We start from the raw sequence: 56,220 nt of genomic DNA, 5'->3' as shown, positions 1-56,220 counted from the left end.
GTTCCGCCTCCGATATCGGCGACCAGCCCGAACGGGGCTGTTGGCTGGTCATCCGGTCCGCGACTGAGCGACAGGATACCCGCATCACCGACGTAGTTGAGATCGTGGCCGGCGGCGCTGGCCTTTGGTCCGGTCTGGCCATAGCCGGTGATCGAACAATAGATGAGACCGGGATTGATCTTTCGCAACGCTTCATAACCAAGCCCCAGCCGGTCCATCACGCCGGGACGAAACTGCTCTACCAGAACATCGGCCTTCTCGATCAAAGGGCGCAGACGTTCCACTGCGCCCCTTGACTTGAGGTCGATGGCCACCGATCGCTTGCCGTGGTTCAACACGGCAAATCCGATGCTCTCTCCGTCGATCCTGGGCTCGGTTTGGCGCGCGTCCTCGCCGACTCCGGGCCGTTCGAACTTGATCACTTCGGCGCCGGCCTCGGACAGCATGAGCGTCGCCATCGGACCGGGAAGAAGGGTGCTGAAATCCAGCACCAGGATATCCTTGAGAGGTTGAGCCATCTTCATTGCCTCAGGCGAAGCGCGCTGCGCCGTTGTTCAGAACAACCACGTCGCGTGCAGGAATAGACGCTCGAAACCGGACCTCGCCGTCCTCTTCCCAGATTTCGAACCGCACGGTTTCGCCGGGATAGACCGGAGCCGAGAACCGAACATCCAGACCGACAAGCCGGGCAGAATCATAGTCAAGCAACGTCTTTAGAATCGCCCGGGCCGCCAGCCCATAGGTCGCCAGACCATGCAGGATCGGGCGGTCGAACCCGACAGAACGGGCCACATCCGGGTCAGCGTGAAGCGGATTGAAATCACCGCTGAGACGATAAATAAGGGCTTGGCGGGGCAGGGTATCGATATCACATATGTGATCAGGCGCCCGGTCAGGTAGCACTGCGGGTGCCGGACCTGCCTGGTTCTCACCGCCGAACCCCCCATCACCGCGACAGAAAGCCGACATCGCCACGCGCGCCAGTTTTTCACCGCTGTCCGCGTCGATAATATCACGGCTTTGGTAAATGACGGCTCCCTTGCCCTCGCCCTTGTCGGCGATGAAGTCGATCTTGCTGCGGCCGACAATCCGGCCATGTGTCGGCAGCGGCTTGTAGATGTCGAGCCACTGTTCTCCGTGCAGCACTTTTTGCCAGTTTACGCCGGTCTTGGGATCGCGCAGCCAGAAGCCGGGATACCCCAAAATGACCGCCATCGAGGGAACTGCCTTGAGCCCGTCCTCATAGACATAGGCCAGCTCCTTTTTGTCGGTCGGATCCTCGCCGAACCCAAGGCCGAGTGCATACAGGATGGTATCCCGCTCGGTCAGCGTCTGTTCGATTTCCTCAAAGTCCCAGTTCGACAGTGCCTCGAAATCCAATGGCATTTACTTTCCTCCCTTAGTTGCCGTCAGAGCGTGTTTTGCGATCCAAGTATCGCCGTGACCTGGCTGGACAGCACACCGCCGTTGCCATGCGCCAGCGCCAGGTCGATATCCTTCGACTGAATGCCCGGCGCGTCGCCACGGATCTGACGAGCAGCCTCGATCACTGTGAAGATGCCGTACATCCCGGGGTGCACGCAGGACAGGCCGCCGCCATTCGTGTTCACCGGCAAGACGCCGCCAGGCGCGATGCGTCCGCCCTCGACAAAGGCCCCTCCCTCGCCCTTGGCGCAGAACCCAAGATCTTCGAGAAACAAAATCGTGTTGATGGTGAAGGCATCATAGAGCTCGACCGCCTGGATATCCGCAGGGGTCACTCCGGCCGCCGCAAAGGCGCGCGCGCCCGAGTCGCGGGCCGCGGTCACGGTGAAATCCTTCATCTGGGAAATCTGCCGGTGCGAGCTTGCCGTCGCACTGCCCAGCACATAGACAGGCACCTTGGGGAAATCCCGTGCGCGGTCCGCGCGGACCATCACGATCGCGCCACCGCCGTCGGTGACAAGACAACAGTCGCGCACGGTCAATGGATCGCCCACCATGCGCGCGCCCAACACGTCTTCTCGGGTCAGCGGGCCGCGCTCGAACGCTTCGGGGTTGTGTTGTGCCCATGCCCGCGCAGCAACGGCCACGTCGGCCAGCTGCTCTCGGGTGGTGCCATATTCATGCATGTGCCGGGCTGCGGCCATCGCATAGGCCGAGATCGGATAGCGCGGATTATATGGCGCCTCGTAGGCCGGCGGACGTGAAGCGGTCACGAGTCTGCCCGATGCGGTGCGCTGGTTGGAGCCATAGACGATAAGAGCGACATCACACAGACCGGCATCAAGCGCCATGGTCGCGGACGTCAGGTAGTTTACGAAGGACGAACCGCCCGACATCGTGCCATCAATGAAACGGGGCTGGATGCCCAGATACTCCGCCGCCATAAGCGCCGGCATGCTGTCTTCCATCATGGTGCAGAACAGCCCGTCGACGTCGGACAGTTTCAGCCCGGCATCGCCAAGCGCCGCAAGCGCAGATTGCGCCATGACATCATAGGCCGTCAGGCCATGGGCTTCTCCGAAACCGGCATGACCGGTTCCCACGATGGCGGATTTCCCCCGAAGTTCTGTGGTCATGACTTATACCTCCGACGGCTTGAAGAGCACGGCCGGAACACCCTCGGCCTCGCCCACGAAAGCGGTTACAGCCATGTCGATGGCGACCTCACCCGGTGCAATGTCTTCGACCCGGCTCATCATTCGAACGCCCTCTTGAAGCTCGACCATGCACACGTTGTAGTCGCCACCGCGGTTTTGGCTGCGGCGCACGACGGTTGTGGTGTAGACCCGTCCCTTGCCGGTGGCCTGCTTCCACGAAATCGCGGCGCCATGACAATGTGGACACAGGACTCGCGGGAAAAAGTGATAGGCCCCGCAGTCGTCGCACTTGGGCAGCAGGATCTCTCCCTCTGCCAGCGCGCGTTGGAAAAGCTGGTCTGGTCCTTTGGCATCCTGCATAGGCGTTCTCCTTCAAGCGACCCAGTCTTTGTTCAAGCGTATTGATAATCTTTCTAACAATTGTTAGATTTAGTCAACCTTTCAGGATCAATTGAGAGAAACTCATGTCAGGTTCAGACTTAGCCCCCCTTTCCGGCAAACTCGTCGTTGCGCTGGAACAGGCAGTCGCTGCGCCTTTTTGCTCCTCGCGGCTGGCCGACGCCGGCGCGCGCGTGATCAAGATCGAACGCAAGGGCGCAGGCGATTTCGCCCGCGCCTACGATACCGCCGCCAACGGTGAAAGCGCCTATTTCACATGGCTGAACCGAGGCAAAGAATCGGTCGCCTTGGACATTAAAGCCGACGAAGACCGTGAAATCCTGCTCAGGATGCTGGAAAACGCAGATGTGTTTATTCAGAACCTGCTGCCGGGCGCGCTGGCCAAGCTGGGGCTCGATTCCGCGAGTCTGCGAGAGAGCTTCCCGCGTCTAGTGACCTGCGACATCACCGGATATGGCGAAGACGGCCCGATGCGCAACGCCAAGGCCTATGACCTTCTGGTGCAATGCGAGAGCGGTCTGGCATCAGTGACCGGTACACCCGACGGACCAGGACGGGTGGGCGTGTCGGTCTGCGATATCGCCACCGGTATGACAGCCCATGCTGGAATCTGCGAAGCACTTGTCGGGCGTGATCGCACCGGCAAGGGCAGCGGCGTTTCCGTGGCAATGTTTGATGTGATGGCCGACTGGATGTCGGTTCCACTGCTGTATCACGATTACCTTGGCAAGCCGACACCTCGTGTCGGACTGAACCACACGGTCATTTGCCCGTACGGGGCCTATGAATGCAAGGACGGTCAGCTTGTCGTCATTACCGTGCAACACAACGGCGAATGGCAACGGTTCTGTGAACACATACTGGGCGATGCGGCTTTGGCAACCGACCCCCGGTTCCATGACAACACGTCGCGAATTGAAAACAAACCCGCGCTCGAAGTTCTCATCAAGGACGTGTTCGCCTCGCATGACCGCGCCGAGATGCTGAAGCGGCTTGACGCTGCGGGCATTGCCTCGGGCGCGGTGAACGACGTGGCGACCCTGTCCGGTCACCCCCAGCTTGACCGGTCCGTAATTCGCACGCCTTCCGGTGAAATCAACGTCCCGACCCCCCCGATCCGGCGCAGCCTCGGCGAAACGGCACTGGGCCCCTGCCCGGCCTTCGATGCGCAAGGCAAGGCCCTTCGCGCCGAGTTCGGCCGTTGTTCATAAAAAACGGTAGGCAACTAAGTGGACAATCAAATGACCGATGAGAACAATCCGGCGATCCTTCAAGACGTGAAGATCGTCGATCTGACTTCTGTAGTTTTCGGACCTTTGGCGACGCAGATGCTGGGCGATCTGGGGGCCGATGTGATCAAGGTGGAAGGCCCCGAGGGCGATCTTCTTCGCCAGGTCCAGCCATCGCGCAACAAGCTGATGGGGGCCGCTTTTCTGGGGACCAACCGTAACAAGCGCAGTGTCGTACTCGACCTCAAAACACAAACCGGTCTCGATCAGTTGCGCAAACTGCTCATCGATGCCGATGTGATGATTTCGAGCATCCGGCCTGCGGCGCTTGCCAGATTGTCTTTGGATCCCGAAACCCTGCGCCAGGAAAACCCGAACCTGATCACGGTATCCGCCACCGGTTTCGGACAGGACGGGCCCTATGCCGCCAAGCCAGCATTCGACGATTCCGTCCAGTCGGTGTCGGGATTGGCCAGCCTGGCAACCTTGCGCGACCCCGAGGCACCGCCCGCTTATGCCCCGACAATTCTGGCCGACAAGCTTGGCGGCGTGACCGCCGCCTATGCCGTGATGGGCGCCCTGTTCCACCGCGAGCGTACGGGACAGGCCCAGCATGTCGAAGTTCCGATGTTTGAGACGCTGGCCGCCTTCCTGCTGGCCGAACACATGGATGGCGCCACCTTCGAGGAGACTCCGCAGGATTTCGGCTATGCCCGCATGCTGGTTCCGCACCGGCGTCCGGTTCAGACCGCAGATGGCTACATCACCATTCTGCCCTACACCAACGTGCAATGGGCGCGGTTCTTTCAGGCGGTCGGGCGCGACGACATGATCGACCATGTCTGGGTCACTGACATGGATGCCCGAAGCCGCAACATCGGCGCAGTATACGATATGGTGGCGCAGATTGCGCTGACCCGGACCACAGATGAGTGGCTTGACCTCATGGAGCAGGCCGACATACCCGCCATGCCAGTGCGCAACCTGTCAGATTTGCCGAACGATCCCCATCTTGCCGCAACCGGGTTCTTTCAACGGATTGATCACCCGACCGAAGGTGCGATCTGGACGACACGCCCGCCGGCTCGCTTTTCGGCGACCCCTGCGCGACATGATCATCGCCCGGCCCCGCGACTTGGGGAACACAGCGACGAAATTCTGGGACCGGGCAGGGAATAGCCCCACCCGGCACCGGACGGATCAAACATCCATCGAGCGTGCGATCAGTTCCTTCATGATCTCGTTGGTGCCGCCATAGATCATCTGGACCCTGCTGTCGGCATAAAGTCGCGCGATGGGGTATTCCATCATGAAACCGTAACCGCCGTGCAGTTGCAGGCATTCATGCATGACCTCGTTCTGCGTCTGGCTGCCCCACCATTTCGCCATCGAAGCCGTGGCCGCATCAAGTTCGCCCGCTTCAAGACGCGCGAGCCCGTCATTTACGAAAGAACGTAGCAATTCGGCCTTGGTTTTGCATTCCGCCAGTTTGAAGCGTGTATTCTGGAAGTCCATGATCCGGCTTCCAAATGCCTTGCGGTCCTGAACATATTTCACCGTTTCATCGATCGCAAAATCAATAAAACCGAGCGCGGTAATGCCGATCATCAGCCGCTCCCAAGGCAGCTGCTTCATCAGCTGGTAGAACCCCTGCCCCTCTTCCGGACCAAGCAGGTTCGCCGTGGGCACGCGCACATCCTCGAAGAACAGCTCAGCAGTATCCGAACCTTTCATACCCAGTTTCTTCAGGTTCCGTCCCCGGCGAAAGCCCTCGGCGCCCTCGGTTTCCAGAACGATCAACGAAACGCCCTTGGCGCCGGCGTTGCGATCGGTCTTTGCCACGATAACAACGAGATCCGCCGTGTGCCCGTTTGTGATAAAGATCTTCGAACCGTTGATCTTGTAGTGGTTGCCATCCTTTTCCGCATAGGTTTGTACGTTCTGGAGGTCAGAGCCCGTTCCAGGCTCGGTCATGGCAATCGCCGCAACGCTGTCGCCGCTGACCAGTTTCGGCAACCACTTTTTCTTCTGTTCCTCACTGCCATATGCGTTGAGATAATGGATTACGATGGACTGAATCCCATAGCCCCAACCCGTATCACCGGTGCGCCCCTGCTCGTAGACGGTAATCGCGTCGAACCCGATGCCGCCACCGAAACCACCATATTCTTCGGCAATCGAGCCACCCATGACACCCTGCTGACCGACTGTTTTCCAGAAGTCGCGGTCAACAATTCCCTGCTCCGCCCATTTTTCAATCTTCGGAGCCATCTCTGCATCGAAAAGCCTGCGTGTACTATCGGCGAACATCTTGTGTTCATCCACTGCCCAACTCGGGGAGTTCTTGATCAGAGACATGTTTTATTCCTATCGAGTCATGCTTGCATTGAGGAAATCTAACAAGTGTTTTTTTTCTCGACAATGAACCCGAGCCGTTCTGACGGAGCGTCACACGGCTTCGGACCGTGCGCATCCGGATTTTTCCAATCAACGCGCCGCCCATTCGGCTCGTACAAAAAGGCCCGACAAAACAGGCGGGCCTTTTTGTAATTTTTGCAATGGACTTACAGCTTGTCGGTCAGTTCAGGCACAGCTTCGAACAGGTCGGCGACCAGACCGTAATCGGCCACCTGGAAGATCGGGGCCTCTTCGTCCTTGTTGATCGCGACGATGATCTTGCTGTCCTTCATGCCCGCAAGGTGCTGGATCGCACCCGAGATGCCGACGGCAATATACAGGTCAGGCGCGACCACCTTGCCGGTCTGGCCAACCTGCCAGTCGTTCGGTGCAAAGCCCGAGTCGACGGCGGCGCGGGATGCGCCAACGGCGGCGCCCAGCTTGTCGGCCAGTTTCTCGATCAGCGCGAAATCGTCTTCCGAGCCGACGCCACGGCCGCCCGACACCACGATACCGGCCGAGGTCAGTTCGGGACGGTCGCTTTCGGCGACCTTGTCTTCGACCCATTCCGACAGGCCCGAAGCGGAGGCCCCGCCCACGGTTTCCACGGCGGCCGAGCCACCGGTGCCGGCCGCGTCGAAGCTGGCGGTGCGGAAGGACACGACCTTTTTCGCGTCGCCCGATTTCACCGTCTGGATCGCGTTACCTGCATAGATCGGGCGCTCGAACGTGTCGGCATCGACCACGCCCGAGACGTCGGTCAGCATCATCACGTCCAGCAGCGCGGCCACGCGGGGCAGCACGTTCTTGGCGTCGGTGGTGGCGGGCGCCACGATGTGATCGTAATCGCCTGCCAGCGACACGATCAGGTCGGCGGTCGATTCCGCCAGGCGATGACCCAGCGCGGGGTCTTCGGCGACCAGCACCTTGGCCACGCCATCAATTGTCGCGGCTTCTTTCGCGGCGTCGGCGGCGGATGCGCCGGCGCACAGAACCGTCACGTCGCCCAGGGCCTTGGACGCGGTGACCGCCTTTGCGGTCGCGTCCATCGACAGTTCACCATTGTTGACTTCGGCAAGAAGAAGAACAGCCATCACACCGCCCCCTTTTCCTTGAGTTTCGCAACCAGCTCGTCGACCGAGCCAACCATTTCACCGGCGGCGCGTTCGGCCGGCTCGGACGTCTTGACCACGGTCAGGCGCGGGGTGACGTCGACGCCGTAATCGGCGGCGGTCTTTTCATCCAGCGGCTTTTTCTTGGCCTTCATGATGTTGGGCAGCGACGCATAGCGCGGTTCGTTCAGGCGCAGGTCGACGGAAACGACGGTCGGCATCTTGACCTTGATGGTCTGCAGGCCGCCATCGACCTCGCGGGTGACGACGGCGCTGTCGCCATCGATGCCCACTTCCGAGGCAAAGGTCGCCTGGCTCCAACCGAGGATCGCCGACAGCATCTGGCCGGTGGCATTCATGTCGTTGTCGATCGCCTGCTTGCCGCAGAGAACCAGACCGGGCTGTTCCTCTTCCACGACCTTGGCAAGGATCTTGGCCACTGCCAGCGGCTCGATATCCTGGTGCACGTCATCCGCTGCGACGACCAGGATGGCGCGGTCGGCGCCCATGGCCAGTGCGGTGCGCAGGGTTTCCTGCGCCTGTTTGACGCCGATGGATACCGCGACGACCTCTTCGGCTTTTCCCGCCTCTTTCAGGCGGATCGCCTCTTCAACGGCGATTTCGTCGAACGGGTTCATCGACATCTTAACGTTGGCGAGATCGACACCGCTGCCATCCGCCTTGACGCGGACCTTCACGTTGTAGTCGATCACGCGTTTCACAGGCACGAGTACCTTCATTGGCGTGGGCTCCTTGAGTTTTGCGATAAGGTTTCAACCGAGCTAACGGTCTTTGAATTCTGGAGTTCTTTTTTCCGAGAACGCTTTCATCGCCTCGGGAAAGTCATGCGCGCACAGCAAAACGCTTTGGGCATCGCGCTCGATATCCAGCGCCTCGAGATAGCTGCACTCGGCTGCGGCGCGCATCACACGCTTGGCGGTCTGAACGCCAAACATCGGGTGCGTTGCAATCTCGCGGGCAATTTCCAACGCCCGTACCTCGACCTGGTTGGCCGGCACGCATTCTTCGACAACGCGCAGGTCCCTAGCGGTGCGTCCGTCGATCTCGCGGCCCGTGAGCACCAGCATCCGCGCCACCCCCGCACCGGCACGCTGTTGAAGCAGCCAGCTTGATCCCGTGTCAGGACAGCCGCCGACGCGCGCAAAAACTTCGCACAGCCGGGCATCTTCGGCAGCAACGACAATGTCCGCCGACAAGGCCAGGCTTAAACCCGCGCCAAAAGCCACGCCGCATACCGCGGAAATCAGAGGTTTGCGAAACAGATAGGCCGCGCGTCCGCCATCGTGAACCAGCTCCACCATTTCCGATGTCGCCTTTGCGCCTTTCGCGATCTCAGACTGAAACCCGACAAGATCGCCGCCGCTGCTGAAATGATCGCCACCGGTCATAACAACGACACGGATCGTAGCGTCCCGTTCGGCTTCGCGCAGGAGCGCCACTAGTTCTTCGACGAACCCGATGCTGTAAGGGTTGCGTTTTGTCGGCTGAAGAAACCGCAGGATTCCGACAGGGCCATCCCTGTCCAGGCGAATAAGCTCAGTCATTCAAGCCTCCATCAGGTCCCGGTCCAGACGGGTGCTCGCTTTTCAGCAAAGGCCTTTGGGCCTTCAATCGCGTCGTTGCTGGCGTAAACCACCTCGTGCAGGCGCTTGCCCTCTTCCAGACCACCGGCACAGCCAAGATCCATGGTTGCGCGAACACTGCCTTTCGCGGCAACAACCGACAGCGGGGCCGCGCTGGCAATGCGTTTGGCAAGGTCGAAGGCCCGTGCGCGGACAGCATCGGGAGTGTCTTCGATATAGTTGGTGAACCCGTATTCGTGCAGGCGCTCGATCGGCATCAAGTCGCCGGTCAGAACTATTTCCATAAGGATGGGCTGCGGCAGCATGGACAATGCTGGCGATGCCCAAGGCGATCCACGACCGATCTTTACTTCGGTGATACCGACCTTGGTCCCCTTGAGACCGACCCGCAGATCGCAATTCAAAGTCAGCATCATTCCGCCCGCCATCAGCGACCCCGTCATCGCCGCGATGATCGGTTTCTTGCAGGCGCGCATTGTCTCGTGAAACGGGTCGCGCATCTTGGTCAGAATATCGACGCCCTCGTCGCGTGCGATTTTTGTGGCTTCCTTCAGATCCAGTCCGGCGCTGAACACGCCACAATCGGCCGAAGTCAGAATGGCCACACGAACGCTGTCATCCGCCTCGATCTTTTCCCAAGCATCGGTCAGCCCGTTCGTAGCCGCCACGGAAAGTGCGTTTTTGCGTTCGGGCCGGTTAATACAGACGGTTGCAATTCCGTCTTCGATCTTCACGTCAATGGGGCTCATGATACCTGCTTCGCTTTCTCGGGACAATCTAACTGCGGAAAGCTTCCCCGCGACGTGTCTGCCGCGGGGAAGCCCAGTCTTATTCGACGGTGAAAGTCGCCGAGCTGTGCTTGATGACATCCCAAACAACGTCGAGATAGTCGGCGCTCCAGTCGGTCAGCGGAACCCAGGTTTCGCCATTCCACTGTTCGACCCGGGTCTTGCCACCACCTCCGTGGTCTTTGTCGGTCACTGTAACCGGGGCCATGATGCCGTTTCCATCGAAGTTCTCGATCGATTCAAAGGCATTCTTCATGGTTTCCGGTGTGATCGGCCAACCGTTTTCGGTAATCGCAATACGCGCAGCTTCGAAACCGGCCGAGTAGATCGCCATGCCCGTATTGTAGTACACGTCGCGCACGAGGCTCTCGGGTCCGCTGCCCTTGCCATTGGCATAGTAGGTGTCCAGCATCGTCTTGACGATCGGAACTTCCTGGCCACCGGCCACGTTCGTCCCGCGCAGGATGCCTTTCGCCTCTTCCGCGCCGATATTGGCGATATCGACTTCGTTCAGCCAGTTCACCGACAGATAGCGGTCGATCGGGAAACGGTTGCGGCGCATTTCCTTCGAGGCGACCACATGTCCGCCCGCCAGTAGCCAGCTGATCACATAGTCGGGCTTGTCGCGGCGGATTTTGCTCCATGCGCCGGCTTGATCCGACCCGGGAAGCGGTACGGGATACAGCTCCAACTCGAACCCTTCCTTTTCGGAAAGCGTTTTCAGGATCTCGATCGGTTCCTGGCCAAAGGGATAATCCAGATAGATGAACCCGATCTTCGCCTTGCTCAAGTCACCGCCCATCTGACCCTTGATGAAGGCAACGTCATTTGCCGCCTGCTGCCAGTACGTCGGACCGACCGGGAAAACCCATTCGAACACTTCGCCGTCCACCGCGTCACCGCGGCCAACGAAAGACTGCATCAGTACGTTACCGTCCTTCATGGCACGCGGCAAAACCGCGTTCGTGACCGGCGTGGACAGAAAATTGAAAAGGAAAACGCCTTCGCGCTTGAGCTGCTCATAGCATTCCACGCCACGCTGCGGTTCGTTGCCGTGATCGCGAATGATGACTTCAACCGGATGCCCTTCAATACCACCGTTTTCGTTGGTGTACATCGCGAGATCCTGCGCGGCCTGGGCCACCTGCGGCGAAATGAACGTGTAGGATTTACTGAGGTCGAAGCAGAGTCCGAAGCGGATCGGCTCCTTGTCCTGCGCTGAGGCCACAGTCGCGCTTGCAGCCAGCGCAGTAGCAAGGACCACTGCCTTAATGTGCTGTTTGACTTTCATGTTTTCTCTCTCCCGTTTCTAGGGTTTAGGGCGATGATACCGTTTCGTAAGCGCCGCTGCCGCCCTGCGTAGCGTCACCCTTCCTGCTACCTGTCTTTCACTGCTCGTATTTTGAGGAACTTTCTTTCACCACGTCCCACACGACGTCCGTGTACTCAGAGATCCAGTCGGTTTGCGGCACCCAAGTCTCCCCGTCCCACATCTCGATCCGGGTCTTACCGCCGCCGCCATGATCTTCGGCCGTCACCGTAATGGGGGCCATCAGCCCGTTCGCGTCGTATCCCTCAAGAGATTCCAGTCCGGCTTTGTAGGACTCCGCGGTTATCGGAAGGCCTTCCTGTTCTGCCGCCCTGCGCGCGGCTTCGAACATGATTGAATACATCGCCAGACCGGTGTTGTAGAAAACGTCCTGCGTCTTCTCGATCGGGCCGGACCCCTCGCCCTTGTCATAAAGCTCGGACATGATTTCCTGATACAGGGCAATATCCTGACCGCCCACGACATTGGTACCGCGCTTGATACCCTTGGCGGCCTCTTCACCGATGTTGGCGATATCGACTTCGTTCAACCAGTTGACCGAGATGTACTTGTCCATCGGAATGCGATTGCGCTGCATCTCCTTCGACGCAACCACATGCGCACCGCCCAACATCCAGACGATTACATGATCGGGCTTGTCGCGGCGCACCTTGGACCACACACCGGCCTGGTCACTGCCCGGAAGCGGCACGGGGTACAGCTCAAGCTCGAAACCCTCTTTTTCGGACAAGGTTTCCAGGATCTCGATCGGCTCCTGTCCGAAAGGGTAATCGAAATACACAAACCCCACCTTCACGTCCGACAAGTCGCCATCATGCAATTGCTTTATGTAGGCAACATCATTGGCCGCCTGTCCCCAATAGGTCGGTCCGACCGGATAGACCCATTCGAAAACGGTGCCGTCAACGGCATCGCCTCGGCCGACAAGCGACTGCATCAGGATACGCCCGTCTTCCATGGCCCGCGGCAGGATAGCCAGAGAGACCGGAGTGGACAGGGTATCGAAGACGAATACACCCTCGCGGCTGAGCTTGGAGTAGCACTCGATTCCGCGCTGCGGTTCGTTCCCGTGGTCACGCACGATGACTTCGACCGGTTCCCCACCGATGCCGCCCTTCATGTTGATGAGCTTGGCAAGGTCCATCGCGGCCTGCGAAACCTGCGGCGTGGCAAAGGTATAGGCCTTGCTGAGATCGTAGCAGATGCCGATCTTGAATGGCTCAGCCAGCGTCTGGGTGCCAAACATTGCTCCGCCGAACATTGATAATACGGCCAACGCTTTGGTAAGTTTCTTCATTTGTTCCTCCCTGAACAACTTCTGATTAGTACCTCAACTCAACCAACGTTTGCGTCGGCTGTAGTGCTTGACGTTGTGAAAATCGGTCTCTCCGCCGCCTAGATAGAACTCCTGAATGTCGGAGTTAGATTTGAGCGCCTCGGCGGTGCCGTGCATAACAACGCGGCCGTTTTCGATAAGGTACCCTTGCGAAACGATTTCCAGAGCCGCCAAGGCGTTCTGTTCCACCAGCAGGACGGACAGGCCCTCATCCTTATTGATCTTTTGCAAGATGCCGAAGATTTCCTCGACCAGGAACGGAGCAAGCCCGAGACTTGGTTCATCAAGCATCAACAGCTTCGGCTGGGTCACGAGGGCCCGCCCAATGGCAAGCATCTGTTGCTCACCACCCGACAAATAGCCTGCTTGCGAATTCTTGCGTTCGGCAAGCCGCGGAAAATATCCGTAGATCTTGTCCTTTTCCGCATTCAGCGTTGATCGGGACATTCCGCGCGGCGCGGCGGCGGTCAGGTTCTCGTCGGGGGTCAGGTGTTCGAAGACTCGTCGCCCTTCGATGACATGACAGATGCCCATCTCGACGCGTTTTTGCGCGAGCGCTTCGGTAATGTCCGCTCCCTGGAACGTTATCTCACCTCGGCTGATGCGTCCGCGCTCAGCCTTCAAAAGACCGCTGATCGCTTTCAACGTGGTGCTTTTCCCCGCTCCGTTCGATCCCAAGAGTGCGATCATCCCGCCTGTAGGAACCTGAACCGAAACACCTTTGATCGCCAGCATTACATTGTCGTACAGCACCTCGACACTGTTCATGGACAGAATGTTCTGGGCTTCAACTTTCTCTTGCATCGTCAATTCCCTTATTTCTTGAACTGATCGAAGGGCCAGACCATCAGGTAGTCTCTGATGTTGCCGTAGAGTTTTCCCAAACCGAGTGGTTCGATCAGAAGGATAATGACGATCAGTGCGCCATAGACTGCGTTCGGGATGTGAGCGAGCGTTTCAACGTTGATCTGCATGCCAATCCATTCACTCAGCGTGACGACGAGACCGTTCACGATACCCGGAACAAGAAGGATCAGGGCAACCCCAAAATAGGATCCGATGATGCTGCCAAGACCTCCAACGATCACCATCGCAAGAACCTGGATCGAAACGGCAACCGAGAATTGCTCGGGTGCGGCGAGAAAGAAAAAGGTGGCAACAAGCAACGCACCGCTGACGCCCGCGATGAACGACGAAGTCGCGAATGCGAGAATTTTGTAGTAGAAACTGTTCACACCCAGGATCGCGGCGGCAAAATCTTTTTCACGGACAGCGACCAAAGCGCGACCGAGTCCAGTACGCTTGAGATTAAGCATGAAGATCGTCACCAAGACACACCAGCCGAAGGCGACATAGTAGAAGCCAGTATCAGTGGTAATCTCTTGCCCGAGCAGCGCCAATGTCGGTGACTGGAGCGACGCGTGTGAGCCCCCCGAGATCGCCGGAGAGTGGGTCAGAACCCAGTCCATCACAAATTGCATCGCAAGAGTGGTAAGGGCGAGGTACAGTCCCTTGACCCGCAAAGCGGCAAAAGCAAACAGGCTGCCGATCACGGATGACGTCAACCCGCCGATGATCAGCGCGAATTCCCACGGCACCCCGAAACGCGCGGCATGGATCGCCGAATAGGCGCCGACCGCCATGACCGCGGCATAGCCCAGGTGAAGCTGCCCCGCCCAACCTGTCACCAGGTTCAGCCCCAAAGCGGCGGCCGTCCAGATCAGCCAGGGAAGCAAGTAGCTGTTCAGGTAAAGCGACGGAATGATGAACGGCGCGGCAAGACCGATCAGAAAGATGAATGCTGTCAGATTTCTGTCGGCAGGCACCTTGAAGATACGGCTGTCCGAAACGTAGTCGGCGTGATGGACGCCAGAAAGTCTGTAAAACATCCCTTACACCCTTTCGATGTCGTGACGACCAAATAGCCCGTGCGGACGGATCATGACCGTAAGAATGAGCACGGCGGCGACGATAAGCTCACGGCTTCCGCCTCCGACAAGCGGATCGAGGAAATCAGCGCCAACGTTTTCGACGACGCCCAGGATGATGCCCGCGATCACGGCGCCAAGGATACTGTCGAGACCACCGAGAACGGCAACGGTCAGACCCTTGAGCAGCAACAGCGACAGCGCCTGATCGACACCCTGAATTCCGCCCCAGATAACGCCCGCGGCGACAGCAACAACAGATGCCAGCGCCCAGGACAGGCCAACTCCGCGTTCAACCGAGATGCCGACCGACCACGAAGCCATGTAATCATCCGCGATCGCCCGCAACTTGATCCCGGTCCGGGTTCGGAAAAACAGCATGAATGCGACAAACAAGGCGAGCGCAACACCGGCACCAACCAGATGGATGCGGCTGATGAAGATGTCGTCCAAAAACAGTGGATCATAGCTGACGCCCAATTCCATCGAACGTGACGTCCCGCCCCAAATCGCAAGCGTTGTACCCCGCAGGAAAATGTCGAGGCCGAGTGTCAGCATCAAGATCATGACAACCGGCCGACCTGCGAGACGGCGCAAAGCAACACGCTCAATGCCGAACCCAAGGCCGAACATGACAACCGCAGCCAGAGGGATGGCCAGCCACAAGGGTAAACCCACGTCGCGTGCCAGCGCCAAGACCACATAGGCCCCGACCATGGTCAACCCGCCCTGCGCCAGATTGGGCACCGAAGATGCCTTGTAAATCAGCACAAGGCCGATGGCGAATAGCGAGTACAGCAGACCCGTCAAGGCTCCGTTGATCGCAAGCTCTGATAGAAAGACCCAGTCCATTTATACCTCCCTGATGGGAAGGCTTCTTTCGACCTTCCCTACTTCCCCGGTCTCGTAAGTCACCTGCGCGCTTACATGGACCTCTTTTGAACCGTCGTAGAGCGCCGCGATCACGTCAGCATAGCGTTCCTGAACGACCTTGCGCCGTAGTTTTCGTGTCCGTGTGATTTCACCATCGTCCGGGTCGAATTCTTTCGGCAGACTGACAAAGCGTTGCAGGCGCAATGGTTCGGTGACGGCCTTGTTGACCCGTTGGAAGGCCTCGCGAAGCAACGTCGCGACCTCTTCACGCTGAGAAAGATCGGCATATGACACGTAAGGTACGCCGTTCACTTCGGCCCAGTGCCCCACGGCCTCGAAATCCACGCAGACCATCGCCGTCAGTTCCTTCAGCCCGGCGCCGATTACGGCAGCATCCTTAATATAAGGGCTGAATTTCAACCGGTTCTCGATGTAGTTTGGCACAAACCGCTCGCCTCCGGCCGTATGCATGACCTCGGAGACGCGCCCCAGAACAACCAAGTGTCCATCTTCCTCCAAATACCCGGCATCACCTGTATGCAGCCACCCGCCCTCAAGGGCTTCGGCGGTCGCTTCGGGTTTGTTGAAGTACCCTTCGAATACGCTGTCCGAGCGTACCAGGATCTCCCCGTCCTCGGCGATGGTCACCTCGACGCCGGGCGCGGGTTTGCCGACGGTATGAAGGCGCACTTCACCCGGAGACTGAATTGCATTGATCGCGCTGTTTTCGGTTTGGCCATAGAGTTGGCGCAATTTGATTCCCAAGGATCGGTAGAAAACAAAGGTGTCTTCGCCGATCGCTTCGCCGCCGGTGAACGCGTTCTTGAGGCGGCTCATTCCGAACTGGTCCTTGATCGGTCCGAAAATGATTGCCTCGCCCAAAAGTCGGCCCAAAGGCTCCAATATACCACCGCTTTTTCCGTTCAGCTTGCGTGTCTCAGCGGCGATGGCCCGATCCATGAAAAAATGGTACAGCCATTTCTTTAAAGGGGACGAATTTTCGATACCCACCTGGATTGTCGTCAGCATCTGGTCCCAGCTTCTCGGAGCCGCCAGATAGAAGGTCGGAGCGATCTCGCGCATGTCGCGCACGACCGTTTCCTGGCGCTCAGGCACATTCACGGTGAAACGCCAAAGGAGTGCCGCGGCAACGGTTATGGCGTAGTCTCCCACCCAGGCCATCGGCAAGTACGCGAGGATCTCCTCATTTTCGTCGAAGGCACCCGCCGCATGTCCATTCCGAGCAGCAGCAAGAACGTTCTTCTGACTCAGTACGATGCCCTTCGGCGCGCCCGTCGTTCCGGAGGAGTGCAGAAAAATGGCCGGATCTTCCGGCTTCGCACGACTAAGCAGTTCCTCACGCAGGCCCGGGGTTTCGTTCAGATCGTGCTGACCAACTTCGATCAGGTGATCCCAGGACAACAGCCCTTCAACCTCGTAGAAGCCAAGACCGCGCGCTTCATCATAAATGATGTGGTCGATGCCCTCGGCGCCCGCGTCCTTCAGTTCCAGGATCTTGTCAACCTGTTCCTGATCTTCCGCAATGGCCGCGACGATCTCGACTTCGCCAAGAAAGTGCCTTAGTTCCTCAAGAGTTGCGCCCGGATAAGCGGGCATGGCGTAGGCACCAAGCAACGAAACAGCCAGCATGCCGCCATAGAGCCGCGCACGGTTATCGCCCAGAACAAGCACTGCTTTGCCAGGCTTCACGCCGATTTTTTCAAGCCCAGCCGCACAGGCCACCACCTCTTGGGCGTATTCCGCCCAGGTGGTTTCTTTCCATATCCCACGCTCTTTTTCGCGACGGGCGATATCCTTTCCGTGGAGCGACGCGTTCTTCGCCAGAAGTGCACCAATCGTTTCGCCGCCTGAAGACCGGTTCTTCGTAAAATCAGTCATGCGACCCTCCGATATATGCCTCGATGACCCGCGGGTCCTTCACAACCTCCTTGGGGATGCCACTGGCGATCATTTCACCGTAGTTCAGTGCCAGCATCCGATCACAAATGCCGGTGATGACATCCATATGGTGTTCGATCAGCAGAACGCTGACGCCGCGTTCGGCACGGGCATCCAGAATGAAACGGGACATATACCCTTTCTCTTCCTGGTTCATGCCGGCCATCGGTTCATCGAGAATCAGCATCTGTGGCTCGGCCACCAATGCCCGCGCCAGCTCGACCCGCTTTTTCAACCCGATCGGAAGACCATCGACCAACTCATGCCGAATGCTCTCGAGCTGTAGAAACTCGATCACCTCCTCGACGATTTTACGGTTCTCGATTTCTTCACGCTGTGCTGCCCACCAATATAGCGCCGTACGCAAAACGCCTGGGCTCATGTGGATGTGCCGCCCGAGCAGGATGTTGTCCAGAACGCTCATCCCGTTGAACAGGGCAAGATTTTGGAACGTTCTGGCAACGCCGAGCTTGGCAACCTTGTGAGGCGCCGTACCCGTAATGTCGTTTCCTGCCAGCCGGACCCTGCCCTCGTTTGGCGGGTAAAATCCGGTAATTGCGTTTGTTAGCGTTGTCTTGCCGCTGCCATTCGGACCGACAAGTCCAAAGATTTCCCCTTGTCGAATAACGAGGTCAACACCGGTGACAGCGACGATGCCGCCGAACCGTCGTTCGACCCCGCTGCACTCCAGTATCGCCCCATCATCGGCTCCGATTGCTGTGTTAATCCTTGTCGTCATCTAGATATCATTGTCCCCCTAAGGTTCACGGCCAACATCAGGTAATCCGGAAGTAGTCCGGCCGCCCCGTTGGCCATGGATCCCCCCACAATTGCTGCCCACCGTCGATGTTCAGAACTTCTCCGGTTACGAATTTCCCTGAATTCGCCGCCATATAGACAACCCCTTCAGCGACATCCCATTCGTCCCCGGCGTGCCGCATCGGGTTGGAGTCCTGAAAGGTCGCAGAACCCTCCGGAGGGTAGTTCCCGAAACCGTTGCTTTCGCAGCAACCCGGCGCCACGCAGTTCACTCGGATACCGTGCGGGGCCCACTCCACCGCAACCGACTTGGACAGGTAAACTACCCCTGCCCGGGCCGCACAGGTATGCGCGATGCCGGGCATGCCGCGCCAGATATCGGCCACGATGTTGACGATGGAGCCCGATTGCTTGTTGGCAACCCAGTGGCGCGCCGTGGATTGCATCATCCACCACGTGCCGTTCAGGTTGGTGTCTATGACCGCATTCCAGCCCTTTGGACTAAACTCCAACGCTGCTTGCGGAAACTGACCCCCAGCATTGTTCACCAATACGTCAATCGCCCCGAACTCCTGGTTCGTCTTGGCGACAAAATCCTCGACCTGCTCAGGCTCCCGGATGGTCATAGGCACAGCGAAAACTTCGCCCCCGAAACTTTCAAGAAACTCCTTGGCCAAAGCCAGTTTCTCTTCGTTGCGTCCATTGATCGCCAGATTGGCCCCGAGCCTTGCGAACAAGGTCGCAATTGCCAGCCCCAATCCGCCTCCGGCCCCGGTCACCACAACGACTTTGCCGGTGAATAAACCGCTTGCGTAAACGGTTGCACGTTTTGATAGGTCCTCCCTCGAAGACCCAAACTGCGTCTTATTCATGACGCCTCCTCCCATTCCCCATTAGGGGCAGCTGCCAGTAATCTAACGGGCGTTAGAAAATTGGTCAAGACAACTTTTCCCACCAGCCCCGCCCGTTATCTCCGATCAGTAAGACTTTGGAAGTCCAAGGGCTTTTTCTGCTATGAACGACAGAAGCATCTGCGGTGTCACCGGTACGATGCGGAACAGCAGAGCTTCACGTACCAGTCGCTCCACGTGATATTCCTTAGCATATCCGAATCCGCCAAACGTAATTTGCGCGGCTTCGGTCGCCTCGACCGCGGCGTCGGCGGCCAAAAGCTTGGCGGCGTTCGCCTCGACGCCGCAGGGTTCTCCCGCATCGTAGAGGGCTGCAGCGTGCATCACCATGAGATTGGCAGATTCCACTCGCGCCCAGGCTTTGGCGAGTGGATGCTGAACACCCTGATTTTGGCCGATCGGGCGGTCAAAAATCACACGTTCGTTTGCATAATGCGCCGCTCGCGCCAGTGCGTTGCGCGCAATACCGATGCATTCACCGGCCACCAGGATGCGTTCGGGATTCAACCCGTGCAAAATTTGCCTAAAGCCTTTGCCCTCCTCCCCGATCAGGTCCTCAGCCGGAATCGGCAATCCGTCGATGAAGACTTCGTTCGAATCGACAGCCTTTCGACCCATCTTTTCGATCTCTCGCACGTCAACGAAATTTCGGTCGAGATCTGTATAGAACAGGCTCAGCCCTTCGGTCGGGCTGCTCACATCCTCAAGCCGCGTTGTTCTGGCCAGAAGCAACATCTTGTCTGCCACCTGCGCGGTAGAAATCCAGACTTTTTGTCCGTGCACGACATATCTGTCCCCCCGCCGCACCGCCATGGTCTTCAGCTTTGTGGTATCCAGCCCCGTCGTCGGTTCGGTCACGGCGAAACAGGCCTTTTCATCGCCTGCTATTAGAGGGCCAAGCATACGCGCGCGCTGCTCATCGGTCCCAAACTTCACCACCGGGTTGAGCCCGAAAATGTTCATGTGGATGGCCGAGGCTCCGCTTGCGCCGGCCCCCGACTCGGCGATTGCCTGCATCATTATGGTCGCCTCGGTGATCCCCAGACCAGCGCCGCCGACAGCTTCTGGCATGGCGATACCCAGCCAGGCGCCATCGGCCATTGCCCTGTGCAGTTCATGGGGAAAACCACCGTTGCGATCCCGATCCAGCCAATAGTCGTCGTCGAACCTTGCGCAAATCCGCAGAACCTGGTCGCGAATCTCTTGTTGGTCGGCGGTCAATCGAAATGTCATAGCGCGCGCCCTCTTTCCAATCTTACGAGCCCAGCCTCACATAGGGCAGCGATCCGCTCATCGTCAAAACCAAGATCACGCAGAATGCTTTGGCTGTCTGCGCCAGGCGGTCGTCCCAGCCAACGAAGCTGACCGGGCGTCGCGCTGAGATGAGGGACCGGACCAATGACCTGAGTCTGTTCGCCAGCGACCGACACGATATCCCCGCGATGGCGTATCTGCTCGTTCGTCGCGATTTCCTCGACACTCAACACACGCGAGGCAACGGCATCATGGCGGGCGAATACCGCCTCCACTTCCTTAGCCGTGTGCTGCGTGACGAAATCATTGATCGCGTCAAAGACCACCGTCATGTGCTGCGACATCTCGCCGAGTGTCGCAAACCGCGGATCATCGGCAAGGGCGTCCCCGCCGACTGCCCGCAACAGTCGGTGCGCGGTTTCCGCGCTCCCTGCGGAAACGGTCAGCCACACCCCATCGGACGTTCGGAACATCCCCCCCGGAGCAAAGTCCATCGGCTGGCGCAGCCCATTGCGCCGCGGCGAGAGGTTCGCGCCCGTCAATGCGGGAACAGGATAGTCCATCAACCGAAGCAACGCCTCGAACACCGCAAGATCGACGACCTGACCGCGTGCAATGCCCTTTTCGCGAGCAAATAGCGCGATCATGATTCCCAAAGCGCCCATCAGCCCTGTCGTGCTGTCGGCCGCCGGAAAGCCGGGGTGCATCGGCGGCCCGTCGGGAAAACCGGTCAGATGCGCTAATCCACTCATGGCCTCCGCAGCACGCCCAAACGCTGGCACGTCGCGCATCGGACCGTCCTGTCCGTAACCTGAAACCCGCAAGACAACCAAGTCCGGGTTCCAATCGTGCAAGACGTCTGGCCCAACACCGGCACGTTCCAGCACACCCGGTCGGAAATTTTCGATCAGCACGTCGGCATCTTCGACCAACTTTCGCAGGATGTCCCGGCCCTCGTCGGACTTCCAGTCCAGGCCTAGTGTTTTCTTGTTACGGCCCAAAGTCTTCCACCAGACGCCCACCCCATCCTCTGCCTTGGGTCCAAGGTCGCGCATCATATCCGTCCGGTTGGGGGCTTCGATCTTGATGACATCTGCACCAAAATCCGAGAGTAAAGCTGCCGCAAGTGGTCCGGCAATTACGTGACCAAGTTCTATAATCTTCAGTTGATCAAGGGGTCCAGACATCTGCACTTTCGACTTTGCTAATTTTCTAATGGTTGTTCGATTCCTAGCAAAGGCGAAGTCGGACCTCAAGATTCAAAGGTAATCACTTCCCCAAAAACGTAACCGCCCGGTTGTTACCGCGGATCAGTTTATCGGCGTCCAGTTCCATGAAAGCAGTTCGTTGAGCGGGTTGGTCATGTGATTGTGGATGCGGTCGAGGATTTCGGCCAGCCAGGCTTGCCGATCGTGGCCGTTCATCTTGGCTGTCTCGACAAGGGAGATCGCCCGGGACAGCGTTTCGCCACCGCTGTCGGAGCCTGCAAAAAGTCAGTTTTTTCGCCCGATGCTGATCGGGCGCATGACGCGCTCGGCGGTGGTGTCGTCGATGCCGACGCGGCCATCTCCAAGGAAGAGCTCGAATGACGGCCAGCAGCTGAGACCATAGCGGAAGGCCTTCGCGAGACCGTCCTTGCCGGGAATGCGTAGCAGTTGGGCCTCGGTCCATGCCTTGAAGGCCTAGACCATGGAGCGGGAGTGCGCCTGGCGTGCTGCCAGCCGCAGTTTCGCTGTCTTTTTTGCCCACCCGAACTATGGCCTGCCGTGCGTTCTTTCAGGCCTGTGGGACGAAGCGCTCGTCTTTGGCGGCACCGAAGTGGCTCCGACATTCGGCGGTTTTCTCGAAGGCGCGCTTGAGGCGACGGAACATGCCTACACCGTCCTTAAGACGGGTCGAGGGCGCTCAGAGAAACGCTTATAACTGCATCTGCGTTCAGGCTGTCGCTGGGGAACCTGAAGGAGCGTTTTCTTGTTTAGGCGGCTTGATCAAGAAGAACAGCGCATACAATACCGGCACCGCGACCAGTGTCAGGATCGAGGCGAACGCGAGGCCACCCATGATTGTGACAGCCATCGATGCGAAGAAGGCGTCTGATATGAGCGGAGTCATACCGAAAATCGTTGTGCCCGCAGCCAGCACGACGGGCCTCAAACGGCTGACCGAGCCATCGATTACCGCCTGATAGTCCTCGACACCTTCGGCGCGTTGCTGATCGATTTCTTCCACCAGCACAATGGCATTCTTCATCAGCATCCCGGAAAGGGACAAGAAGCCGAGAAGCGCCGTGAACGTGAACGGTAGCCCAGTGAACAGCAGACCAAGAACCATCCCCGTGACCGACATCGGAACCACGAGCCACAGGATCAGTGGCTGGCGCACTTTGTTGAACATCAGGATCGAAATTGTCAGCATTACCAGAAAGCCCAAGGGAAGCTGTTTGCCGAGACTTGCCTGCGCTTCTCCCGCGCTTTCGAACTCGCCACCCCATTCCATCGTGTAGCCTTCGGGAAGCCGAATGGCTTCGATATCAGAGCGGACACTGCGAAAGGCCTCATCTGCTGTCAGGTCGCCGCCTGCACCGCCGAGGACCGTTATCGTACGCTCACGGTCGCGGCGGTGGATAAGGGCCTCGACGAGGCGGGGCTCAAAGCCGGAGACGAGGTTGGCCATCGGCACATAGCCATTTGCACCCGGCGACCAGACGGAGAGATCGCGCAAACGATCCAGCCCGTCGCGCTCGACCTCGGGAAGCCGCAGATACATAGGGATTTCGGCATCGCCTTCGCGCAGGGTGCCGACCCGCAGGCCCGAGGTCCCGTATTGCACGGTGTCGGAAATCGATCCGCGAGTCGCACCGGCCAACCGCATGCGAGCCTCGTCGACGATGGGTTCGACGAGAATTTCGCGCTGTCGCCAGTCTGTGCGCGGGTTTGTGATCGTGCCGGTCTCGTCGAAGATCGCAAGCGCGTTATCCGATAGCTGCCGGAGGACTACCGGATCGGGTCCCGAAAAGCGAACGGCGACATCGGCCCCGGCAGGCGGACCGAAGACGATCTCCTCGACGCGGATAAGAGCATTGGGGAATTGCGCCGGCAGTTCGCGATTGAGACGCGCCGCAACATCGGGGATGAGTGTGGCATCGGTCGCACGCACGATCAGCTGACCGTAGCTCGCATCGGCCTGCTCAGGGTTGTAGGTCAGCATGAAGCGGCTGGCCCCTCGCCCGACAAGCGTTGTAACGTCCGTCACTATCTCCTCGCCTAAGATGATCGCCTCGAGCCGGGCCATTTCTTCATTCGTGGCTCGAATGTCCGTGCCCTGTGGCATCTGGAATTCGACGTAGAATATCGGGGTGTTCGACGCCGGAAAGAAAGCCTGCTTGACTTGGCCGAAGGCCATGACCGACCAGACCGTGATTCCGACGACCGTCAGGACTACGAGCACGCGGGCGCGCAGCGCCATCCAGAGGAAACCGCGATAAGCCGAATAGACTAAGCCGCGATAGGGGTCCTTGGAGGTGTCTCTTGGCGCCTTCAGAAGGAGCTTCCCAAGATAGGGTGTAACGGTTACGGCGAGGATCCAGCTCATCAGCAACGAAATCGCGATAACCGCGAAAAGCGAGAACAGGAATTCTCCGGTGGCGTCTGGCGATAGCCCAATGCCCGAAAACGCCATGATCCCGATCACGGTGGCCCCAAGCAGGGGAAACCCTGTCGCGGTCTCTGTATCGGCGGCGGCGTCTTCGGCGGACTTGCCCCGCGCCATGCCAATCAGCATGCCTTCGGCGATCACGATGGCATTGTCGACCAGCATGCCCATGGCGATGATCAAAGCCCCGAGACTGATCCGTTCCATCTCGATGCCGAAGACAGACATGAAAAACAGTGTGGAAAAAACCGTGAGGCCCAGCGTGGCACCCACGACCAAACCCGCGCGCCAACCCATGGTCAGCATCAGCGCCCCGATGACGATGGCCACGGATTGACCGAGGCCGACGAGGAAGCTCGAGACCGCTTCGTCGACGACCTTATGCTGTTCATAGATCGGTACGATCTCGACGCCGTCCGGCAATTCGGTCTTCAGCTGGTCCAGCCGTGCCTCGACCGATCTGCCGACCTCGACAACGTTGCGGTCCACGAGCGCCGAGACCCCGAGGGTGAAGGCCCGCGTGCCATTGTGACGCACGATCTGGCTCGGCCGCTCTGTCTCCTCTCGGACCACGCGAGCGATGTCGTAGAGCGCAATCTGCCCGACCTCTCCGGGGGCGCCGAGCCGCAGCGCCTCTATGCCCTCGACGCTGACATAACCCGGCGGAACGGACACGCCCAGCCGAGACAGCCCTTCGCTGATCTCGCCGTTGGAGAAAACCTGGTTTTCGTCGGCGATGATACCGAGGATCTGGTCCGGTGGCAGGCCCAGTTCGGTCAGGCGCGCCGAAGGGATCGAAATGATGATCTCCTCTTCAGCCAGCCCCTGAACCTCGATCTTGGCCACCCCGTCGACGGTGACAAGGTCGCGCCGCAGTTTAGTCGCGAGGTCTCGCTGTTCCGAGGCGCTCAACCCATCGGCCCTCACAGCGTAGAACATGCCGTAGACGTCGCCGAAATCGTCATTGATGATCGGAGACTGCGCACCGGAGGGAAGCTCTCCTTCGATGTCGCGGATACGGCGGCGCATCTCGTCCCAGACCTGCGGAATCTCGTCGGGCCCATAGGTCATCTCGATCTCGACCGTGATCTGGGCCATGCCCGGCATGGATTTCGATTCCACCCGGTCGAGCTGCTTCATCTGTTGGAGTGCGCTTTCCACGACATCGGTGACTTCCTCTTCCACCTCCATCGCCGTCGCGCCCGGATAGGGCACGAAAACGAGCGCCGTCTTGAGCGTGAAACTCGGGTCTTCGAGGCGTCCGACCGTGTTCAGCCCCCACAAACCGCCGAGAAGGCAAAAGATAATTGCCAGCCAAACGGCGACCGGACGTCGGATGCTTGCGCGGGAAATACTCATTGTCATGGTTTCGGTTTTCCGGTCCAGGATCGTTCAGAGGCCGCGAACCGCGACTGTTTCGTTTTCCTTCAGGCGCCACCACCCGCCGGACACAACCAGTTCGTCTCCGGAGAGCCCCTCAAGCACGACGATTTCGTCGTCGTTCGGCAGCCCCAGGCGGATCGTCTTACGGGACACCCGGCCGGTCCCCTCGTCATACAGCCAGATGGACGGCTCGCTCCGGCTCGTCGTGTCGATCGCCGAGACCGGGACGACTACCAACCGCGATTGCGCACCCTCCGCGGCGGCGGCTACGCGCACATTCGCCGTCATTCCGGGCAGCAATCTCGGGTCGATGGCGCCCTCGATTGCAAACTCGACGTCATAGGTTTGGGCTGTGGGGTCTGCATCGGTCACGAATTTCCGCAGATACAGAGTTGCGTCATATCCCGGCACGGCGGGGAAAGAGGCGGTTACCCTGAATGCATCGGGCTGGGCCCGTGCCATCGCGGCGAGTTCCTCGGGCAGCGAAATCCGCACCCGCATTTCACTGATGTCCTGCAACCTGGCAATCGGAGCCGCAGGGGTGACGTTCGAAAACTCCTCCAGAAAGATGCGCGCGACAATGGCGTCGAAGGGCGCGGTGATCGTGGCTTGAGCCAAGCGTCGCTCCGCTTCACGCAGGGCGACTTCTGCCTGAGCAAGCTGCGCGCGGTTCGTTTCAAGTCGGGCGTCGGTCGCCACCCCCCTCTCGGTCAGACTCAACGCACGATCGTATTCGGATTTTGCGAGGTCGAAAGAGGCCTGCGCCCGATCCACGGCCAATTCGAAATCGACTGGGTCGAGCGCGGCAATTAAATCGCCTTTCTCGACCCGAGTCCCAGCATCTACCGCGAGGTCGGAAAGCTGACCCGAAACCTGAAAGGCAATATCCACGGTCCGGGCGGGCTCCACGCGGCCTGCCAGGCTGCGCGCCCTATCGCTATCGCGAAGCTCGGCACGCGATACTTCGACCGTGACCGGTTGGGCCATGTCTTGCTCGGCGCTCCCTTGCGCATCGGCACCGGAAACCTCATCCGTAGTCTGCGCGAAGACCTTGGATGCGATGTCCGGGTTGAATTGCACGAGAAGGACAATGGCGAGAAGAAGGGCGACCAATCCAGCGGCACCTCCTCGGAAGTATCTGGTTCTATTCAAGCTCATTTATCATGTCCTTCAATCTGTCGATGGCGGCGTCTTGCTGATCGTCGTCACCATCCGCGAGGCGAAGAAGCCTCTGGAAACGAAGACCCTGGATCGCCAAAAAAAGAACCATCGCCGCAGTGTCGTCCTGCGCGTCCGAACGGATGCGCTCGACATCACGGGACAGCTCTCTTCTCAGCGGGTCCAGAAGATTCGGATCCGACGCCGAAACCGCGAGAATAGCCATCGAAAGGTCATCATCGGTGCTTACGGCTTGCAGAACTGTCTCGAGATGACCGCGCAGGGTGCGGGAACTGTGCCCTTCCGGGACCGACGCCAGACGTTCGCGGTGCTCCGCGAGCATTTCGTCGAGCAGCCCGGCCAGAAGCGCTTTCTTGGTGGGGAAGTTGTACAACACCCCACCCTTGCTGAGGCCGGATTCCCGAGCGACGGCGTCGATCGTGATCTTTCCCGCGCCTTCTCGCAGCGCAATCGCCCGCGCAGCGCCGAGAATCTTCGGCGAGGCGTTCTTCGGTTGCTTTTCCACTTGTGCAGTCACCCTGTACCGTCCGGTCGGTTAAGTCATTGGGCGAGCTAATGCGCTGCCCCGTATTTGGCAAGCGAGCTCAATCTGAAAATTTGTCTCTGTGGCCGCTACCGTAAAGTCGCAGGAATGCAGCGACCGCTTCGCGCGCATGTTGCTCGCGGTGGACAGCTCGTTTCACTGCGAGAAGGCGCGGCATAAGTAGCCCCGAAACGCAAAGGTGTATGAAGTGATCGGACGCGCGCCGGACGTCATCGACATCGAGCGCGCCTTCGCGCGTAAGGCGCTCCAGAATCCGACCGACGAGTTCGCGGGCAGGTTTCGGGCCTGCGCGAAAATAAACCTCACCCACTTCGGGCAGTGCCTCGGAGGCGCCAACGCACGTTCGCAGGAGACGGATGTAGGTGTCGTCCAAGGTGAGGTCGACCATGCGAAGGGCGAGTTCTTCCAACTGGGCGCGCGGCTCCAAAGACGCGATCAAGGGCCGGAGGATTTCGTCCGCAAGCCGACCGCATTCGGATTCAACCACGCTCAGGAACAGTTGCTCCTTGGTCGGGTAATACGAATACATGGTTGCCTTCGACACTTTTCCTTCAGCGGCAATTGCATCGACCGTGGCTCCTTCGTAACCGCATCGGAAGAAAACCTCGCGCGCACCAATCATGACGTCGGCCATTTTTCTCACGGGCATCTCGTTCTCTCTATCCCAGGCAGGACTAGGCGGTTACAAGCTTTACTGTACCGTCTAGTGAGTATAGTAGATAGAAGTTGATTTAGCAGCAAAGCGTAAAGCTGTGCGGATCTACCCCACCAAGCGCCGCTTGGCGGCTTTTTCTAGCGCCGTTTTCAATTCGTCATGAGCTTCGGGTCTGATTCTGCCTGAGTTGTTCTCGGGCGCGGGATTATCCCGCGAACAGGAGGGGTACCGTCATTCTGCCGCGCTTGCGGTCCCGACAAAGGCACCCTCGGCCTCCCAGCGGCGTGCGATCGAGCCAAGCTTGTCCAGCACGCCGCGCAGTTCCGCGCCGCGCTCAGTCAGCCCGTAGGTGACAGCGGGTGGGATGGTCATGGCCTGCTCGCGCCATACAACGCCAGCATGTTCCAGCATTCTCAGCCTCTCGGTCAGGACCCGGGTGGAAATGCCGGGCACCAAACGCTTGAGCGCGCCGAAACGCTGCGGTCCCTGCTCGGACAGAACCCAGAGTATATAGATCGTCCAAGGGCCTGTGATGACACGCAGAAGCGCCTCCATCGGGCATGAGGGGGGCTGGACGCTCTTCATCGTGGATTATCCTCGCGGTTAAAGTAATCTAGTTACTTTTAAGTGCCTACTTTCACGAACGATGCAAGACACCTAAAGGTACTTAGAGCGGAAACTGCGGCTGAACAAGCCCTTGCAAACAGGGAGTGCGGTGATGAGTGACAACGTGGCAAAGTATGTCTACTGGATCGCGACCGGCCTTGTGGCGCTGGTCTATCTGGGTGCGGCGACTTTCTACATCTCATCCCACGATATGGTCGCGGGCATGTATCGCGAGGTGTTGAGCTATCCCACATACATCATCTGGCCGCTCGCGATTTTGAAGATTGTCGGCGCGGTGGTGATTCTCTGGCGCCCTTCGGCGATGCTGGCGGACTGGGCTTACGCGGCGATGTTCTGGCATCTGGTGTTGGCGTTCGGGGCGCATGTGGGCGCGGGCGATCCAGGCTGGCCACCGGCTCTTGCGACCTGGGTGCTCCTGATCGCCTCGTGGATGACAGCCAATCGCGTGCGTGCGGTAAAGTCGGCATATGCGCCGACGTTTCCGACAGAGACGAATTAATCCGATGCGGAGTTGCCACGGCGCTGGCCATCCACCCTCGGGCTTGGGGTTCAAAAGGACGACAGAATGACCGAAAGGCAGCCGACAGTGTTTGTTCCCCATGGAGGCGGCCCTTGCTTCTTCATGGACTGGAACCCGCCTGACACCTGGGACAGGCACCGCAGATTCCTTGAGGCTTTGCCTGCGAGCCTGCCGGCAAAGCCCAAGGCGCTTCTCGTGATCTCAGGCCATTGGGAGGAACGGGTGTTTACCGTGCAGACCAACTCCGCGCCGCCGCTGCTGTTCGACTATCAGGGGTTTCCCCCCCATACTTATCAGCTGACCTGGCCCGCGCTAGGCGATCCTACGCTGGCGGCCCGTGCAAGCGAGCTATTGAATGGCGCGGGTTTTGAAACCCGGGCCGACGCTACGCGTGGCTTCGATCATGGGGTGTTTGTTCCGCTAAAGGTGGCTTTGCCTGAGGCCGACATACCTACCGTCCAACTGAGCCTGCGCGACGATCTCGACGCTGAGGCGCATCTTGCTGCTGGTCGCGCGTTGGCGCCCTTGCGAGACGAAGGTGTTCTGATCATCGGGTCCGGCAACACCTATCACAACATGGGCAAGATGATGCGGGCGATGAGGGGCGGACCCGATGGCCCGGTGAACGGCGGCGACTTCGACCGATGGCTCACGGGTGCGGTGACCCATGAAGACCCCGGGGCGCGCCGCGCCATGCTGGCTGCTTGGGATCGGGCACCCGGCGCACGCGACGCCAATCCGCGCGAGGAACATCTAATTCCATTGCACGTCGTGGCCGGCGCCGCGCTTGCGGATCGGGGGGAAAAGACCCTCGAGGATCACGTATTGGGCGCGGTCGAAAGCGCGTTCAGATTTGGATAGGACCAGATATGTGCTTCGAACTTCCCTTGCGGCAGGGTCCGCGCCCCGAAACCACCGAGTGCGCCCCGCATGAGCAAGTGTCGCAGAACTCCTCGGCCGAGATTCACGCATTGTTCAAGCAGAAGGCCTTCGCCCTGCCCTTCGTCGAGCGTTGCCGATCGGGTATTTCGGTCCCCGGCGCCGAGGCATTAGTCCTGCCGCGGCCGCATGCCTGCGGCCCGCGCGAAGCCTTCATGATCGGACGCGAATTTGCGCATGTGCATCCCGCCTATGACGGTTCGTCGCACATGATGCTGCCGCTGGCGGCGGTTGAGGAACTCATCGCGAAGGGATGGGGCGAACAGCACCCGATGGCCTCGGCCGGATACATCCCGGCCAATGCGATCATGGCCTTTGCTCCACGCGATGAGGCAGAGGTCGATGTGATGATCAAAATCCTGACCACAAGCTGGGGTTTCGCGCGCGGCAAGCTGGCGAATCCCGCCCCCACCCAAATCCACGATTGATCGCAAGCGCGCTTGCAGAAACATCAAGATAAGAGAGATACCATGTCCAACATCCAGAACGGCCCCTTCATCGTGACCGGCGCGTCCGGACAACTTGGCCGGCAGGTGGTCGACCTGCTGGTTCAGGCAGGTGCCGGGCCGGTCATCGCGATCTCGCGCACTCCCGACAAGCTTGCCGATCTGGCGGGAAAAAGAGTCGAGGCGCGCGAGGGCGATTTCAACGACCCGGCTTCTCTTGAAGCAGCCTTCGCGGGCGGCAAGCGTCTCCTCATCATCTCCACCGACGATCTGGAGCCGGGCAAGCGGCTCGCAGCTCATTCCAATGCGATTGCTGCGGCCAAGACGGTAGGTATCGACCACATCGTCTATACCTCCTTCGCAGGCCCAGTCGCGGAAAGTCCAATCGGATTCGCTCAAGACCACGAAGGGACCGAGAAGCTGATCACGGAAAGTGGGGCGGATCATACGATCCTGCGCAACAATATGTACACCGACTTTCTGTTGATGGGCGGCCAGCAGAGCGTCGCCATGGGCACGCATTTCTCCGCCGCAGCAGATGGCAAGACCGGATATGTGACACGCGCGGATTGCGCCCGTGCCGCAGCCGCGGCGCTAATGAAAGCTACGGGAAGGGAGACCCTCGATATCACCGGGCCGGAGACGGTCAGCCAGGCCGAGGTCGCGGCGATCTTGTCCGAAATTGCGGGTAAGGAAATCCCCTATGTCGCCCTGCCCGCCGAGGATCTGGTGCAGGCGATGATCGCAAATGGACTGCCGGAGTTCATGGCGAGGGTCTTTGCCTCCTTCGACGAAGCAATCGCGCAGGGCTATCTCGATGTGGCCAGCGGCGATCTCGAATCGCTCACCGGCAAGCCCGGACAGTCGGTGGCCGATTTCCTGGCCGCTAACCGCGCGGCGCTTCTTCAGGCGCCGCAGGAACAATAATGCTGGAAAATGTCATGAGGCTTTACAACGCGAACTTCTCACCGAATGCGCTGCGTGTACGGGCGGTGGCGCACGAACTGGGCGTGGAACTCGAAATCGTCGAGGTCGACATCCGTGCCGGGGACAACCGCGCGGCGGAATTTCTTGCCCGCAATTCAAATGCAAAGGTGCCTGTTTTGGAGGACGGGAATTTCGTGCTCTGGGAGTCCCGGGCGATCTGTGCCTATCTGGCCGGGATCCGGCCCGAGGCAGGGCTCTATCCTGATGGCCTCAAGACGCGGGCCCTCGTCGATCAGTGGGCCTGGTGGCAAGCCATCCACCTAGGCCCGGCGATGCAGAAGTTGTCCTTTGAGCTGTTCCTCAAAGAGAAATTCGGCATGGGCGATCCTGATCCTACTGTGGTCGAAGCGGAACGGAAAGCCACCGATCAGTTCCTTGCCGTTCTGGAAACCGGACTCGACGATAAGGATTGGATTGCAGGCGCACTCAGCCTTGCCGACTTCTATCTGGCGACCACATTCATGTATCGCGACCAAGCGGGGATTTCGCTGGACGAATTCCCCAGAATCGCGGGCTGGATCGGCCGGCTTGAAGCGCGTGACAGCTGGCAGAAGGCCGTAGCACCGCTTCTTGCGCTCTTCGCCTGACATCGCGCTCGCCGCGATGATTGAACGATCTGCATCACGTCCGGCGATCGGCGCGCTATCAGATTTAGACATGAGCAGGAAGCGTCGCATGACAGAAATTAGCCGCAGACAGCCGCGACAACCAACCTGACAAGAGTTCCTCCGGAAGCAATGCGGCGGTTTTGGGATGTAGATGCTGTGTCTCATCCCGATCTTTAGAGTTTTCGCGCGGAGTGTATTCATCAGGTCCGATAACTCAGCATCCGTCGCGCCAATTGAGCACGTGCCGTTCGTCCAAGACAAAGACTGATCTCACGGCCTCCGCGAGCGGGATGCCGAGCACAGTGTAACCGTGCAGGACAGCTATGCGGGTGTCACTGTTCCCTTAATTCTTGGACGCTGATGTATGTGACCGTTCAGAACCGCGGGGTCATGCTGCCCTGAGCAAGGGTGGTGTAGGACTTATGAAGCTCGCAATGTTGCCCGCAATAGGCTGCTTCGGGGCTTCATATTTCGTTCGTTCACTCAAACCGCTGTCGTTCCCAGGAACAAGAAAAAACCAGACCGCCGGAGCGGTCTGGCCGTTGGCTTAGGCGGCGTCTTTGGGGCCCCAAGGGATGACAGCCTGCAGGGACAGATCGTCCTGGTTTGCGGCCTTGCCGAGGTTGGCGTTGAAGCCGTGGTCGCGGATGGTCAGCGTGTAGTAGTCGGCGCCGGTCTCCTTGTTCTGCTTCTTCCAGATGCCGCCGCACTCGACCAGCTTGCCGCGCGGGGAGCGGCCGAGGACGCGGTGCGTGGGGGCCATCGGGTTCGTGCTCGCGACGGGTTCGACCGTGATGTCGAGGTCGAAGGTCAGGGTCGAGATGGAGCCGACGCCCTTGGCGGTTTCGATGTCGGTGCTGGTGAATTTAATGCAGTTCGTGGTCATTGCTCTTCTCCTTGTTTGCATTGCAATGATGGTCACCTTGCAGCTGGCCAAGGCCCGGCCACACCGAAGGCGAAGCGTAGCGGAGAGGGGCAGGCGCCGGTCTTTTTGGCGCGCGAGGAATGACCCGTAGGGTCAGGGGAAAAAGATCGGCGACAACCTTTGTGGACGGGACGACAGCTGCGACCAGCATGTCATGCAGAGCAACACATCGGGAGAAGTGCGGTGGCCGCGAAGGACACCCAGGTGAACAGCCGATGAAACTGCCGGGGGCGGTGTCCTTTCTGCCCTCTCACCCCGAGCCGCAGCCGGACGGGTTCGCGCTTTGCCGAGCCTTGCCTAACGTGGCGCGACCGCTTGCCCGTGGTAAGTTGGTCGAGTGAGGTGCCATCTGGCTGAGCGATTTCAAGCAGACCGCCGTGGCATCTGCACCGGGCGCGGGTCATCCCGATTTCGGACCAACCCTCTTCGGCATCCCAATAGTTTGCGATTTTTTACATCGCGTCCAACACCGACCCTCTGCCAGCTTTGGCCAGAGCGATCCGGCGGTTGTCGAAACTCCTTTGCGGTCAATGATGGCAGAACAGCATGTCCGGCAAAGCGAGGACTAACACCGGCTGACACGGGAAAAACGAGACTATTGAAGCGACCCGCCCCGCCCCAGCGACCGTTACCGAATGGCCGAGATGAAGCGTTGCCACGACCATGCGACGGCTGGTCGGGCTGGCTCCGGAGGAGACGGCACGGCCAGCGGTACGTCGCAGGGAGAGGCAGCGTTTCAGCTCGGGGAGGGCGGCTGCATGCAGCCGACCGAGTAGGGCGCGGTCCTGACCAAAGGGCAGGATGATTTATGGACAACAAGCACCCACGAATTCCGTTCGCCGATTTGATGAAACTAACCCCGACTCGGAATGTAACAGATACGACCTTTGGCCTTCTTCAGCCATCCGAGTTGTCGTGCGCGTAGCTGCCATATCGCGTAGGACGCCCGTAATGCGGGCCAATGAGCCGAAAGGTCTCGATTGGCGACTCGTGATCGATGGTGTTCTCTGGAAGAGGCTATTCCGCACAGGCATCGGGAAGGATTCCTGCAACCGAGAGCAGTAGGAAGCTGCCATGAACCCGCTCATATTGCCACTGACCTACTCTCACCACGTTAATTAAACCCGCTTATCTTAGCCTACCCACTATTTAAGCGAAGCCCGTATTGCTTAAATAAAAGAGGGGCATCATAGTGAGCTATGACCGATTCAGACCCCAACCAACGCCTTGGCCGCTTTGTCGAAACCCCCGTTGCAGGAGAGACGGTCCGCGCCTTCGTACCACCTCCCCTGCCTCCAGTCCCAACAATCGACGTACTGGGGCTTCTCGACCGACTCAGCCTCGCGGAGCGCGCCTTAGGGCGGCTGGATGGCATCACGATGCTTCTGCCGCGCCAGGAACTGTTCCTCTATATGTATGTCCGCAAGGAGGCCGTACTTTCCTCACAGATCGAAGGAACGCAATCGACGCTGACAGACCTGCTGCGTTTCGAGACCGAAGCACAGGCGGGCCAGCCAATCGATGACATCCGCGAGGTCTCGAACTACGTCGATGCCATGATGTACGGGTTGGAGCGCCTCGAAGACTTGCCACTGTCCCTGAGGCTAATCCGCGAGATGCATGCGCGTTTGCTGCAAAGCGGACGTGGCGGCACCAAGGACCCCGGGGAGTTTAGGCGCTCCCAGAACTGGATCGGAGGGACACGTCCCGGTAATGCGCTGTACGTTCCACCCCCCGTCACGGAACTGGACAATTGCCTCGGCGCGTTTGAACGCTTCATGCACGACGACCAGTCCCGCCTTCCTGCTCTCATCAAGGCAGGACTGCTGCACGTCCAGTTTGAAACCATCCACCCTTTTCTCGACGGCAATGGCCGCATCGGCAGGTTGCTGGTAACATTGTACCTCTGCGTCAATGGGGTGCTGCAAAAGCCTCTCCTCTATCTGAGCTTGTTTCTTAAGACGCATCGCGCTGATTACTATCGCCTGCTCCAGGAGGTTCGTGAGCATGGTCAGTGGGAGGCTTGGCTTGACTTCTTCCTCGCTGGCGTGGCGGATACGGCAAACCAGGCATTTGATGCCGCCACGCGGATTGTTGACCTGTTTAAGGAGGATCGCGAGCGCATTTCAGCGCAAAGCGATCGCGCCGGTTCGTCACTGCGTATCCATGAACTGTTCCAGCAGCACCCCTTCCTGACCGCGAACCAACTGGTCGAGTACACCGGTCTGTCGGCTCCGACGGTGAACGCGGCCCTCGCCGACCTCCAACGCTTCGGAATTCTTGAGGAGATTACTGGGAGGAAGCGGGGGCGTGTTTTCAGCTATCGCGCCTATCTGACCATCCTCAGCGAGGGTACCGATCCGCTACCCACCACTGCCTAGAGAAAGGTGCGATGACAATTGCCATTCGACCATGAATGTCAATCGTGGCTGGGTTGCTCCCCTACAAGTTCGGGCAATGGCTCGGCGTGCCCATGACTCTCAAACTCGTTCCAATAGATCATGGCGAACTCTGCCACGGCTGGGCGTGGTCCATCGATGATGAGGACGCACTCGCCGAACAGGTTGCACGTATAGTTCTCGGCCAATATCGCCACGTCGCCAAGATCCTGAGCGGTGCGGGGGTGCCGGGACCTGCTGCCAATGCCGAGCAGGCGACTGCAGCGATCAAACAACTGACGTTGGCGGAGGGTGACGATCCTTGGCACCGTGATGGCTGGCTGTTCCAGGCGATATCGTGGATCGCCGCGCACCAGCAGCCTGCCGCTTCGCTCACCCGGATGCCTCATATTCGCAAGGCCGATGTCGCGTTTCCCTTAAATCTGAGACGAGACGCTTTCGGCATTGAGTTTTGCCTTTAATTGCGAGATTCGGCTGTCATGGGGCCTTTGCTTCTCGCGTGCCTTTGCGCGATGTGATCGACCGCGGCTAGCAATCGATGCTCCTTCTCGAAGGCGCGCAAGAGAGCAACCTTGGCAAAGTCGTCTATGGCGGAGCTGACGATGGCTGCCTTAGCCAAGGATGAGATCGCGCGGCGGCGATTGCGGCAAGGCACAACAGCCTCACTTCCGGTCTGTGGCTCTGAAGAGCGAACAAGGGCTCCCCGTGGCAGCCCTTAAGTGACATGGCAAAGGTGACTGCGCGCATTGCGCGCCGAAGTTGCCTGGGGCCTTGCGATCGCGCGGCGCATTCAAGCATCCCTGCCCCGCGGCGCGCTCGGTATATCAGTTTGTCGGATATTGGTTCGTCACCGGCTTTGCCGAGGGTCTGCACAAGTCTCGTCCCGCAAACCCGACAGTCGAATGCCCAGGCCCGCCTCCAATGCCTGAGCGAAAGGCCCTCTCGGGAGCATTGCAGACAATGCTGGAATGGCATCTGGGCCGTCAGCGATGCTTCTCGTGGCGTCATTGCCGGAAAGGTCAAAGATCGCACGACATCTGGGGCGACCCGTGCGGCATTGGCAATCTTCTCTGCCGCAGCCGCGTCGATGCTGAAGTCCAAGGCGGTGCCATGCGTGGTATCGATTTCGATATGAGCCAGCAGTTCCGCGTCATTACAGTAGTTGGCCGCAGCCAACCGAGACAACCAACCTGACAACAACTCGTCTGGAAGCGGTGCGACAGTCTTTGGCAGCGGTCGCAGCGTCACACGCCGGTCTTCTCGAGCCGCCGATGGGCGTTCGCATGGCGCGACCAAACCGGCGTCCATTTTGCGATTGCGTCATCGGTGATGCATTCCTCACCGGTGACAATGGCCTCGATGGAAAGATCCTTGACTAGGGCGAAAATGCGCGAGGTCACCCCACCGGTCAGTGCAAGTATCTGCTTGAGCGACTTGACCTTCAGATTGGATTTTTTGTTGAGGGGCATTGCCGCGATGAGTGTCTGGATCATATCCGAGAACTCGGCATCATCGCGCCAGTTTGGCAGGTGATGTTCGTCCAGCCGCCTGGCAAGTTGGATATCACCACGGATGGCATCGACAGCCTCGCTGACCCCGAGGCAGACCAGCGACACTTCGAGTTCATTGCTGAGATACCGCAGAACATTGAGAAAGCGTCGCTGTTCGCGGTGGGTCCCGGCCAAAAGGTTGTGAACCTCGTCGATCATGATCATCCGCAGGCCAAGGTCACGCAGTAGCGCGATGACACGGACTTCGAGGGAAGCCACATTTTGAGCGCGGGCGCTCAGTGCCGTCGCCGGGGCGCCAACGGCGGCCAGGATATGCAGGTAAAACCGCCGTTCATCAGGTGCGGGCGGCGCTTGCAACAGCAGAAGCGGTGTGCGGGTGATGCCTGATGCCGGATCGTATTCTGGTGCGTACTTGCGCGACAGGTTTCGGGCAATCATCGTCTTTCCAATCCCGGAGGCGCCATGCACAAGAAGCCCAGGCATACGGGTTTGTCGTGGCGCTTCGATCATGCCCTGCAAGCGGTCCAACACCTGTTCCGCCCGTGGAAAGCCGATCCAGATATCCGATTGAATGAGGGCGATCCGGCCGTCTTCTTCAGTTGTCCCTGCCCTCAATTCACCATCTCTCCACCTTGAACAATGGGCGCGATGTATCACCCGTATCGATCGCGCGCAGCCCTTCGGTTGACGAGACGGCCGAGTTGGCGCTCTCCAATGTCCCTTTTCTTTCACGGGATCGGCGTTCGGCCTTCGTCAGGCCCCGGCTTTCAGTCTCGATCTGGCGTTGCTGGCGGATCAGCTCAGCCAGAACCAGCTCATTGGACCCGGACTTGCCAAGGGCCCGAGCCCTCCTCATGGCTTCGCGATATTCCCAGAGTGGCACGGGCGGAATTTCCAGATTTCTGTACCGCGCCTCAACAAATCGGCCATCGTCCAGTTCGACCCAGATCATTGAGATATCACGAGGATCGTAGCGAACGACCACCTTTCCATCCCCGCGCCCGATGTGGCCTGCAAGGGCATCGGACCAGTACCGTATCTGGAACAGATGGATGCCGTCACGCCTGATCTTGCGCAGTTCGCTCGGCAGGAAACTCACCTGAAAGGCTTCGATATCAAATGGGATATCGCCCGTCATTTGTTCTGAGAGCGCCTCCCATTTGGCAACGGGCGTGCAGCCAAGACTTGAATGAATGCTGTTGTTGTAACGGCAGATTTCCAAAGCAAACCAACGATCGAATTCGCTCAACGTCATCGTGGCCATGCCTTCGGCATCATAGTCGCCCTTGGTCGTGACCGAGGATTGCGTTGTGCCCGGCAGGAGGTGAACCGCCCCCATCATCGTCCCGATCAAACGTTCGATGTGACCTCCGAAGTGAGGACTTCCCGGCGGTCGATAGACCAGATCGATCCCCCATTCCGCACAGGCCGACCGAAAGGCCCGCGACCGGAAATCGCGGCCATTGTCGACATGGACACTCTGCGGTTTGCCTTGTGCGGGCCAAGGAATATTGCACGCCAATTCCGTCAGAAGTTGCGCCTTGGGGGCAACCGCCTGTGTCAGGCAAAGCGCCACAGACAGACGCGAAGGAGCCTCAAGAGAAGTGTAGTATCCGGTTACCATCCGCGTTGCGATGTCGATCGACAGCGTGACCCAAGGCCGGCCAATTGCTTGGCGCTCAAAACTGTCGACAAGAATAATGTCTGCGGGCGTATGGTCGATTTGCACGATTTCCAGAGGATGATTTGCCTTGTTTTCACCCGTGACCGGCGCAAACTTCTGGCGGGCCGCCTTTGCGCCCTCTCGTGCCTTCGCAACTTTGCGGGCATTCATTGCATCCAGACGACGCTGAACCGTCCGCCGCGTCGGTGGCTGCAGGCCCTGTTGCCAGCACGCGCTGCGGATTTCTGTCACGACGCGCGACAGGCTCGAACGCTCCCGGCGCAAAAAATAACGGCGAAGGTGCTCTTCGATCACCGCTTCGACTTTGCTGGATATCAAGATCGTCCCGGTCGGGCGGCCCCGTTTCCGCGGCGTCAGAGCGCTGGTGCGCCCACCCTCTTCCGCCAACCGCTTTACCCAACGCCAGACCGTCGCCCTGCTGACACCAAGCTCCCAAACGGCGTCATTGATGCCACTTTCCAGACTGCCAGTCCCTTTGAGAAAGGCCTGAACAAGGGGACGCAGCACCGCGGCCCTGCGCGCTTCTTCAGCACCAACGGCAACGTAGTCTTCGCCATCATCATCCATCGATATTTGCCGCAAATGTCTGTGAACCCTGTCTCAGGTTTAAGAGCAAAAATATCGGAATTAAAGGCAAAATCTCATATTTAAGGGCAAAGCACAGCTGTTGATTTCGTTGGATTTCTCATCTCACAATTAAGGGCTACGCGACACCACCCTTTGGCGACATCGATGAACGTAAGCATTGGCGATAAGCGCTCCTCCCTCAATGAACCGAGAAGGTCCCTGTCGCTGGATCTGATCACAACGGTCTAGTCCTTGATCCGCCACATCCTGAATCGTCCTTGTTGCGTCACTTCTCGGATCAGGCCTCTCTCTTCCATCCAGGCGAGGTTCCTTTGAACCGCCGCGCGACTTGCGCCTGTTAATGCCTCCGCCATCGGGGCTGACACCAAAGGCCATTCTGTCAACGCCGAACGAAGAGCCGCCGGAGTTCGCCCCGAAAGCTGAGACATGACTCCTTCCGCCCGAGCACTCCATGTCTCGGCATCGTCTAGATGCCGCATCGCCGTTAGAATTGCGCTGTTCATCCCATCCAACCAGCGGGTCAAGCGTTCGGGTGGCAAGCCCGAGACACGCAGCCCCCCTGCCCCGCCCATAGCTAGCGGTGCGAAGATGGCGCCGCTTCCGTCGCTGGCCGCGATCCTGGACGCGGTGACGGCGGCTTCGATCTGGTCGCCGTGCTGTCCGAGGCCCGCCAGGCTCCAGAGATGAAAGCCCATGCAAGCCCGCGTGATTGGGTGGAGTTCGGCAGCGGCGGCCATTACGTCCAACCATCCGCCCGCGCGATCTTCGAAACGCTCAGCGCTGTCTTCAATGTTCTCGGGATCGCGGCGATCCAGGAAGGCGGCCAAATCAGCCTTTGGTCCGGGACCGCCTGTCAGGCGCCGAACAGCCCATCCAACTCTTGCAAGGGCATTTGGGTCATCCTGTGCGCCCGAGAGCCGCATCGATATCCAGAGCGCCAGACGATCAGAACTCACCCGATCCCCTGAGAACCAGCTGAGGTTCGCTGCCTCGATCAAAGCGAGGCGATGCCGCCAGCCTTCCGGGCCACGCAGCAGCCGATCATCCAGAGCTCCTAAGCGTCCAGCCACCTTTGCCAGTCGCGCAGCGTGAACGCCTTCTGCCTTTGCCCAGTCATCGATGACAGCAGTGTCTGGCGGTTCTGCCCGTGGCCCGGGAGGTAAATCATCTGGTTCTTCATCGAGTGGTCCCGGCAGAAACCAGAGATCCTCTTCGTGAGCTTCTTCATCCTCCTCGATGGTGATGAGGGGGTCATCGAAATTATCTGTCAAAGCGGATGCTTGGGGCTTCATATGTGCAAAATACTGTTCTTTTGCACATTACCCAAGTGATTTTGTGGCGGTTGCCTTTGCTCTTTATATAGTATGCGCGCGCGACTGCCGGTGGAACCTCTCAGATCGCGCTCAGCGCAAGGAAACCAAGGGTTTTTGGACGAGCACGACGAGAGAGCACTTACTTGCATTCGTTTACAAACGGTCGTTTATTAGCGATACCTTAAATTGCAAACGGCCCGATTTCATGCCCCTGATAGGCTACGCCCGTGTTTCCACAGAGGATCAGACCCCCCTGCCCCAGTCTGAGGCCCTGCAAACTGCGGGTTGCGTCGAGATCTTTGAAGAGCACGCCTCGGGCGGCAATCGCGCGCGACCGGTGCTGGCACGCGTGCTCGAACGCGTCCAGAGCGGCGATACGCTGGTCGTTGTGCGGATCGACCGGCTTGCGCGGTCTCTGTCGCACTTGCTGGAGGTGATCGAACGTCTGGAGGCCAAGGGCGCCTTCTTCCGCTCCCTGCAGGATCCCATCGACACCGCATCCCCGCAAGGCAAGTTCACGCTGCAGGTTCTGGGTGCCGCGGCCGAGTTCGAGCGCGCTCTGATCCGCGAACGCACCAAGGCCGGGCTTGCCTCTGCGCGCGCCAAAGGGCGCGTTGGTGGCAATCCTGGGCTACGCGCCAAGGATCCCGCCGCGCTGCGCAAGGTGCGGCTTGCGCGACAGGACGGCTATATGGAGCGCCTCAACGAGACCGCGCAGGATTGGGTGCCCCATGTGCGCCGCTTGCGGCCGGATATGGCCTGGGAAGACCTGCTGCGGATCATCAATGGCCGACTGTCCCCAGATCGCCATTGGACACAAAGCCGACTGCTCCGCGCTGTGAAGGCCTATGTCAGAGACGGTTTCCTTCCTGCCGAGGTGCTTGGCCGCGCCGGACGCCGCGAAACCAATGACCGCCTGCCGGCCATCGTCGCAGCGATCAAAGGCGCGGACCCCGAAATCACGCTGCAGGCGATCTGCGACCGGCTGGAATCGATGCGCGAACGGACCCCTCGAGGTCGTACCAGCTGGCAGCCGTCTTCGGTCAAAATGTTGCTCGAACGCGCGGAGCGGCTTGGCCTAATTTCATCAGAATCGGCTCACTCCCAACTGTAACTAGCAGAGGCTCAAACAGCTGAATCTATCGCTCCAAACACTGTCAGAAGGTCAATTGTGCCATTGGTTGCATGGGTTTAGCCAATACCGTCCAAACAATCCTCATGAGCGGCTTGAAGCACGGTCTTGTGGACTTATTGCCGTAAAATCAACAACTTGCGGTTATCTTGATGTGACTGTACGTATTGGTGCTGTGGATAACTTTCACACTACATCTAGATTCTTCTTGCCGGACTCACTTGATCGTGGCATTCCCGTTCTGACGGCAAAACGCGTCAGACGCGCTGTACACCGTCAGAATGACCAAGAGCCTCAACAGAGGCCGAGAGTGGGCGGCAGGACATGGATGATCGTAACGTTGGATACGCGCAAGGCATAGGCTCTTCCGACATCGGAGCATTTGCCGACAATCTGGCTGAATCTTTGGATCGCCAGATGAAGATCGCTTTCGAGCCCGAAGAACGAAAGTCCCTGCGCCGTTTCAGTTCTACCGAAGTTGCCAGCCTCCTGCGCGTGAGCACATCTAACCTGCGCAACCGGCACAAGGACGGCAGCTTCCCGGAAGTTCAAACAGACAACCGCGGACACCGGTTCTACACAGCCCAGGAGATCGATAAGCTGCGCGACATTCTGGGGCGCACCGGAAAGAACGCAGAAAGCTACCGCCCTGGTCGACGTGACGGCGATCGTCTCCAGGTGATATCTGTCGTCAATTTCAAAGGCGGATCATCAAAAACAACAGCAACGATCCATCTTGCACAACGGTATGCTTTGCGAGGTTACCGAGTGTTGGTCTTGGATCTCGATCCGCAGGCAAGTTTGACCACCTTTTTCGGCTTTCGGCCTGAGCTCGAGTTCGCTGAAGGCGGCACAATCTATGATGCCCTGAGATATGAGGAACAAGTTCCGCTCTCGGCCGTTATCCAAAAAACTTACTTCCATAAGCTCGATATGGTCCCAGCGGGCCTAATGCTCTCGGAATACGAAACTGAGACGGCAAACGCCCTCGCCCGCCGGGTGCAGCCCATATTTGCGGAGCGTCTCGCCTTAGCGCTTGAGGAAGTAGAGGCGAATTACGACATCGTTCTGATCGACTGTCCACCTCAACTTGGTTTTCTTACCCTAACGGCGTTGGCAGCCTCGACGGGGCTCCTGGTAACGGTGGTACCAGGCATGCTCGACATTGCTTCTATGAGCCAGTTCCTCAAGCTTGCTTCGGAAACGGTGAAGGCTGTCGAAGAAGCCATTGGCCGGCGCGTTACCTGGGACTTCGTTAAGTTCTTGATAACGAGATACGAGCCTTCGGACGGGCCTCAGACGCAAATGGCGGGCTACCTGAGATCGATCTTGGCCGGTCAGGTCATGACTGAGCCAATGCTGAAGTCTACAGCAATCTCGGACGCCGGCATGACCCAGCAAACCGTCTACGAAGTTGATCCGAGCCAGTTCATCAGGAAAACGATTGATCGCGCTCTGACCAGCGTGAACGGCGTTGGCGATGAGTTGGAACAAACAATCCAAATGGCATGGGGGCGTCGCTGATGGCCCGAAATATCTTCAATCAGCCTCCAAAGGACGCGAAGCAGAGCGCGGCCCCCTCCCCTACCCCGCCAAAAGCGGCAAAACTGCCAGGATCTGTTGGCGGATTGCGCGACTCTTTGCGCGAGATTACCGCGAATTCCATTCGGGACATCGAGCCCGATCAGATTGACATGGATGGTCTGCGCGATCGGTTGGTACTGGAGGATTCCAGTATTGATGAGTTGGCCGAAAGCATTCGCAAGCATGGGCAACAAGTGCCAATTATGGTCCGTCCATCGGCCCAACCGGACAGATACCGTATCATCTACGGCCGACGCAGACTTGCAGCGATCCGCATGGTCGGCGGAACGGTCAAGGCGATCGTTCGAACCTTGGATGACGACGCATCTCTGATCGCACAGGGCCAAGAGAACAACCTCCGACTAGACCCGTCTTTCATCGAGAAATCTCTTTTTATCAAAGAGATGCAGGAATCAGGTTACAAGCCAAACGTTATTCAGGATGCTCTAGGCTTGACACGGCAGGGCGTATCCAACCATCGCGTCGTCATAGAGCAACTGCCAGAAGGGCTTGTACAGCTGATCGGGCCGGCACATGGCATCGGACGACGGCAGTGGGGTGACCTGGCCGCGTTCTCAAAAAAGATAGATCTGGTGAACACGGCCAAAGAGGCAATTGCCGCCCTGCCCGACGACACTCCAAGCGCGGAGAAGTTTCAGGCAGTCTACTCGGCTTGCTCGAACAAGGCGCGTAGCGACAAGAAGCAAGCCAACCGCAGCCTAACGTCCGTCGTCAAAGACGGGGACGGTAGCTCCGTGGGAACACTGACAGTCGATCAGAAAACGATCGCCATCAAGATCGCCAAGAAGGACAACCCAGAATTCGGCCGATGGTTCGAAGAGCGCGCGGAGGCAACGCTTTTGCAGCTCTTCAAACAGTGGCGGAATGAGAGCGGCTCTGGGTCCTAACCCAAGCCACACCGAGTAACGCGAGCAGAGGAGAAAAGCGAAGACCAGAAAGAAAAGAGCCCCCCAAAGTTTCCCCTGGAGAGCCCTCATCATTCGATTAGCACTCATGATGTAGCAACCTCCAGCAAACTGGTCAAGAGTCACCGATTCGGTGGACGGATTTTTATTGCCTTTTCCTGAGCGAAATCTTGGGAAGAGACAGGGAAGTTGTGGGCCGAACGGTCGTCGTGAACAAACCATGGCATTTACAAAACTATCGATCAGAACCGATGGTGCTGATGCATCTTGCGGCTCAATTTCTGCGGCTGAAACCGACATCTGGACCATCTTCAGGGCACTGAGAGATGCACGTAGCGTATTCGGTCTGCGTCCTGGCCATATCCAAACACTTCAAGCCATGCTCAGTTTCTTGAAGCCCGGCCATGGGGAAACGGTTTTCGCGTCCAACGACTCGATTTGCCAGCGCGTCGGCGGTATCGACGAACGGACCCTTCGCAGACACATCAACCGTTTCGTTGAACTCGGTTTCATCAAGCGCAATGACAGCTCGAACCGAAAGCGCTACCGCGTTCGCTCGTCCAGCGGGGAATGCATCAGTTATGGACTATCTCTAACCCCCCTCCTCCAACGTGCGAACGAGCTTATCGCCATAGCACATGAGATGGAAAATAACCGGCGGGATCGGATATTTGCCCGCAAACAGATCCTCACAAAACTCGCCCACTTGGAAGAGCATGATCCCAGCAACACATTCATCAGCCACGCACGGAGAGCTCTACGCAGGAAGCTGAGCCTTCCTGAATACCACGCGCTACTCGCAGACACAGACAGAGAATGCCAGAGTTTACATACCCCAGATGACCCACCAGAAACTGTAGAATTGCCCGCCAATGACGGACAAACTGTCCGGCACCAATCTAAGTCTGAAGAAGAAAAAAAAGATTTAGATAGCAACATAGGCAATGAAGCTCTGAAACCAGACTTGCTAACCTCAGTTTGCGATCAAGCGACGTCGTTCTCCACAGAGAGACTTAGAAACTGGTTGGAAATTGAAAACCATGCTCGAACACTTGCACCCATGATGGGGATTCACCCAGATACATTCGAAAAAGCCAAGAATGCAGTCGGAGCTCAGAAAGCGTCATGCGCGATCTTCATCATGCTACAACTTGGAAAACGTATCAGGGACTTTGGAGCGTATTTTCACAGTATTACCTTGGGCCAACGTCAAGACCAGTTTGATCCAATGGCTTTGATCAAGCGTCTATCCAAAACTGCTATGCAAACCGCCTAGTGTCCACCGCGGTGGACGTCTGACCGGCAACTAGTCCAATGGTAATACCCACCGATCTAAAGGAGATGCGGAAGAAAAATTTTCTCGGCAGGATGAACGAGGAGATTCCGATGAAGAAGACACGATTCACCGAGGCGCAGATCATGGGCGTGCTGCGCCAGATGGAGGGCGTTGTGCCTGCCGCCGAACTGTGCCGGGAACATGGCATGAGCAGCGCCACGCTGTACAAATGGCGGGCGAAGTACGGCGGCATGGACGCCAGCCTGATTAGCGAGATGAAGGCGATGGCCGAGGAGAACCGACGCCTGAAGCGCATGTATGCCGACGTCAGCATGCAGAATGACCTCCTGAAGGAGGCGCTTGGAAAAAATGAGACGGCGAGCTCAGCGCCGAGAGTTGGCCGTGAAAGCGGTGGCGATGAAGGGGGTCAGCATTGCGCTGGCGTGCCGGGCGTTCGACGTCAGTGAGACCTGCTATCGGTACAGCCCCAACCTAGACGATGAGAACGAGCAAATCGCGGATCTGCTATTGGGGCTGACAGCAGCGAAGAAGAGCTGGGGCTTCGGTCTGTGCTTTCTCTACCTGCGCAACGTCTAGGGGCATGGCTGGAACCACAAGCGGGTGTATCGGATCTACCGCGAGTTGGAACTGAACCGCAGGATCAAGCTGCGCAAACGGATGAAGCGGGACAAACCTGATGAGCTGGCTGTGCCGGACGCACCGAACGAGGTGTGGTCGATGGACTTCATGGCGGATCGCCTCGGCGACGGTCGCCAGTTTTCGCTGTTGAATGTCCTGGATGATTTCAACCGCGAGGGCTTGGGCATCGAGATCGACTTCTCGCTGCCTGCTGAGCGGGTCGTGCGGGCGCTGAACCAGATCATCGAATGGCGCGGTGCTCTTGGAACAATTTGTTTCGATAAGGGCCCGGAATACATCAGCGGCACCCTCATGGAATGGGCTGAGAACAAGGGCATCACCCTGTCTTATATCCAACCCGGCAAGCCCCAGCAGAATGCCTATGTCGAGCGCTACAACCGGACGGTCCGGCACGAATGGCTGGACCTTTACATTTTCGAAAGCATTGAGGCGGTTCAGCAGATTGCCACGGAGTGGCTCTGGTCTTACAACCACGAACGGCCCAACATGGGTAACGGCAGGATGACCCGCGGTCTTTCCACACGCATCATAGCTACCGAGCCAAATTCCAATAGGGCGCTTCTGCGCGGTCATTCCGTGTTTCTCCGACCGGCCGATGTCCACCGCGGTGGACAGATCCGGCACCAAGTCTCACAACTCACATGCGTGACAGCCGTTCTTCGTCATCCACAACTTCCAAAGAACCGTTTTTGCCAGCCCAGCCCCACAAAACGATGTTGAAGTCCGATGATGACGCGCCCTTGGCAAAACTCTGGATCAGAAGCCCTGCAAACCCATCCGCATTGAGGGCGCGTGCTAACTCCTGTGTCGGCACCAATTGGCCATCGAGCATCTTCATGCGCCATACAGGGTCGGCAAGCATCGCCTCGGTCGCGCCATACCGGTCAAGTCCGTCCTGATGGCGGGTATCGAAAATAGGCCCAAGGTCGGCCTTGTAGGACACCAGGATCGTGGGTTGCAGGCTGCCGACCTGGTTGGCTTCTCTAAGAGCGGTCGCGGGATCCAGCGAGGTGTAGAGCGTAGGGGTGCCCTTGGCGTTGAAGCGCCCTCCATAGAGTTCAGCGCCTCGTCCGGAGAGAGGTTCACGCGCATAGACCGGGTTCAGGGCGCGATAGAGTGGCCCTGTGTAGCGCCCATCTTTCAGCGGCATCAGGCAAAGACGCCCGCATCGACCGCATCGATGTATTCCAGAACTTGCTGAGCTTTGCCTTCCTGCACCAGCTGCATGGCTGTCCGGCCATCAAAGCCGGGCAGGGGCTCTGACCGGTACCATGCATAGGCCATCAGTTCTGAGCCGAAGCGCGGTTCGACTTTGTTCAGCACCTCAACCAACTCGCGCAGGCGACGCTGCGTCTTGTCCGAACCGATGCGGGTTCGCCTCTGCAACGCATCTTTGCCCAAGCCAACGGTCAATGCGATTTCCTCAGCCGAAGTGCGCAAGGCTGCGGCGATCTTGCGCGGTTCGAATTGCCCAGCTTCTGCAAAGTTCGTGATGTGCATGATCTATGCCCCTACAGTGATAATGACGGTATATAGCGACATTATTGCTGAATTGCAAGGTGGCAGGGGGTGCAGCACCTTCGTTTCCCAAGCTAATCCGTAACGCGGGATTGCTCTGAACGTCGGACATCCAGATTTTTGGGCCCGAAAAGTCGCAGCAGGCGCGATTTTTGCCGATCGAGAAAATCAGATAAGTCATTGATAATAGGGCGACGATTGCCGCGTCCGGGCTGGGGTTGCCGATATTCCTTGCCGATCTTGGACCCCAACCGGCACTGACTGTATGAAGCCCTTGGGAACCGCGGTGGTGTCGGACCCTTGTCAGTTTCCGCGGTCCAGTTGGCGGTTGGAAAGAGAAAGTGTTCTTCGGGTTTTGTGACTGACGGATGAGGGCCTTTGGGGTCCCTCAGATGGGTCCGGGCCGGGTTCCGGTCTGTTTTTCCGGATGAAGGGCATTCCCATGCAAACAGGTGTCTTGCGCGTGTTGCGCGCGACCGCTGCCTCTTGGTGGCGGCATAGAGAGCTGCGCCGAGCCGGTCAGACAGGGCTGGCACGGAAGCTCGAGCGGAAAGCCGTTCTCCGCGATCTCGGCTATCTCAGGCAGGCGGCGTCATTGCCAAACGCGCACGTGATCTGCGGGGAGGGTGGGACGTTCATCCATCTCGGTTGGACCACCGTGTCGAGTTTCGCGCCGACCGAACGATTTCCCTTGGCCGCTCTTGCGGTCGCACTCGGGACGCCCTTCATCGATATCCGACCCGTCACCGATGTTATTGCCTTCGCGAACCTGCCGCGGGTGGTGCGAGGCGGATCGGTCGACGCTGACCACTCAGGTGCCGGCCAGTCTGTCTCGCTGACCACCTACATCGACATGGTCGAAGCGCTTGGCGCGAAGGTCGCCAACGATCCGCGGCCCAGTCAGAAAATCTGATCCCCAAACATCTCACCCACACACGAAAGGAGGCCAGCCATGGCCCGATCCCGCACGCCCAAATTTGATGCCTCCGAGGTCATCACGAACGAAATCATCCGCATCATCGAGCGCGGCGTTCTGCCGTGGCGCAAGCCCTGGACGGCAGGCGGCAGCTCACGCCCCCTGCGCGTGGGCGGTGAGCCCTACCAAGGGGTCAACAACTTCCTGCTGACCATGCGCACCGTCATGGCGGGCCATAGCTTGCCCTTCTGGATGACGCTGCCGCAGGCCAATGCGTTGGACGCGAAGGTGCGCAAGGGCGAGAAGTCCTCTGTCGTCGTCTATTATGGTCAAAGCCGGAAAGACGCCGACGGCGAGGATGATCAGGGGGAGAGCAATGATCACTCCGAGGAGGCCCGCGTCTTCCGCTTCCAGAAATCCTACCGCGTGTTCAATGCCTGTCAGATCGAGGGCTTGCCCGAGAGCTTCTATCCGGACCCGGAGCCCGCGCCCGAGCATCCGCCCGCTGAACCCATCCCGCACATGCAGGCGTTTTTCGACGCTATCGACATCACGACCGTCTTCACGGGCACGGAAGCGTACTATTTGCCGCCCGTGGACAAGGTCTACATGCCGTCCATCACGCGGTTTGAGAACCCGCGGAACTTCTACGGGGTCTGGGCCCATGAGTTGGCCCATGCCACGAAAACCCCGCATCGGCTCAATCGCGACTACGGCCTCTCGCGCTTCGGCAACACGGCCTATGCCCGCGAAGAGATCGTCGCCGAGCTGACCTCGGTGTTTCTCGGCCAGACGCTCGGCTTCACGGCCCATACGCTCGAGATGAATGCCGCCTATCTCCACAACTGGTTGCGCGTTCTTCGCTCAGATAAGGGTGCGATCTTCAAGCACGCCGCGGATGCGCAGCGCGCCTGTGATTACCTGATCGCACGGTCAGAGGCGGGCAGGGCAGGGCGCAGCGCCGAGGCTGCTTGACCATACGGAGAACGGAGACTCGCATGTCACGTAAAGAACCCAAGACGCTGCGGGTGGCCTGCTTCAACGACGGCCGCCGCAAGATCATCTCCTTCAAACGCGGTGCCTATTGGTGGAGCGCGTCCGAGGGCGCGTATCCCCTCTCGGCGGCACTTGAGAGCATCAAGGAACAAGGCGGTTGGATCGAAACCATCCCCAACCCGAATTACAGACCCAAGGGGCTGTTCGGGTAGGGCGCCTTCTGCTTCGGTTCCTCCGCCCCGCGGAAAAGAAAAAGCAGGCTTTGGGAAGGGTGTTTCAACTTCTCAAAGGAGAGCCCTATGACCATCACTGCACAGCCCCATACAGAATGCCCGGATCCGAGCGTCATCGCCGCGCAGAACGACGCGTTCCGCAAGCTCGCGTGCCTTGGAGTGCCGCCCGCGCAGCCCGTCCAAGGCCGGATGCATGTCACCCGCTCGCTCATGGAGGTCGGTGACGGCTTCATGGCCGAGGCGGTGAAGGCCACCGGTGAGTTTGCCACGTTCGAGCCCGAGAATGACCCGGAAGGCTGGCACGATTTCGGGGCGGTCGAGATCCGGGGCGAGACCGTGTTCTGGAAAATCGATCTCTATGAAGCGGATTCTGATTTCCGCTACGGTGCCGAGGCCCCGGACAATCCCGCTACTACCACGCGCGTGCTGACCATCATGCTGGCGCGCGACTGGTAGGGCGGGGGGAGCCTTAAGTCCTACACCTCCGACACGGAAGGCCCACTGACCCTTCAAAGGGAGAGTGGGCCTTTTGTCGTGGTGATCCCTGAAGCCGGGGATTGGCCGCGCGCGAGCGCGCGGACCGCATCCTACCCATCGAAAAGGACATCCCATGACCGCAAACTTTACCCCTCTCACCGTCGCCATCGGCGATCTGATCCCGCATCCCGCCAATGTGCGCAGCAACTCGCCGGAAACCTATAATTCCGAAAACATCGCGCATTTGAAGGCCAGCATCGCTGTGCTGGGCCTGCTCCAGCCGCTCCTTGTCCAGAAGCTTGACGGCAAACACGCCGTGCTGGCCGGTGGCCGACGCCATGCCGCGCTGAAGGAACTGGTCGCGGACAAGTCCGCGAAGGGCTTCACGGCGAAGACGAAGATCGACTGCCGCCTCGTGCCCGAGGATTGCGATGTCACCACGGCCCTGTCGCTTGCCGAGAACATCACCCAGGCACCGATGAACGCCATCGACGAGTTCGAGGCCTTCGCCCGAATGATGGAGGTCGACGGCCAGACGCCCGAGACCATCGCAAAAACCTTCGGCACCACGGTGGCCGCCGTGAAAGGCCGGCTGCGCTACGGGCTGATCCACCCCGACATCCGCGCCGCGGCCCGGGCCAAGACGATCACGCTCGACACGATGAAGGCCTTTGTCGAGCATCCGAGCCAGGAGGTGCAGCGCGAGGTCTTTGAGGCACTCACGAAAGACGGCGGCTATCTGCAGGCCTACACCGTCCGTCAGGCGCTCAAATCGCGCGGCGTGCAGGTCAGCGACGATATCGGGGCCTTCGTGCGTGAAGACTACGAGGCCCGCGGCGGTGCTGTCGCGGCCGATCTTCTGGAAGAGCATTCCGTGCTCGAGGATGCGGCGCTGGTCGAGACCATACTGCTCGAGAAACTCGGGGCTGCCGCTGAGGAGGCCCGCGCAAAACTAGGCTTTGCCTGGGCAGATGCGATGGTGCGTTATGATTACGCGACCATGGCAGACTATGGCCGTGTCTACCCAGGACCCGTCGAGCCGGATGAGACCGCCCAGAAGCGCGTGGATGAGATCACCGCTGAACTTGAGAAACTGCAGCTCGAAATGGAAGATGAGGGGCTTGAGGACGGCGCTTACAATGCGCTCTACGACCGGGTGGACGCTCTGGAAGAGGAAGCTCGCGACCTGCAAGAGGCCTATAGCGCTGAGGACCTCGCGCGGTCCGGGGTGATTGCGTCGTGGCAGGGTGGGCAGATCACGCTCCATGTTGGCCTCGTCCGCCCGGAGGACATCGCGAAAGAGGAGGGCGCGCGCGGTTCGTCGGCCAACCCGACCGCGCAGGAGGCCCCTGACGCTGGCGAGATCAGCTACCCGGCCTCGCTTGCAGAGGACCTCAAGACCGAGCGGGCCATGGCGCTCGGGGCTGCGATGGCGCTGCATCCGGAGGCCACGCTCGATCTGACCCTGTTCAAGCTGGTGAGCGATGTTCTGGGCAGCGGCATGAGCGTCACGCAGGCGATCAAGGTCGACGCCCGCAAGGAATACCGCAGCCATGCCAAGATGGACGAGATCGACGAGACCTCGCTTGAGCAGGTGGCGGCGGCGCATGATGCGCTGGACCTCTCCTGGCTCGATGACAGCCGTTCGCCCGCCGATCAGTTCGCGGCGTTTCGCGCGCTGGAGGCCGGCGAGAAGGCCAAGCTCGTGGCCTATGCCACCGCCAGTACCACGCAGTCCTGCTTTGCCCGGGACCCGCGGCGCGACAGCCTGATGCATGACTTCGAGATCGAGATCATGCCCGACATCCGAGCGCATTGGACGCCGAACGCGGCGCTCTTCAACCGCTTCAAGAAGGCCTGGCTCCTGAAGATCCTCGGCGAGGATCTGGGTCTGGCACAGGAGGCAGTGACGCTGGCCTCGTCGAGCAAGAAGGAGATCGTCGCCTTCTGCGACAAGCTCTTCGCCGAGCCCTTCGCCACGCTCACGGAAGCGCAGCGCGCTGCCGTGGCCGCCTGGTGCCCGCCCATGATGCAGACGGCCGGTGTCGTCTGTGATGAGGCGGAGCCCGCCTCGGCATCTCCCGAGCCTGACAGCGAGATCGCGCAAGCGGCTTGAGGCCTCACGCGACCCGCGCGAGATATTCCGCCCGCGCGGGTCGACCCTCCCACACCCAACGGAAAGACATCCCCATGGCTATTCTCAAGTTCTCTGCCTCCGCTGTCGCAGCGCAGATCGCCCATGCGCGCGCCTGCAAAACCTTCCTTCCCAACTGGAACGGCCCGGTGGACAGGCCGGCCCTGATCCTCATCGTCGGCAACGGCGTGCATCTGCGCTCGAACGGCATCGATGGCACGACCACCCGCATCGTCACCACCGAACAGGCCGATCCGTCCTTCGCCTTTGCCGACGGCATGAACCCGTTTCGGGATACCGATTGGATGGCGCAGCGCCGCATGGCGTTTCGCGATCTGACCGGCCAGTTTTATACCGACATTCTCGACGATGTGCAGGTGCTCATCGACCGGGGGCAGGGGGCCATCCGGCTCGCCACCGATGGCCACAGCATCCGTGTCTTCGTCCGCCGGGCCGCGGACTATCTCATCGGCGGGACCTACGAAGTGCCCTCGGGCCTCGGCGGCACCTTCCAGGTCATCCTCAAAGATGCCTGCGACACCTTCGCAATCGTGCAGAACTGCGGCAATTGCGAGGATTTCGACGCCATGCAGCCCTACCGCGTGCCGCTCGATGCGCTGATGGAACTCGATGATCGGAAGGCGGCATAACGCGCCCTTTCTCAAGCAAGCATCGCCAATACCCTGCCGGGCCTGCGGCCCTATCGGGACATTGGCGACAACAATTTTCCCCAACGAGAGAAAGGACACTGAAATGGGATGGCTCTTCTACACCGACCGCCGCGTCCAGACCTACGCGGATGAGAAAGCGGAAATCACCCGGCTCTGCACCTGTCATGGCGACACGCGCAAAACCGAACTGGTCAAAGCCTGCAAGGTCGGCTCCACCTGGTATGCGGCGGCAAAGGTCACCAATCTCGACGGCACCCCTGTCGAGGACTCGACCTATGTTACGCATGCGGACGGCTCGATCACTTTCGGAGCCGTCTTCCTCACCCGATACGATGACGGCTGCTGGGGCTACAAGGATATGGAGGAAAGCGCTGGCCCGAACGAGTGTCGTGCTCCCCTTGGGCTGATCGAGCTTCTCTCCGATCTGAAAGACCCGGACAGCTACGCCCAGGACTGGCGCCAGCGTTGCCGGGATTGGGCGTCGATCCCGGACTACGAGGAAGGCGACAAGATCAAGCTCGCAAAACCGGTCACGCTCACCGACGGCAGCACCTGCCAGATCGTCACCGCGACCCACTACAGGCGCGGGCGGCAAAAACGCCGGTGCTACCGCATCGAGGAAACCGGTGGGCTCGTGCGCCTGTCGAAAGCGACGCTTGCGGGTTCGGAGCTGCTCAGCTCCGCGAAAGGTGCTGTCAGCCCGGTGCTGGCGGAGTATCTCGCGGGGCGAGAATAGGTGCTGTGCCGGACGGTTCATCGACCTGCCGGCGACAGCAGATCCTGCGGCTTGTCTTGACAAGACAATGCAGATGCATTACCTATCACGGGCAGCAAAGCCCCTTTTCTTTCAGGAGACTGCCATGACAGCGCTCGCAGAAGACGTCTCGAAACTCACGGATCGGTATCAGACGACCGTGCCGGCGGGTGTGCGCAAACAGCTCAAGTTGGGCAAAGGCGACCAGATTCGCTACTGCACCGAGCCGAGTGGCAGGGTCTATATCGAGCCCGTGCGCAGCGACGAGGAAGATCCTGCGCTCGGAGCCTTTCTCGATTTTGTCGAGGCCGATATCAAGGCGCATCCGGATCGCATTCGGGCGTTCGATGGGGCTTTGCATGACCGTCTTGCAGCACTGGTCGGAGAGGTTGAGGTCGATCTCGATGCGCCGCTATCGCTTGAGGATGAATGAGCGGCGATAGCGTGCCCGCCCAAGCGCCCCTTGTCGTAAACGGATGGTCGATTTATGCGCATCCGCTCTTTCTGGACCAGCTAGAAGGGCTGATCGAGGAGGTCGAGGCGCGTAAGGCACGCGATCCAAAGACATGGCGAAAGAAGAACTGCACGAAACGGCTTGCCGCCATCTTCAAGCTGGTGGCCGAGGCCATACCGGCGGATCCGGGTTCCGCGGCCTTCCGGCAAGGCGGCACACTCGACGATCACCGCAAGCACTGGTTCCGGGCGAAATTCTTCCAGCAGTATCGGTTGTTCTACCGGTTCAACAGCGATGCGAAGGTCATCGTGGTGGCCTGGGTGAACGACGATAAGACCCTGCGCGCCTACGGCAGCAAGACGGATGCCTATGCGACGTTCAAAGGGATGCTGGAAGATGGAAATCCACCTGACGATTTCGACGCGCTCCTGAAAGAAGCTGCGGTGGCGGACAAGCGGTTCGAGACGTCTCTCGAAGCGGCGCCCGATCGGTAAGTGGCCCGGTTAGCTATTAACCTTACGGCCTTGCCGTTTACGGCACCACTGTGGGTGATGTAGCATCGACCCATCGCATAGTCGGAGAAAGCGCAATGGACCCAACGGCTAAGGAACAGCCGCACCTCGGTCTCGAGAAGCATTTCCGTGGCGGCTGATGTCAATTCGTATGACGCGTGGTTTCGTGCGCAGGTACAGACCGCGCTTGAGGATGCACGCGCGGGAACTTCACAGGTTCAGGTAATGCAGGCCGCGCAGGCTTTGATTGATGCGAAGCGCCAGGGCCAATCCAAGCCCTGACCAAGCCTTGGAGGTCAGCGCGGTCTGACCTCATCACACCGAAAAGCGAAAGCGGGCTTTTTGTCCTTTGGAACTCAGACCCTGATCCAAAGGAATTCCCCATGACCAAGCCCAATCCGGCGAACCCGACTCTTTCAATCTCTGACGCTAACGTCGCCTCTGCGCTGGCGCAAATCGGCGCGGAAATCGACCACCAGCCCCTGCGCAGCTCAGCGCTCGCACGCATCATGCGAGAGACCTTTCTTGGTAGCGATTCTGGCGGTGCCTGGGACTGGCGGAAGGCCTATGACCTGATGCAGGCCGCGGCCGTCCAGATGCTGTTGCGGGAGGACAACGCAGCGGGTGACATCGCCACCGCAAAGCTGCTTGCCTCACGGCTGCTGACGGAAACCCGCCGGTCAGAGCAGCAGATCCGGCTGCAGCAGTTTTCCACGCCGCTGGCATTCGCGGCCCTGATGGTGTGCGCCGCGGCGATCCGCAAGGGCGAGACCGTGCTGGAGCCCTCGGCTGGCACTGGTGCCCTGGCTGCTTTCGCCGCCCGGGCCGGTGCCATGCTTTTGCTCAATGACATCGACCCCTTTCGCCAGAGCCTATTGCGCGCTGTCTTCGGTGGCGAGGTGACGAGCCATGACGGCGAGCATATCGACGATCTGCTGCAGACGCCGGTTCTACCCGACATCGTGTTGATGAACCCGCCCTTCGCCTCTTCGGTCGACCGATCCCGCGACAAGCACATCGCCGCCAAACATCTCATTGCGGCTGCAAAGCGTCTCGCGCATGGCGGGCGGCTGGTGGCGATCATGCCGCCGGGATTCACGCCCGAACGCGATGCCGCGCATTGGTCGCGCGCTTGCGGTCTCCTGACGCCGCGCTTGGCCCTCACGATGCCGGGACAGGTTTACCGCAAGCTCGGCACCTCTGTGGAAACCCAGCTGATGGTCTTCGACAAGGTGCAGGAGGACGGAGAGATGATCCGCGCCAGCGTCAGGGACTTGGATGAAGCCTTGGCATATATCGACGCAGTGGCCGCAACCCGGCCCGAGGCGCGCCCCGCCCAAAGGGTGGCGTCGATGCCGCACGCGCGGCCGACCGTTCACTCTTCTGCCCCGCGCAAGACCGCCGCTGCGCCTCTCGCCGCCTCCAATCCACGGCCCAATGCCGTCCGTCCGCTCAGCTTCACAAGCTTTCAGACCCCGCGCTGTTGATTGTCACTGAGAACTGACCCGGTAGCCCCATAAATTGTCACTGAGAATTGACCCATGTGAACACACTTCC

55 protein-coding genes and 3 pseudogenes (1 of these 58 only partly in view) are annotated in these 56,220 nt (G+C 59.3%); 26 read left to right on the top strand and 32 right to left on the bottom strand.

What is annotated here, in order from left to right:
* The 4 genes in view from ACGYK2_RS15370 to ACGYK2_RS15355 are tightly spaced (at most 23 nt apart) and all read right to left on the bottom strand, a layout consistent with a single transcriptional unit that may run on beyond the window.
* Positions 1-518: the start of a CaiB/BaiF CoA transferase family protein gene (locus ACGYK2_RS15370; protein ID WP_394374334.1), read on the bottom strand. Its footprint begins 619 nt before the window's first position; the window shows 518 of its 1,137 coding nt (coding positions 1-518); the start codon lies at positions 516-518; its stop codon lies off the left edge, out of view.
* A 10-nt stretch (positions 519-528) separates the two neighbouring features.
* The gene (locus ACGYK2_RS15365; protein ID WP_172975947.1) at positions 529-1,386 is read right to left on the bottom strand and encodes a MaoC/PaaZ C-terminal domain-containing protein; all 858 of its coding nucleotides are present in this window, start codon (positions 1,384-1,386) and stop codon (positions 529-531) included.
* Between the two features lie 23 nt (positions 1,387-1,409).
* A complete protein-coding gene (locus ACGYK2_RS15360; protein WP_152467116.1) occupies positions 1,410-2,561 on the bottom strand; it encodes a thiolase in 1,152 nt (383 codons plus the stop codon).
* Between the two features lie 3 nt (positions 2,562-2,564).
* On the bottom strand, positions 2,565-2,942 hold the full coding sequence (locus ACGYK2_RS15355; protein ID WP_152467115.1) for a Zn-ribbon domain-containing OB-fold protein: 378 nt from the start codon (positions 2,940-2,942) through the stop codon (positions 2,565-2,567).
* A gap of 104 nt (positions 2,943-3,046) precedes the next feature.
* On the opposite strand from ACGYK2_RS15355, the gene ACGYK2_RS15350 reads away from it, so the two are divergent.
* Together ACGYK2_RS15350 and ACGYK2_RS15345 are read left to right on the top strand one after the other, a co-directional pair.
* A complete protein-coding gene (locus tag ACGYK2_RS15350) occupies positions 3,047-4,192 on the top strand; it encodes a CaiB/BaiF CoA-transferase family protein (protein ID WP_152467193.1) in 1,146 nt (381 codons plus the stop codon).
* Between the two features lie 30 nt (positions 4,193-4,222).
* Positions 4,223-5,389, top strand: a complete 1,167-nt coding sequence (locus tag ACGYK2_RS15345; RefSeq protein ID WP_152467192.1) for a CaiB/BaiF CoA-transferase family protein — start codon at positions 4,223-4,225, stop codon at positions 5,387-5,389.
* Between the two features lie 21 nt (positions 5,390-5,410).
* On the opposite strand, the gene ACGYK2_RS15340 is transcribed toward ACGYK2_RS15345, so the two are convergent.
* The 16 genes and pseudogenes from ACGYK2_RS15340 to ACGYK2_RS15265 form a co-directional block, all read right to left on the bottom strand.
* Positions 5,411-6,568 carry an acyl-CoA dehydrogenase family protein gene (locus ACGYK2_RS15340; RefSeq protein ID WP_081979662.1) on the bottom strand — a complete coding sequence of 386 codons (1,158 nt, stop codon included), beginning with the start codon at positions 6,566-6,568 and terminating at the stop codon, positions 5,411-5,413.
* A 206-nt stretch (positions 6,569-6,774) separates the two neighbouring features.
* Positions 6,775-7,701, bottom strand: a complete 927-nt coding sequence (locus ACGYK2_RS15335; protein ID WP_152467191.1) for an electron transfer flavoprotein subunit alpha/FixB family protein — start codon at positions 7,699-7,701, stop codon at positions 6,775-6,777.
* Positions 7,701-8,459, bottom strand: a complete 759-nt coding sequence (locus ACGYK2_RS15330; protein ID WP_090029138.1) for an electron transfer flavoprotein subunit beta/FixA family protein — start codon at positions 8,457-8,459, stop codon at positions 7,701-7,703. The genes ACGYK2_RS15335 and ACGYK2_RS15330 overlap by 1 nt, the downstream gene beginning before the upstream one ends.
* Positions 8,460-8,501: 42 nt before the next feature.
* Positions 8,502-9,284: an enoyl-CoA hydratase/isomerase family protein gene (locus tag ACGYK2_RS15325; protein WP_136340178.1), complete on the bottom strand. Its 783-nt coding sequence runs from the start codon at positions 9,282-9,284 to the stop codon at positions 8,502-8,504.
* 11 nt (positions 9,285-9,295) lie between these two features.
* On the bottom strand, positions 9,296-10,072 hold the full coding sequence (locus tag ACGYK2_RS15320; RefSeq protein ID WP_152467190.1) for an enoyl-CoA hydratase/isomerase family protein: 777 nt from the start codon (positions 10,070-10,072) through the stop codon (positions 9,296-9,298).
* 79 nt (positions 10,073-10,151) lie between these two features.
* Positions 10,152-11,402 carry an ABC transporter substrate-binding protein gene (locus ACGYK2_RS15315; protein ID WP_152467189.1) on the bottom strand — a complete coding sequence of 417 codons (1,251 nt, stop codon included), beginning with the start codon at positions 11,400-11,402 and terminating at the stop codon, positions 10,152-10,154.
* Between the two features lie 97 nt (positions 11,403-11,499).
* A complete protein-coding gene (locus ACGYK2_RS15310) occupies positions 11,500-12,738 on the bottom strand; it encodes an ABC transporter substrate-binding protein (protein ID WP_394374333.1) in 1,239 nt (412 codons plus the stop codon).
* Positions 12,739-12,771: 33 nt separating this feature from the next.
* The gene (locus tag ACGYK2_RS15305) at positions 12,772-13,581 is read right to left on the bottom strand and encodes an ABC transporter ATP-binding protein (RefSeq protein WP_152467188.1); all 810 of its coding nucleotides are present in this window, start codon (positions 13,579-13,581) and stop codon (positions 12,772-12,774) included.
* 11 nt (positions 13,582-13,592) lie between these two features.
* A complete protein-coding gene (locus ACGYK2_RS15300; protein WP_152467187.1) occupies positions 13,593-14,666 on the bottom strand; it encodes a branched-chain amino acid ABC transporter permease in 1,074 nt (357 codons plus the stop codon).
* Positions 14,667-14,669: 3 nt separating this feature from the next.
* A complete protein-coding gene (locus ACGYK2_RS15295; RefSeq protein WP_152467186.1) occupies positions 14,670-15,557 on the bottom strand; it encodes a branched-chain amino acid ABC transporter permease in 888 nt (295 codons plus the stop codon).
* Entirely contained in the window at positions 15,558-17,477 is a 1,920-nt protein-coding gene (locus tag ACGYK2_RS15290) for a long-chain fatty acid--CoA ligase (protein ID WP_368999367.1), read from the bottom strand.
* On the bottom strand, positions 17,470-18,276 hold the full coding sequence (locus tag ACGYK2_RS15285) for an ABC transporter ATP-binding protein (RefSeq protein ID WP_136340174.1): 807 nt from the start codon (positions 18,274-18,276) through the stop codon (positions 17,470-17,472). Before ACGYK2_RS15285 ends, ACGYK2_RS15290 begins: the two co-directional genes overlap by 8 nt.
* 37 nt (positions 18,277-18,313) lie before the next feature.
* Complete coding sequence (locus ACGYK2_RS15280) at positions 18,314-19,168, bottom strand: SDR family oxidoreductase (protein ID WP_028284935.1); 855 nt, start codon at positions 19,166-19,168, stop codon at positions 18,314-18,316.
* Between the two features lie 105 nt (positions 19,169-19,273).
* The gene (locus ACGYK2_RS15275) at positions 19,274-20,440 is read right to left on the bottom strand and encodes an acyl-CoA dehydrogenase family protein (protein WP_172975950.1); all 1,167 of its coding nucleotides are present in this window, start codon (positions 20,438-20,440) and stop codon (positions 19,274-19,276) included.
* Entirely contained in the window at positions 20,437-21,648 is a 1,212-nt protein-coding gene (locus ACGYK2_RS15270) for a CaiB/BaiF CoA-transferase family protein (protein WP_152467184.1), read from the bottom strand. Before ACGYK2_RS15270 ends, ACGYK2_RS15275 begins: the two co-directional genes overlap by 4 nt.
* A gap of 123 nt (positions 21,649-21,771) precedes the next feature.
* Positions 21,772-22,194 (bottom strand): annotated as a pseudogene (locus ACGYK2_RS15265) (transposase); the annotation flags it as partial.
* Between ACGYK2_RS15265 and ACGYK2_RS15260 the strand changes: the two are divergent.
* Positions 22,151-22,384 carry a hypothetical protein gene (locus ACGYK2_RS15260; RefSeq protein WP_336246031.1) on the top strand — a complete coding sequence of 78 codons (234 nt, stop codon included), beginning with the start codon at positions 22,151-22,153 and terminating at the stop codon, positions 22,382-22,384. The pseudogene ACGYK2_RS15265 and the gene ACGYK2_RS15260 sit on opposite strands and share 44 nt — an antisense overlap.
* 12 nt (positions 22,385-22,396) lie before the next feature.
* Here ACGYK2_RS15260 and ACGYK2_RS15255 read toward each other — a convergent pair whose 3' ends face one another.
* From ACGYK2_RS15255 to ACGYK2_RS15235, 5 genes are all read right to left on the bottom strand, one after another.
* Entirely contained in the window at positions 22,397-25,477 is a 3,081-nt protein-coding gene (locus ACGYK2_RS15255; protein ID WP_394374332.1) for an efflux RND transporter permease subunit, read from the bottom strand.
* A gap of 27 nt (positions 25,478-25,504) precedes the next feature.
* Positions 25,505-26,653, bottom strand: coding sequence for an efflux RND transporter periplasmic adaptor subunit (locus ACGYK2_RS15250; protein ID WP_152467181.1), 1,149 nt, complete (start codon positions 26,651-26,653; stop codon positions 25,505-25,507).
* Positions 26,640-27,191 (bottom strand): TetR/AcrR family transcriptional regulator, encoded by a 552-nt coding sequence (locus ACGYK2_RS15245; protein WP_234163372.1) that lies wholly within the window; start codon positions 27,189-27,191, stop codon positions 26,640-26,642. Before ACGYK2_RS15245 ends, ACGYK2_RS15250 begins: the two co-directional genes overlap by 14 nt.
* Positions 27,192-27,258: 67 nt before the next feature.
* Positions 27,259-27,852, bottom strand: a complete 594-nt coding sequence (locus ACGYK2_RS15240) for a TetR/AcrR family transcriptional regulator (protein ID WP_234163373.1) — start codon at positions 27,850-27,852, stop codon at positions 27,259-27,261.
* A 252-nt stretch (positions 27,853-28,104) separates the two neighbouring features.
* Complete coding sequence (locus ACGYK2_RS15235; RefSeq protein ID WP_229737775.1) at positions 28,105-28,458, bottom strand: helix-turn-helix domain-containing protein; 354 nt, start codon at positions 28,456-28,458, stop codon at positions 28,105-28,107.
* Between the two features lie 133 nt (positions 28,459-28,591).
* On the opposite strand from ACGYK2_RS15235, the gene ACGYK2_RS15230 reads away from it, so the two are divergent.
* The 5 genes from ACGYK2_RS15230 to ACGYK2_RS15210 all read left to right on the top strand — a co-directional run bounded on the left by ACGYK2_RS15230 (position 28,592) and on the right by ACGYK2_RS15210 (position 31,979).
* Complete coding sequence (locus ACGYK2_RS15230) at positions 28,592-28,999, top strand: DoxX family protein (RefSeq protein WP_043753122.1); 408 nt, start codon at positions 28,592-28,594, stop codon at positions 28,997-28,999.
* A gap of 66 nt (positions 29,000-29,065) precedes the next feature.
* Positions 29,066-29,881, top strand: coding sequence for a class III extradiol ring-cleavage dioxygenase (locus ACGYK2_RS15225; RefSeq protein ID WP_136340168.1), 816 nt, complete (start codon positions 29,066-29,068; stop codon positions 29,879-29,881).
* An 8-nt stretch (positions 29,882-29,889) separates the two neighbouring features.
* The gene (locus ACGYK2_RS15220) at positions 29,890-30,387 is read left to right on the top strand and encodes a luciferase family protein (RefSeq protein WP_036051542.1); all 498 of its coding nucleotides are present in this window, start codon (positions 29,890-29,892) and stop codon (positions 30,385-30,387) included.
* A 42-nt stretch (positions 30,388-30,429) separates the two neighbouring features.
* Positions 30,430-31,332 carry an SDR family oxidoreductase gene (locus ACGYK2_RS15215; RefSeq protein WP_152467180.1) on the top strand — a complete coding sequence of 301 codons (903 nt, stop codon included), beginning with the start codon at positions 30,430-30,432 and terminating at the stop codon, positions 31,330-31,332.
* Positions 31,332-31,979, top strand: coding sequence for a glutathione S-transferase family protein (locus ACGYK2_RS15210; protein WP_051372683.1), 648 nt, complete (start codon positions 31,332-31,334; stop codon positions 31,977-31,979). Before ACGYK2_RS15215 ends, ACGYK2_RS15210 begins: the two co-directional genes overlap by 1 nt.
* A gap of 568 nt (positions 31,980-32,547) precedes the next feature.
* On the opposite strand, the gene ACGYK2_RS15205 is transcribed toward ACGYK2_RS15210, so the two are convergent.
* Complete coding sequence (locus tag ACGYK2_RS15205) at positions 32,548-32,886, bottom strand: DUF736 family protein (RefSeq protein WP_065331505.1); 339 nt, start codon at positions 32,884-32,886, stop codon at positions 32,548-32,550.
* Between the two features lie 1,238 nt (positions 32,887-34,124).
* On the opposite strand from ACGYK2_RS15205, the gene ACGYK2_RS15200 reads away from it, so the two are divergent.
* Positions 34,125-35,306, top strand: a complete 1,182-nt coding sequence (locus ACGYK2_RS15200) for a Fic family protein (protein ID WP_152467152.1) — start codon at positions 34,125-34,127, stop codon at positions 35,304-35,306.
* A gap of 44 nt (positions 35,307-35,350) precedes the next feature.
* On the top strand, positions 35,351-35,785 hold the full coding sequence (locus ACGYK2_RS15195) for a hypothetical protein (protein ID WP_254702672.1): 435 nt from the start codon (positions 35,351-35,353) through the stop codon (positions 35,783-35,785).
* A gap of 124 nt (positions 35,786-35,909) precedes the next feature.
* On the opposite strand, the gene ACGYK2_RS15190 is transcribed toward ACGYK2_RS15195, so the two are convergent.
* From ACGYK2_RS15190 to ACGYK2_RS15175, 4 genes are all read right to left on the bottom strand, one after another.
* Positions 35,910-36,632, bottom strand: coding sequence for a TniQ family protein (locus ACGYK2_RS15190; protein ID WP_238368764.1), 723 nt, complete (start codon positions 36,630-36,632; stop codon positions 35,910-35,912).
* On the bottom strand, positions 36,569-37,450 hold the full coding sequence (locus ACGYK2_RS15185; RefSeq protein ID WP_152467199.1) for a TniB family NTP-binding protein: 882 nt from the start codon (positions 37,448-37,450) through the stop codon (positions 36,569-36,571). Before ACGYK2_RS15185 ends, ACGYK2_RS15190 begins: the two co-directional genes overlap by 64 nt.
* Position 37,451: 1 nt before the next feature.
* Positions 37,452-39,086 (bottom strand): Mu transposase C-terminal domain-containing protein, encoded by a 1,635-nt coding sequence (locus ACGYK2_RS15180; protein ID WP_152467153.1) that lies wholly within the window; start codon positions 39,084-39,086, stop codon positions 37,452-37,454.
* 245 nt (positions 39,087-39,331) lie between these two features.
* On the bottom strand, positions 39,332-40,399 hold the full coding sequence (locus ACGYK2_RS15175; RefSeq protein WP_152467179.1) for a hypothetical protein: 1,068 nt from the start codon (positions 40,397-40,399) through the stop codon (positions 39,332-39,334).
* A 226-nt stretch (positions 40,400-40,625) separates the two neighbouring features.
* Here ACGYK2_RS15175 and ACGYK2_RS15170 point away from each other — a divergent pair, with 226 nt between their 5' ends.
* The 5 genes and pseudogenes from ACGYK2_RS15170 to ACGYK2_RS15150 form a co-directional block, all read left to right on the top strand.
* Positions 40,626-41,534 (top strand): recombinase family protein, encoded by a 909-nt coding sequence (locus tag ACGYK2_RS15170; protein WP_152467450.1) that lies wholly within the window; start codon positions 40,626-40,628, stop codon positions 41,532-41,534.
* Between the two features lie 342 nt (positions 41,535-41,876).
* Positions 41,877-43,076: a plasmid partitioning protein RepA gene (gene repA / locus ACGYK2_RS15165; protein WP_152467390.1), complete on the top strand. Its 1,200-nt coding sequence runs from the start codon at positions 41,877-41,879 to the stop codon at positions 43,074-43,076.
* Entirely contained in the window at positions 43,076-44,044 is a 969-nt protein-coding gene (repB, locus tag ACGYK2_RS15160) for a plasmid partitioning protein RepB (RefSeq protein WP_394374331.1), read from the top strand. Before repA ends, repB begins: the two co-directional genes overlap by 1 nt.
* Before the next feature lie 238 nt (positions 44,045-44,282).
* Entirely contained in the window at positions 44,283-45,338 is a 1,056-nt protein-coding gene (gene repC, locus ACGYK2_RS15155; RefSeq protein ID WP_152467388.1) for a plasmid replication protein RepC, read from the top strand.
* Positions 45,339-45,448: 110 nt separating this feature from the next.
* Positions 45,449-46,532, top strand: a pseudogene (locus ACGYK2_RS15150) (IS3 family transposase); the annotation flags it as partial.
* Positions 46,533-46,635: 103 nt separating this feature from the next.
* On the opposite strand, the gene ACGYK2_RS15145 reads toward ACGYK2_RS15150, so the two are convergent.
* A complete protein-coding gene (locus ACGYK2_RS15145) occupies positions 46,636-47,148 on the bottom strand; it encodes an RES family NAD+ phosphorylase (RefSeq protein WP_152467387.1) in 513 nt (170 codons plus the stop codon).
* Complete coding sequence (locus tag ACGYK2_RS15140) at positions 47,148-47,498, bottom strand: MbcA/ParS/Xre antitoxin family protein (protein WP_152467386.1); 351 nt, start codon at positions 47,496-47,498, stop codon at positions 47,148-47,150. The genes ACGYK2_RS15145 and ACGYK2_RS15140 overlap by 1 nt, the downstream gene beginning before the upstream one ends.
* Positions 47,499-47,943: 445 nt before the next feature.
* Here ACGYK2_RS15140 and ACGYK2_RS15135 point away from each other — a divergent pair, with 445 nt between their 5' ends.
* From ACGYK2_RS15135 to ACGYK2_RS15085, 11 genes and pseudogenes are all read left to right on the top strand, one after another.
* A complete protein-coding gene (locus ACGYK2_RS15135) occupies positions 47,944-48,429 on the top strand; it encodes a hypothetical protein (protein WP_197919452.1) in 486 nt (161 codons plus the stop codon).
* A 39-nt stretch (positions 48,430-48,468) separates the two neighbouring features.
* The gene (locus ACGYK2_RS15130; RefSeq protein WP_394374330.1) at positions 48,469-49,407 is read left to right on the top strand and encodes an ArdC family protein; all 939 of its coding nucleotides are present in this window, start codon (positions 48,469-48,471) and stop codon (positions 49,405-49,407) included.
* 23 nt (positions 49,408-49,430) lie between these two features.
* Positions 49,431-49,640 carry a DUF6330 family protein gene (locus ACGYK2_RS15125; protein WP_197919454.1) on the top strand — a complete coding sequence of 70 codons (210 nt, stop codon included), beginning with the start codon at positions 49,431-49,433 and terminating at the stop codon, positions 49,638-49,640.
* An 87-nt stretch (positions 49,641-49,727) separates the two neighbouring features.
* Positions 49,728-50,117 (top strand): DUF3768 domain-containing protein, encoded by a 390-nt coding sequence (locus ACGYK2_RS15120; protein WP_238368312.1) that lies wholly within the window; start codon positions 49,728-49,730, stop codon positions 50,115-50,117.
* Positions 50,118-50,271: 154 nt separating this feature from the next.
* A complete protein-coding gene (locus tag ACGYK2_RS15115) occupies positions 50,272-52,254 on the top strand; it encodes a ParB/RepB/Spo0J family partition protein (RefSeq protein WP_238368311.1) in 1,983 nt (660 codons plus the stop codon).
* Between the two features lie 74 nt (positions 52,255-52,328).
* A complete protein-coding gene (locus ACGYK2_RS15110) occupies positions 52,329-52,922 on the top strand; it encodes a regulator (RefSeq protein WP_238368310.1) in 594 nt (197 codons plus the stop codon).
* Between the two features lie 103 nt (positions 52,923-53,025).
* Complete coding sequence (locus ACGYK2_RS15105; protein ID WP_238368309.1) at positions 53,026-53,679, top strand: DUF6927 domain-containing protein; 654 nt, start codon at positions 53,026-53,028, stop codon at positions 53,677-53,679.
* A 124-nt stretch (positions 53,680-53,803) separates the two neighbouring features.
* Positions 53,804-54,130, top strand: coding sequence for a type II toxin-antitoxin system PrlF family antitoxin (locus tag ACGYK2_RS15100; protein WP_152467379.1), 327 nt, complete (start codon positions 53,804-53,806; stop codon positions 54,128-54,130).
* Positions 54,127-54,645, top strand: a complete 519-nt coding sequence (locus ACGYK2_RS15095; protein ID WP_394374329.1) for a type II toxin-antitoxin system YhaV family toxin — start codon at positions 54,127-54,129, stop codon at positions 54,643-54,645. The genes ACGYK2_RS15100 and ACGYK2_RS15095 overlap by 4 nt, the downstream gene beginning before the upstream one ends.
* A gap of 147 nt (positions 54,646-54,792) precedes the next feature.
* A complete protein-coding gene (locus ACGYK2_RS15090) occupies positions 54,793-54,945 on the top strand; it encodes a StaA (protein WP_152467377.1) in 153 nt (50 codons plus the stop codon).
* Positions 54,946-55,046: 101 nt separating this feature from the next.
* Positions 55,047-56,144: pseudogene (locus ACGYK2_RS15085) on the top strand (SAM-dependent methyltransferase); the annotation flags it as partial.
* Positions 56,145-56,220 lie beyond the last annotated feature (76 nt).

Origin of the sequence: Sulfitobacter sp. 1A10359 (assembly GCF_043558145.1) — a bacterium.
Lineage (GTDB): Bacteria > Pseudomonadota > Alphaproteobacteria > Rhodobacterales > Rhodobacteraceae > Sulfitobacter > Sulfitobacter faviae.
Note: the sequence above shows the minus strand (reverse complement) of the source record. Positions and strands in the feature narration are given on the sequence as shown.

What these genes read in the sequence shown, in the direction of transcription:
- ACGYK2_RS15365 (WP_172975947.1), bottom strand. Translation starts at nt 1,386, where the DNA reads ATGCCATTGGATTTCGAGGCACTGTCGAACTGGGACTTTGAGGAAATC.
- ACGYK2_RS15360 (WP_152467116.1), bottom strand. Translation starts at nt 2,561, where the DNA reads ATGACCACAGAACTTCGGGGGAAATCCGCCATCGTGGGAACCGGTCAT.
- ACGYK2_RS15355 (WP_152467115.1), bottom strand. Translation starts at nt 2,942, where the DNA reads ATGCAGGATGCCAAAGGACCAGACCAGCTTTTCCAACGCGCGCTGGCA.
- ACGYK2_RS15350 (WP_152467193.1), top strand. Translation starts at nt 3,047, where the DNA reads ATGTCAGGTTCAGACTTAGCCCCCCTTTCCGGCAAACTCGTCGTTGCG.
- ACGYK2_RS15345 (WP_152467192.1), top strand. Translation starts at nt 4,223, where the DNA reads ATGACCGATGAGAACAATCCGGCGATCCTTCAAGACGTGAAGATCGTC.
- ACGYK2_RS15340 (WP_081979662.1), bottom strand. Translation starts at nt 6,568, where the DNA reads ATGTCTCTGATCAAGAACTCCCCGAGTTGGGCAGTGGATGAACACAAG.
- ACGYK2_RS15335 (WP_152467191.1), bottom strand. Translation starts at nt 7,701, where the DNA reads ATGGCTGTTCTTCTTCTTGCCGAAGTCAACAATGGTGAACTGTCGATG.
- ACGYK2_RS15330 (WP_090029138.1), bottom strand. Translation starts at nt 8,459, where the DNA reads ATGAAGGTACTCGTGCCTGTGAAACGCGTGATCGACTACAACGTGAAG.
- ACGYK2_RS15325 (WP_136340178.1), bottom strand. Translation starts at nt 9,284, where the DNA reads ATGACTGAGCTTATTCGCCTGGACAGGGATGGCCCTGTCGGAATCCTG.
- ACGYK2_RS15320 (WP_152467190.1), bottom strand. Translation starts at nt 10,072, where the DNA reads ATGAGCCCCATTGACGTGAAGATCGAAGACGGAATTGCAACCGTCTGT.
- ACGYK2_RS15315 (WP_152467189.1), bottom strand. Translation starts at nt 11,402, where the DNA reads ATGAAAGTCAAACAGCACATTAAGGCAGTGGTCCTTGCTACTGCGCTG.
- ACGYK2_RS15310 (WP_394374333.1), bottom strand. Translation starts at nt 12,738, where the DNA reads ATGAAGAAACTTACCAAAGCGTTGGCCGTATTATCAATGTTCGGCGGA.
- ACGYK2_RS15305 (WP_152467188.1), bottom strand. Translation starts at nt 13,581, where the DNA reads ATGCAAGAGAAAGTTGAAGCCCAGAACATTCTGTCCATGAACAGTGTC.
- ACGYK2_RS15300 (WP_152467187.1), bottom strand. Translation starts at nt 14,666, where the DNA reads ATGTTTTACAGACTTTCTGGCGTCCATCACGCCGACTACGTTTCGGAC.
- ACGYK2_RS15295 (WP_152467186.1), bottom strand. Translation starts at nt 15,557, where the DNA reads ATGGACTGGGTCTTTCTATCAGAGCTTGCGATCAACGGAGCCTTGACG.
- ACGYK2_RS15290 (WP_368999367.1), bottom strand. Translation starts at nt 17,477, where the DNA reads ATGACTGATTTTACGAAGAACCGGTCTTCAGGCGGCGAAACGATTGGT.
- ACGYK2_RS15285 (WP_136340174.1), bottom strand. Translation starts at nt 18,276, where the DNA reads ATGACGACAAGGATTAACACAGCAATCGGAGCCGATGATGGGGCGATA.
- ACGYK2_RS15280 (WP_028284935.1), bottom strand. Translation starts at nt 19,168, where the DNA reads ATGAATAAGACGCAGTTTGGGTCTTCGAGGGAGGACCTATCAAAACGT.
- ACGYK2_RS15275 (WP_172975950.1), bottom strand. Translation starts at nt 20,440, where the DNA reads ATGACATTTCGATTGACCGCCGACCAACAAGAGATTCGCGACCAGGTT.
- ACGYK2_RS15270 (WP_152467184.1), bottom strand. Translation starts at nt 21,648, where the DNA reads ATGTCTGGACCCCTTGATCAACTGAAGATTATAGAACTTGGTCACGTA.
- ACGYK2_RS15260 (WP_336246031.1), top strand. Translation starts at nt 22,151, where the DNA reads ATGGAGCGGGAGTGCGCCTGGCGTGCTGCCAGCCGCAGTTTCGCTGTC.
- ACGYK2_RS15255 (WP_394374332.1), bottom strand. Translation starts at nt 25,477, where the DNA reads ATGACAATGAGTATTTCCCGCGCAAGCATCCGACGTCCGGTCGCCGTT.
- ACGYK2_RS15250 (WP_152467181.1), bottom strand. Translation starts at nt 26,653, where the DNA reads ATGAGCTTGAATAGAACCAGATACTTCCGAGGAGGTGCCGCTGGATTG.
- ACGYK2_RS15240 (WP_234163373.1), bottom strand. Translation starts at nt 27,852, where the DNA reads ATGGCCGACGTCATGATTGGTGCGCGCGAGGTTTTCTTCCGATGCGGT.
- ACGYK2_RS15235 (WP_229737775.1), bottom strand. Translation starts at nt 28,458, where the DNA reads ATGAAGAGCGTCCAGCCCCCCTCATGCCCGATGGAGGCGCTTCTGCGT.
- ACGYK2_RS15230 (WP_043753122.1), top strand. Translation starts at nt 28,592, where the DNA reads ATGAGTGACAACGTGGCAAAGTATGTCTACTGGATCGCGACCGGCCTT.
- ACGYK2_RS15225 (WP_136340168.1), top strand. Translation starts at nt 29,066, where the DNA reads ATGACCGAAAGGCAGCCGACAGTGTTTGTTCCCCATGGAGGCGGCCCT.
- ACGYK2_RS15220 (WP_036051542.1), top strand. Translation starts at nt 29,890, where the DNA reads ATGTGCTTCGAACTTCCCTTGCGGCAGGGTCCGCGCCCCGAAACCACC.
- ACGYK2_RS15215 (WP_152467180.1), top strand. Translation starts at nt 30,430, where the DNA reads ATGTCCAACATCCAGAACGGCCCCTTCATCGTGACCGGCGCGTCCGGA.
- ACGYK2_RS15210 (WP_051372683.1), top strand. Translation starts at nt 31,332, where the DNA reads ATGCTGGAAAATGTCATGAGGCTTTACAACGCGAACTTCTCACCGAAT.
- ACGYK2_RS15205 (WP_065331505.1), bottom strand. Translation starts at nt 32,886, where the DNA reads ATGACCACGAACTGCATTAAATTCACCAGCACCGACATCGAAACCGCC.
- ACGYK2_RS15200 (WP_152467152.1), top strand. Translation starts at nt 34,125, where the DNA reads ATGACCGATTCAGACCCCAACCAACGCCTTGGCCGCTTTGTCGAAACC.
- ACGYK2_RS15190 (WP_238368764.1), bottom strand. Translation starts at nt 36,632, where the DNA reads ATGGACGCCGGTTTGGTCGCGCCATGCGAACGCCCATCGGCGGCTCGA.
- ACGYK2_RS15180 (WP_152467153.1), bottom strand. Translation starts at nt 39,086, where the DNA reads ATGGATGATGATGGCGAAGACTACGTTGCCGTTGGTGCTGAAGAAGCG.
- ACGYK2_RS15175 (WP_152467179.1), bottom strand. Translation starts at nt 40,399, where the DNA reads ATGAAGCCCCAAGCATCCGCTTTGACAGATAATTTCGATGACCCCCTC.
- ACGYK2_RS15170 (WP_152467450.1), top strand. Translation starts at nt 40,626, where the DNA reads ATGCCCCTGATAGGCTACGCCCGTGTTTCCACAGAGGATCAGACCCCC.
- repA (WP_152467390.1), top strand. Translation starts at nt 41,877, where the DNA reads ATGGATGATCGTAACGTTGGATACGCGCAAGGCATAGGCTCTTCCGAC.
- repB (WP_394374331.1), top strand. Translation starts at nt 43,076, where the DNA reads ATGGCCCGAAATATCTTCAATCAGCCTCCAAAGGACGCGAAGCAGAGC.
- repC (WP_152467388.1), top strand. Translation starts at nt 44,283, where the DNA reads ATGGCATTTACAAAACTATCGATCAGAACCGATGGTGCTGATGCATCT.
- ACGYK2_RS15145 (WP_152467387.1), bottom strand. Translation starts at nt 47,148, where the DNA reads ATGCCGCTGAAAGATGGGCGCTACACAGGGCCACTCTATCGCGCCCTG.
- ACGYK2_RS15140 (WP_152467386.1), bottom strand. Translation starts at nt 47,498, where the DNA reads ATGCACATCACGAACTTTGCAGAAGCTGGGCAATTCGAACCGCGCAAG.
- ACGYK2_RS15135 (WP_197919452.1), top strand. Translation starts at nt 47,944, where the DNA reads ATGAAGGGCATTCCCATGCAAACAGGTGTCTTGCGCGTGTTGCGCGCG.
- ACGYK2_RS15130 (WP_394374330.1), top strand. Translation starts at nt 48,469, where the DNA reads ATGGCCCGATCCCGCACGCCCAAATTTGATGCCTCCGAGGTCATCACG.
- ACGYK2_RS15125 (WP_197919454.1), top strand. Translation starts at nt 49,431, where the DNA reads ATGTCACGTAAAGAACCCAAGACGCTGCGGGTGGCCTGCTTCAACGAC.
- ACGYK2_RS15120 (WP_238368312.1), top strand. Translation starts at nt 49,728, where the DNA reads ATGACCATCACTGCACAGCCCCATACAGAATGCCCGGATCCGAGCGTC.
- ACGYK2_RS15115 (WP_238368311.1), top strand. Translation starts at nt 50,272, where the DNA reads ATGACCGCAAACTTTACCCCTCTCACCGTCGCCATCGGCGATCTGATC.
- ACGYK2_RS15110 (WP_238368310.1), top strand. Translation starts at nt 52,329, where the DNA reads ATGGCTATTCTCAAGTTCTCTGCCTCCGCTGTCGCAGCGCAGATCGCC.
- ACGYK2_RS15105 (WP_238368309.1), top strand. Translation starts at nt 53,026, where the DNA reads ATGGGATGGCTCTTCTACACCGACCGCCGCGTCCAGACCTACGCGGAT.
- ACGYK2_RS15100 (WP_152467379.1), top strand. Translation starts at nt 53,804, where the DNA reads ATGACAGCGCTCGCAGAAGACGTCTCGAAACTCACGGATCGGTATCAG.
- ACGYK2_RS15095 (WP_394374329.1), top strand. Translation starts at nt 54,127, where the DNA reads ATGAGCGGCGATAGCGTGCCCGCCCAAGCGCCCCTTGTCGTAAACGGA.